Origin of the sequence: uncultured Dokdonia sp., assembly GCF_947492815.1 — a bacterium.
Classification (GTDB): Bacteria; Bacteroidota; Bacteroidia; order Flavobacteriales; family Flavobacteriaceae; genus Dokdonia.
The window spans coordinates 1-40,972 of the sequence record NZ_CANLOB010000037.1 but is presented as its reverse complement, the minus strand read 5'-3'; the positions used below and the strand labels follow the sequence as shown (position 1 = coordinate 40,972).

32 protein-coding genes are annotated in these 40,972 nt (G+C 32.2%); 19 read left to right on the top strand and 13 right to left on the bottom strand.

Annotated elements, in window-relative coordinates:
• Both Q1A01_RS21950 and Q1A01_RS21945 read right to left on the bottom strand, forming a co-directional pair.
• Positions 1–7,836, bottom strand: a 7,836-nt coding sequence (locus tag Q1A01_RS21950; protein WP_299685173.1) for a non-ribosomal peptide synthetase, incomplete at its 3' end; no start/stop codon positions are given.
• The gene (locus tag Q1A01_RS21945; protein ID WP_299685171.1) at positions 7,836–8,363 is read right to left on the bottom strand and encodes a UpxY family transcription antiterminator; all 528 of its coding nucleotides are present in this window, start codon (positions 8,361–8,363) and stop codon (positions 7,836–7,838) included. The genes Q1A01_RS21945 and Q1A01_RS21950, both read right to left, overlap by 1 nt.
• 1,007 nt (positions 8,364–9,370) lie before the next feature.
• Here Q1A01_RS21945 and Q1A01_RS21940 point away from each other — a divergent pair.
• From Q1A01_RS21940 to Q1A01_RS21920, 5 genes are all read left to right on the top strand, one after another.
• Positions 9,371–11,128 carry an AraC family transcriptional regulator gene (locus tag Q1A01_RS21940; RefSeq protein WP_299685169.1) on the top strand — a complete coding sequence of 586 codons (1,758 nt, stop codon included), beginning with the start codon at positions 9,371–9,373 and terminating at the stop codon, positions 11,126–11,128.
• A gap of 148 nt (positions 11,129–11,276) precedes the next feature.
• Entirely contained in the window at positions 11,277–11,435 is a 159-nt protein-coding gene (locus Q1A01_RS21935) for a hypothetical protein (protein WP_299685167.1), read from the top strand.
• Between the two features lie 1,005 nt (positions 11,436–12,440).
• Positions 12,441–12,635, top strand: coding sequence for a hypothetical protein (locus tag Q1A01_RS21930; RefSeq protein WP_299685165.1), 195 nt, complete (start codon positions 12,441–12,443; stop codon positions 12,633–12,635).
• Between the two features lie 72 nt (positions 12,636–12,707).
• On the top strand, positions 12,708–14,867 hold the full coding sequence (locus Q1A01_RS21925) for a prolyl oligopeptidase family serine peptidase (RefSeq protein WP_299685163.1): 2,160 nt from the start codon (positions 12,708–12,710) through the stop codon (positions 14,865–14,867).
• A 384-nt stretch (positions 14,868–15,251) separates the two neighbouring features.
• Positions 15,252–16,079, top strand: coding sequence for a universal stress protein (locus Q1A01_RS21920; protein ID WP_299685161.1), 828 nt, complete (start codon positions 15,252–15,254; stop codon positions 16,077–16,079).
• A gap of 43 nt (positions 16,080–16,122) precedes the next feature.
• On the opposite strand, the gene Q1A01_RS21915 is transcribed toward Q1A01_RS21920, so the two are convergent.
• Complete coding sequence (locus Q1A01_RS21915; protein WP_299685159.1) at positions 16,123–16,824, bottom strand: Crp/Fnr family transcriptional regulator; 702 nt, start codon at positions 16,822–16,824, stop codon at positions 16,123–16,125.
• Between the two features lie 68 nt (positions 16,825–16,892).
• Positions 16,893–17,114, bottom strand: a complete 222-nt coding sequence (locus Q1A01_RS21910; protein ID WP_299685157.1) for a hypothetical protein — start codon at positions 17,112–17,114, stop codon at positions 16,893–16,895.
• Between the two features lie 225 nt (positions 17,115–17,339).
• Here Q1A01_RS21910 and Q1A01_RS21905 point away from each other — a divergent pair, with 225 nt between their 5' ends.
• Positions 17,340–17,486 (top strand): hypothetical protein, encoded by a 147-nt coding sequence (locus tag Q1A01_RS21905; protein ID WP_299685156.1) that lies wholly within the window; start codon positions 17,340–17,342, stop codon positions 17,484–17,486.
• A gap of 39 nt (positions 17,487–17,525) precedes the next feature.
• On the opposite strand, the gene Q1A01_RS21900 is transcribed toward Q1A01_RS21905, so the two are convergent.
• The 5 genes from Q1A01_RS21900 to Q1A01_RS21880 form a co-directional block, all read right to left on the bottom strand.
• A complete protein-coding gene (locus tag Q1A01_RS21900; RefSeq protein WP_299685154.1) occupies positions 17,526–18,434 on the bottom strand; it encodes an ABC transporter substrate-binding protein in 909 nt (302 codons plus the stop codon).
• Positions 18,435–18,516: 82 nt separating this feature from the next.
• Positions 18,517–20,055 carry a Do family serine endopeptidase gene (locus Q1A01_RS21895; RefSeq protein ID WP_299685153.1) on the bottom strand — a complete coding sequence of 513 codons (1,539 nt, stop codon included), beginning with the start codon at positions 20,053–20,055 and terminating at the stop codon, positions 18,517–18,519.
• A gap of 83 nt (positions 20,056–20,138) precedes the next feature.
• The gene (locus tag Q1A01_RS21890; protein WP_299685151.1) at positions 20,139–20,615 is read right to left on the bottom strand and encodes an Hsp20/alpha crystallin family protein; all 477 of its coding nucleotides are present in this window, start codon (positions 20,613–20,615) and stop codon (positions 20,139–20,141) included.
• Between the two features lie 241 nt (positions 20,616–20,856).
• Complete coding sequence (locus Q1A01_RS21885) at positions 20,857–21,231, bottom strand: hypothetical protein (RefSeq protein ID WP_299685149.1); 375 nt, start codon at positions 21,229–21,231, stop codon at positions 20,857–20,859.
• Between the two features lie 463 nt (positions 21,232–21,694).
• Positions 21,695–21,982, bottom strand: a complete 288-nt coding sequence (locus Q1A01_RS21880; protein WP_299685147.1) for a hypothetical protein — start codon at positions 21,980–21,982, stop codon at positions 21,695–21,697.
• A gap of 182 nt (positions 21,983–22,164) precedes the next feature.
• On the opposite strand from Q1A01_RS21880, the gene Q1A01_RS21875 reads away from it, so the two are divergent.
• Positions 22,165–22,317: a hypothetical protein gene (locus Q1A01_RS21875; protein ID WP_299685145.1), complete on the top strand. Its 153-nt coding sequence runs from the start codon at positions 22,165–22,167 to the stop codon at positions 22,315–22,317.
• A 211-nt stretch (positions 22,318–22,528) separates the two neighbouring features.
• Here Q1A01_RS21875 and Q1A01_RS21870 read toward each other — a convergent pair whose 3' ends face one another.
• From Q1A01_RS21870 to Q1A01_RS21860, 3 genes are all read right to left on the bottom strand, one after another.
• On the bottom strand, positions 22,529–25,243 hold the full coding sequence (locus Q1A01_RS21870; protein ID WP_299685143.1) for a carboxypeptidase regulatory-like domain-containing protein: 2,715 nt from the start codon (positions 25,241–25,243) through the stop codon (positions 22,529–22,531).
• Between the two features lie 47 nt (positions 25,244–25,290).
• Positions 25,291–26,148: a GLPGLI family protein gene (locus Q1A01_RS21865; protein ID WP_299685141.1), complete on the bottom strand. Its 858-nt coding sequence runs from the start codon at positions 26,146–26,148 to the stop codon at positions 25,291–25,293.
• A 138-nt stretch (positions 26,149–26,286) separates the two neighbouring features.
• Positions 26,287–27,210 carry a LysR family transcriptional regulator gene (locus Q1A01_RS21860; protein WP_299685138.1) on the bottom strand — a complete coding sequence of 308 codons (924 nt, stop codon included), beginning with the start codon at positions 27,208–27,210 and terminating at the stop codon, positions 26,287–26,289.
• A 333-nt stretch (positions 27,211–27,543) separates the two neighbouring features.
• Between Q1A01_RS21860 and Q1A01_RS21855 the strand changes: the two genes are divergently transcribed.
• The 11 genes from Q1A01_RS21855 to argH all read left to right on the top strand — a co-directional run bounded on the left by Q1A01_RS21855 (position 27,544) and on the right by argH (position 38,380).
• Positions 27,544–28,503 (top strand): sodium-dependent bicarbonate transport family permease, encoded by a 960-nt coding sequence (locus Q1A01_RS21855; RefSeq protein WP_299685136.1) that lies wholly within the window; start codon positions 27,544–27,546, stop codon positions 28,501–28,503.
• Positions 28,504–28,611: 108 nt separating this feature from the next.
• Positions 28,612–28,923, top strand: a complete 312-nt coding sequence (locus Q1A01_RS21850; RefSeq protein ID WP_299685134.1) for a hypothetical protein — start codon at positions 28,612–28,614, stop codon at positions 28,921–28,923.
• 572 nt (positions 28,924–29,495) lie between these two features.
• Entirely contained in the window at positions 29,496–30,113 is a 618-nt protein-coding gene (locus Q1A01_RS21845; protein WP_299685132.1) for a GNAT family N-acetyltransferase, read from the top strand.
• Positions 30,110–31,306 (top strand): argininosuccinate synthase domain-containing protein, encoded by a 1,197-nt coding sequence (locus Q1A01_RS21840; RefSeq protein ID WP_299685130.1) that lies wholly within the window; start codon positions 30,110–30,112, stop codon positions 31,304–31,306. Before Q1A01_RS21845 ends, Q1A01_RS21840 begins: the two co-directional genes overlap by 4 nt.
• Entirely contained in the window at positions 31,303–32,280 is a 978-nt protein-coding gene (gene argC / locus Q1A01_RS21835; protein ID WP_299685128.1) for an N-acetyl-gamma-glutamyl-phosphate reductase, read from the top strand. Before Q1A01_RS21840 ends, argC begins: the two co-directional genes overlap by 4 nt.
• An 11-nt stretch (positions 32,281–32,291) precedes the next feature.
• Positions 32,292–33,092 carry a pyrroline-5-carboxylate reductase gene (gene proC, locus Q1A01_RS21830; protein WP_299685126.1) on the top strand — a complete coding sequence of 267 codons (801 nt, stop codon included), beginning with the start codon at positions 32,292–32,294 and terminating at the stop codon, positions 33,090–33,092.
• Positions 33,089–34,213: an aminotransferase class III-fold pyridoxal phosphate-dependent enzyme gene (locus Q1A01_RS21825; RefSeq protein WP_299685124.1), complete on the top strand. Its 1,125-nt coding sequence runs from the start codon at positions 33,089–33,091 to the stop codon at positions 34,211–34,213. Before proC ends, Q1A01_RS21825 begins: the two co-directional genes overlap by 4 nt.
• On the top strand, positions 34,210–35,145 hold the full coding sequence (locus Q1A01_RS21820; RefSeq protein WP_299685122.1) for an acetylornithine carbamoyltransferase: 936 nt from the start codon (positions 34,210–34,212) through the stop codon (positions 35,143–35,145). The genes Q1A01_RS21825 and Q1A01_RS21820 overlap by 4 nt, the downstream gene beginning before the upstream one ends.
• Position 35,146: 1 nt before the next feature.
• A complete protein-coding gene (gene argB / locus Q1A01_RS21815) occupies positions 35,147–35,923 on the top strand; it encodes an acetylglutamate kinase (RefSeq protein WP_299685120.1) in 777 nt (258 codons plus the stop codon).
• Entirely contained in the window at positions 35,923–36,990 is a 1,068-nt protein-coding gene (locus tag Q1A01_RS21810) for a M20/M25/M40 family metallo-hydrolase (RefSeq protein WP_299685175.1), read from the top strand. Before argB ends, Q1A01_RS21810 begins: the two co-directional genes overlap by 1 nt.
• Positions 36,991–37,096: 106 nt before the next feature.
• A complete protein-coding gene (argH, locus tag Q1A01_RS21805; RefSeq protein WP_299685118.1) occupies positions 37,097–38,380 on the top strand; it encodes an argininosuccinate lyase in 1,284 nt (427 codons plus the stop codon).
• 145 nt (positions 38,381–38,525) lie between these two features.
• Here argH and Q1A01_RS21800 read toward each other — a convergent pair whose 3' ends face one another.
• Positions 38,526–40,010, bottom strand: coding sequence for a hypothetical protein (locus Q1A01_RS21800; protein ID WP_299685116.1), 1,485 nt, complete (start codon positions 40,008–40,010; stop codon positions 38,526–38,528).
• Positions 40,011–40,529: 519 nt separating this feature from the next.
• Between Q1A01_RS21800 and Q1A01_RS21795 the strand changes: the two genes are divergently transcribed.
• On the top strand, positions 40,530–40,781 hold the full coding sequence (locus tag Q1A01_RS21795; protein WP_299685114.1) for a hypothetical protein: 252 nt from the start codon (positions 40,530–40,532) through the stop codon (positions 40,779–40,781).
• Positions 40,782–40,972: the final 191 nt, after the last annotated feature.

Genomic DNA, 40,972 nt, shown 5'->3' with positions numbered 1-40,972 from the left:
ACCTGCTTTTAATACCGCTAGCAATGAAATTAATAACCATTCATCTCTATCTAATTTTACGCCTACTAAACTCTCTATACCTATTTCATAATTAGATAATAAATAATGAGCTAGTTCATTGGAAACCTCATCAAGCTCTTTATACGTAAATCGCTGATCTCCAAGAATAAGTGCTGTGGCATCTGGAGTTTTGGAAGCCTGCGTTACAAATAAATCTACCATCGTAGTTGATGGATAATCAACTGCAGTAGCATTAAAATCATGTAATAACTGAGATTCTTCTGAAGAACCTAAATAATTTAATGTCGCTATACGATTACTTGGACGATTCATTCCTTCTTGTAAAAAGTTATTTAAATGATGTCCTAAACGAGCTATAAAATGAGATTCATAAATATCAGTATTATATTCTATCTGTAATGACAGTTGTCCTTCTTTCTCTGAAAAGAGAAAACTTATGTCAAACTGACTTACTTTTCTTTGATATCCTTCATAAGGTTTTAAATTCAACCCACTTAGTTCTAAACCGTCTGATCTAAATAAATCTTGTTGATTTTGTAAGACTACTAGTACATCAAACAGTCCAGATCTACTCGTATCTCTTCCCAAGCCTAATTCATCTATTAGGTTATCCAGAGGATATTCTTGGTGAGCATACGCATTTAATAAGGTTTCTTTTTGAATGGCTAGTAATTCTTCAAAAGTGGTTTCCTTTTCAAAGATTGTTCTAATAGCCAATGTATTTAAATACAATCCTATTTGATTCTCTAAATCTGTGTGATCTCTTCCAGCAACAGGTGTTCCTAAAACAAGATCTCTTGTATTTGTATACCTTGATAACAGTCCATTAATTCCTGTCATTAAGATCATAAAAAGACTCATATCATTTTCTTGTGAAAACAACTGTAAACGTTTACTAGTTGCTACTGAGAAATCATACGTTATTGAATCTCCCACATAGGATTTAATTTTTGGTCTTATTTTATCTGTAGGAAGCTCTAATACGGGTACATCTCCACTAAAGGTATCTAACCAATATTCTTTAGATAGATGTAGTTTCGCCATTTGAGCTTCACTTTTTACCCAAGAAGCATAGTCTTTATATTGTATAGCAAGCGCTGGTAAATTGATATCTTTTGATTGCACCAAGTGATCATAAATAGTAATAAGCTCTTTACTTAAAACTTCAATAGACCAACCATCACTAATGATATGATGCATATTAAAAAATAATACATGTCTATCTTCTGATAGTCTTACCAGATGTAAACGTACTAAAGGTGCTTCTCCTAAATCAAATTGATACTTATAACTATTCTCAACTCTTTTCTGCAAAGCCTCTTCTTGATTTTCAACTTCGCTATAATCAAAGCATTCCATTTGAAGATCAATACCTAAAGCATCTACAATACACTGACGCACTTCTCCTTTATCATTTCGTTTAAAAAATGTTCTTAAAGTCTCATGTCTCTCAATAACAATAGCAAATGCTTCTTTTAATTTTTCTACATCTAAAACTCCTTCTAATTCAAAGGCACCTGGAATATTATACGCTTTACTACCTCCTTCAAATTGACTTAAAATCCATAGCCTATGTTGCGAAGACGTAAGCGGATAGTCAGCCTGAATTGCTACTTTAGGAATCGTATCATATACCTTATCTCCTAACGTAGGAATAATAGAGGCAATTGTTGGGTTTAAGAACATGTCTTTTATAGTAAGATCATACCCTAATCTATTTTTCACCTTATTAACTACCAATGTCATTTTAAGACTGTGTCCTCCCAAGTCAAAGAAATTATCTGTAAGACCTATGGTTTCTATTCCTAACACTTCTTCCCATATAGCTACTAATTGTCTTTCAATAGTAGTTTCAGGAGCTATATATGTATTTTTAATTCTGTCTTTAGATTGTATAGACGGTAATGCCTTCTTAGCTATTTTACCGTTAGGAGTTAGCGGAATCTTATCCAACTCCACATAATAATTCGGTAACATATAATCAGGTAATTGATGACTTAATGCGATACGCAATGCTTGTTTATCTATTGAAGTTGTACTAACAAGATATGCTATGATTGCTTGATCTCCTTCTACTTCCTTTACAATAACAACACATTGATTAATGTTTTCTTGTAATTGTATAGCATGTTCTATTTCTCCTAACTCAATACGATATCCTCTTACCTTCACTTGGTCGTCTTTACGACCTAAAAACGCTATCGTTCCATCAGATAACCATCTAGCAATATCGCCTGTTTTATATAAGCGTTCTCCTTCAATAAATGGATGTGCTACAAACTTTTCTGATGTTAAATCTTCTCTATTCAAATACCCTCTAGAAAGCCCATCGCCAGAAATACATAACTCTCCAAAAACACCTATAGGTTTTAATGATAAATCATCCGAGAGAATATATGTTTGTGTATTAGCTACAGGAGTTCCTATAGAAATACTATCTTTTTCCAGTTGATTCTTATCTACAGTACAAATCGTAGAACTAATCGTAGTTTCTGTAGGACCGTACTCATTATAAAAATCTGCTACGGCATATAATTTTTCAGCCAGTTTTTTTGAACACGCTTCTCCTCCTGCAATAATTCTACGCAAGTCTTTACACGATGTAAGATCATCCAAATGTTCTAAATAACTCGGTGTTGCGTGTATATGTGTAATGGCATATTCTTTTATCACTTTCGTGAAATCTACCGGATCCATCATACGATCTTTAGATACACTCACTAAAGTTGCTCCATGTAATAAGGCTAAGAATATTTGCTCCATCGAAGCATCAAACGCAGGGTTTGAAAACTGTAATACACGTTCAGAACTACTAAAATCAAATGTTTTTCCTTGATCTATAATATAGTTGACTAAACTCTTGTGCTCAATCATTACGCCTTTAGGGTTCCCTGTAGAGCCTGATGTGTAAATTACATAGGCAAGATGTGTTGCATCTAAAGAAACCACAGGCAATTTGTCACTATAGGCTTCTTGCTTCGTTATAAAAGCAGCAATGAGTGCATCATTTATAGTCACTTTACTTTTAGTATCGTTTTCTATAAAATCAATACGTTGTTGTGGATAACTAGGATCTATGGGCACATACGCTCCTCCTGTTTTTAATATGGCCAATAATGCTATATACAGCCACTCACTTCGCTCTAGTTTTACCGTAATTAAATCTTCTTTTTCAATCGTAAAGCCCGTTACTAAATAATTGGCCAATTGATTTGAAACTGTATCTAATTCTTGGTATGTAAACTTTGTATCATTGAATTCTAATGCTATTGCATTAGGTGTATTCTTAACTTGTGTTGTAAATAAATCTACAACTGTTTTTTCTGACGGATATGCTACTGTTGTAGCATTAAAATCATGTAATAGCATCTCTTTTTCTTCTTCAGAGATGTAATCTATAGCAGTTAATGATTGCGTAGGATCTACAATAAGCGCTTCTAAAATATATAGATATGCCATTAGAATACGCTCCATAGTGGTATGCATAAATATATCTGCATTGTAGTCCCAATCTATAGAAATTCTTCTATCTGCCTGATTACCTACTACCTGATCTATTTGCTCGTAAATAGTATTTATAACCACACTTATATCAAACTGTGAAGCCTTATTATGTCCTTTTATAATTTCAATCTCGGCATCTAGCAAAGACATACTCTGTATAGGTACATTAACGAAGCTAAACATATATTGAAACAGTGGGTGCATGTTTAATCCTCTCTCAGGATTTATTCTTTCTACTACTTTTCCAAAAGGAGTATCATCATGTGTGTATGCATTTAAACACGTCTCTTTTACTTCTTGAAGTACATCTATAAGTGTGCTATCAGACGTAAATGTTGTCCTCAAAGCGATTGTATTTACAATCATCCCTAATACTTCCTGAAATTCTTTATAACGTCTATTAGCAACTGCAGTACCTACACATATATCTGTCTGATTACTGAATTTGTGTAATGCAATTTTAAATGCAGTCATCATTGTAATAAACAATGAGGTATGCTGTTTTTCTGAAAACCTTCTTAATTTTTCTGAAAAATCTAATGAAAACACATGAGATATAGTTCCTCCATTTTTACTAGAAGTTAACGCTCTGGAAAAATCTAATGGTACTAACTGCTCATTTGAAAAACCTTCAAATTTTTGTTCCCAAAAATTTAATTTTTCGTTCATTACGCTTTCGCGAAAGCTTTCTTTTTCCCAATATGCGTAATCTTTAAAAGTAACTTTAGGCTTCTTAACCTCAAACGCTGGGTTTCTTTTTAATTCATTATAAATATCTACAAAATCTCTAAATAAAATACCTTGTGTCCATCCATCTAAGATTAAGTGATGCTCACAGAATAAAAGAACATTTTCTGTTTCTGAAAATCTAAGTAATTCCACTCTAAATAATGGGCCTTCTTCTATCTCAAAAGAGCTATTTTCTAATTTATCAAGACGATCAGAAATTACTTTTTCTTTTGCATTTTCGCTAACTTCTCTACAATCCTTTATTGGAATTGTAAACAAAAATGGAGATAATATTTTTTGATAAGGAGCGCCTTCATGATTTACAAAGACAGTTCTTAAAATCTCGTGTTTCTCTATAAGCTTAGAAAATGTTTTTTCTAATATTGTTATATCTATCTCACCAGTTAACTTAATAGCTCTTGATACATGATATGAGGTATCTTCAGTATCTAACTGATTTAAAAACCATAATCTATCTTGTGCATAAGACAGTGGATATAGTTCTTGATGAGGAGCTATAATATGTTGAATCTCTTTCTTATCTAATGATGGTACTAACTCCCCTATCTCTTTTATAGTAGGAGATTTATAAAAATCTCTCAATGAGAGTTCAACTCCTTTCTGATCTCTTAAATTACTAATAAATTGATTTGCTAATAAAGAGTGTCCTCCTAACTCAAAAAAGCTCACATTGACATCTACTTCATCTAGTTTTAATAGTTCTTTCCAAATAGCTGCAATTTCTTTCTCTTCTTCTGTTGAAGGAAGTGCTACCACTTCGTTTGTATTTAATGTTACAGCTTCTGGCAAACTTTTGATATCTATCTTACCATTCGGTAATAAAGGAATCGCTTCTATAATCACAAAATGTGTTGGGATCATAAATTCTGGCAAATATCCTTTTAAGTCTATAACTAAGGTGGCAATGTTGATAAAAGATTCATTTCCTACTAAATATGCTATTAGTATAGGCATTCCTTTTACCTCTTTTATACATACATAACTATCGATCACATACGCATTTGCTTGTTGTATAGCCTGTTCTATTTCGCCTACTTCAATTCTATATCCTTTATAACTTAGTTGGTTATCTTTTCTACCATAAAAAATAAGGTTATTATCTACATCCCATTTTCCAAGATCTCCTGTTTTATAGATACGTCTTCCATCAATATTCAGAAAAGCCTGATTTGTCAACTCTTTCTTATTAAGGTAACAAACAGCCAGTCCTATACCAGACAAACCTATTTCTCCTATCGCTCCTTTAGGTAATATTTTTGTACCATCTAAAAGATAAACCCCTCTATTTGTGATCGGTTTTCCTATAGGTAGCGAAGCATCTGCTTTTTCGACTTTATGATACGTAGCACAAACAGTACTTTCTGTAGGACCATATGTATTATATACATTATACGTTTCTATAAGTTGATCTACCTGATGAATCTTTAATACATCACCTCCACTAATAAGCGTTTTAAAATTTAAATCATATTTTGTATGATGATCATTAAGATACTGTAATACAAAAGGATTGGTACTTAGTAAAGACACATTATAATACTCACATTCTTGAAGTAATTTATGGAAGTCTTGGGTGTCATTTGCAATCACTAGATTTCCTCCTACAGATAGGATCGGAAAAATTTCTTCTACAGAAGTGTCAAAAGACGTAGACGCTTGTTGTAAAACAACATCTTGCTCATCAAGATTAAAATAATCTCTAAATGTCAATGTATAATCATATAATGATTTATGATTAATCACAACTCCTTTAGGCTTTCCTGTAGAGCCCGATGTATAGATAATATAAGCCTCATCACTAGGTTTGTTATATACAGGTGTATAATTTTCTAAAGGCGTATATGCCTCTATAATCGTATCTATATTACACTCTATTTCTTCTATTATTGATTGAGAAGATACGTCTGTTAAAATAAAGTCTAATTGAGCGTCTTCTATGATATACTGTTTTCTTTCTATTGGATATGCCTCATCAATAGGCACATAAATAGCTCCTGTTTTTAAGGTTGCGAGAATTCCGATAATACTTTTTTCTGATCTTGAAAGCATGACACCAACTTTAGCTCCTTTCTTTACACCTTTCATCTGTAAATAAGAGGCTACTGTATTTGCATACTTTTCAAGTGTTGCATATTCAAGTGAAGTAGCTTGGTAAGATACTGCCTTCCTAAAAGAATGATTAGATACGACAAGGTTCCAGAGATCTAAAAACGTTTCTTCAGGTCTTTGTACCACCTCCCCATTAGAAATAGCATGTACTTCTTGTAATTGAGCCTGACTAGCAATTTGAATATCTGCAATAGACGTATCCTTAATATCTTTTAAATGTGTTAATACATTTTTAAAAGAAGTTATGAGTTGATTTGCTTCAAACTTCGAAACATATTTTTCATTAATATCAAACCTAAAACTAATTTTTTGATCCATGCCTTCAAAAACATGTATAGAAATAGGATCTTCTTCGCTATCATTAGCTAGTGGATATATATCTGTTGTTTTTCCTGAAAACTCAGCTTCATATTGCATACGTTCATAGGATAATCGTACATCATATAATTTTGATGCTTCCTGAGATATATTTCTTAATATATCAGCTTGCTGAAAACGTTGGTGTCTATAACACATAAAGAGTGTACTCTTTATTTCTTTTACAAAATCAATAACCGATGTTGTATTTTCTATAGAAAGTTTTAAAGGTAACAGACTCAGAAACGGACCAAAAGTGCGTTTTTCAGTTGCATTTTTCCTATTTAAAATAGGCATCCCCAAATTTACCTCATCCGTATTGTAGTATTTTGATAATACTATAGAGAAGCACCCCAGTAATAAATGAAAAATTCCGAGTCTCTCTGTTTTTGCAAAATTCCAAAAAGCTTCATTTTCACTTTCAGATAATGCAATTTCAATATGACAATGATTTGTTATTTTATTTGTTCCCGTATATACTAATGACGGTAATGATGCATAACGATCTACCCAGAAGTCTCTATCTTTAGAAAAATCATCCGAAGTCCTATATAGCTCTTCTGAAGCGATAAAGGCTTCATATGAATAGGTGTTTTTTTCTATAGATATCTCATCATAAATAGTATCTGTTTCTAATTGCTTATAAATTCTATTTACTTTATTGTATAACAATTGAAAAGAGAAACCATCTGATATAATATGATGAAGTTTAGAATACCATATATACGATGTAGGACTTACTTTGATAAGCCACATCTTATAAAGTTGTTTCTCATTTTTGAAATCAAAAGGAATTACAAAATCTTCTCGAATCGATTTTATAACTTTTGATTCATCAGATTCTTCTAAATAGACTAATCCTAAATTTGGAGCTACGTCTTGAATACGATATGATGGAAAGCCTCTTTTCTCTTCAAAAACAAAAGAAAAAATATCATTTTCTTTTGCTAAAATATCAAGAGCAAGCTTAAAACGATCTACATCGATAGCTCCTTTTATAAATGCGTAACCTCCAATATTATACTTTGGAGACTCGCTTTCAAGTATCTGATCTAGCCAGATATACTTCTGTACATTTGTGACATTATTTTTCATCAGACTGCTTTTGATAATTTAGACAAATAGTGATTCGGTAATGTTGCCGTAATATTTTGATTGATAGAATCCATACGAACGACAACTTTATTATTATTATTTACATTTAGAATTTCACATTCTAAACCTGTAAAGGCTCCATATTGGATGAGTGCGATTTCACCTTTTTCTAATCGGTCAGGAGTTCGCGCTACATCTACAATATCTTCTGTAGTTAATAAGAATTTAATTTTTTGAATCTCTGTATCTCTTATCGTTGAATAAGAATTTCCACACTTCACAAATGTGCAAGCTCCATTTATAGATTGTGCTTTGTAAAAATCTGTAGCACTTTCAACTTTAACAAAGACATATGATGGAAAAAGAGGAACTTCTATGGTTTTTTTTCGATCACTCCATATGCGTATAGTCTTTACTAATGGTAAGAAAGATTCTAACCCTATCTCTTTTAATAAGTTGTCTACTTTTTGTTCATGACGTGACTTAACATAAAGAACATGCCAGCCAATTTTTAGAAGATTTCCCATAACCGTTAATTTATTTATACAATAACCGAGTAGTAGTAATTGATATGTTTGATATTTAGATAATAGACTAGAAAAAGAATCTTAAAAAAAACCATAGCTTCGCTTCCTTGACTCACATCACGTTCATTCTTAAAAGAAAAATTATGTTTAAAAGAAACTGATCTTTAGTGTATCATATAGTTTGATACAGAAACTCTCTATATAAATATGTTGAGAGTTGACTTCTGATTACTTTGATAATAATCTTTCCGTCCAGGTTCAAAATTTCAATAGTTTATAATAAGTGTGCAACATTTTGCTTTACTTATTATTTGATACAAACATATATCAAAACAGCACCTCAAAAAAGGGAACACTGTCCGTTTTCAGGAAAAATCACCCGTATTTCGCGGAAAACAGACATTGCAAATACAATGCAAAAAACTTATTACCAGTATTTTATGTTTAATTCTTAAAAAACAGGTTTTAAAAAAAAATCAAAAGTCAGGCTAATGAAAACGAATAGAATTCCGACGTTTTTTATCTTTATTTATTGAAAACCATCGTATTATTTTATAAAAAATTTAATATTATAGATCGTTAATTAAAAGAATAAAAAAGGGGCATTTGCCTATATATAATAAGTACATTTTTATAGTAGCTACAAAAAACTATAGTTATAAATTTAGTGGGTAACAAAAAACAATTATAGTAATCTTTATTGTAGAGAGCTTAAGTGAATATATAATCAAAACACAACACATTAAATAATTTATAACAGATTTTTAAAAAAATGTAACTCTCTGATTATTATTATGGAATTTATATAAAAACTACATAAAAATGATGCTCATTGATATAAAAACAATAACTTTAGACAGTTTTTATATCTCTAATTATATTAGAGAATACACTATATAATTTATAAAACGAAATGCTTTTACTCTTTTTAATATATGAGTATTAGTACTAAAAATTAAATAAAACTATAAAACAGAGCTTCTACGCTACATATATTTATATATCGAATGACAAGATTTAAAATCATTATCCCTTTTTTATTAATTACAGTTGGTTTCAAATCAATGTATTCACAAAATAAGAATAATGATACCATACAACTTCTTGCCGAAAAAAGCTATGAATCTTTATCTGATACCTTTCTTACATATCAATCTAAAAAGAATACCTCATTATCGTTAACCTATGGAAAAGCTTTTTTATTAAAAGCTAAAAATGAAAACGATATCATAAAAAAAGCTGAGGGGTATTATATGCTTGCAGATACATATAAAGTAGTACCTGAATATGAGAAAGCACTACAGTACTCAGACTCCATTATTACGATCACAAAAGATATTAAGGATTATTCATATCCGGCAAAGGCACATTTATTAAAAGCAAATATTCTAGGATCTCAAGGTGATTTTCAAAATTCAATGAGTGAATTAGCTGAAGCAAATATCTATGCAAATGAAAATGAAAATGTAGAACAACAATATCAAATAAAATATTTTATTGCACTTCTAAAAAGTAACCTGGATGAAAAAGAAGAAAGCCTAGAAATTTTAAAAAGTGTTGTTGCCTATTACAAGACGAAATACCTGGAAGACGAAAAATATAAGCATGAATATATCACATCACTATACGCATATGGAAATGCTTTCAATATTTTAGAACAATACGATTCTGTACAAAAAGTTAACAATGAAGCCATTCGCTTAACCTTAACAACCAAAGATAGTAGTCTTTATGACAGATTACTTCTTTCTTCAGCAGTTGTTCATTTTAACAAAAAAGAATATCAATCGAGTCTTGATAGTATTCAAAAACTACAAAAACTAAATCTTAAGAAGAAAGCTAGTTTTGGTACAGAAATAAGGACTAATCTTTTTTTAGGGCAAATTTATTTTAAACAAAATAACTTAAAAGCTGCACTCCCGTATCTCATAAAAGTAGACTCTGCTGCATTTAAAGAAGAATATTATTTTCCTTACTTAAGAGATAATTATGAATCTTTAATTCAATATTACAAACAAGATAAAAATGATAAGAAGCAATTATTTTATATAAATAGATTACTTAAAGTAGATAGCCTTCTTGATGATGATATTAAATATTTAGCAAGACATATAAATGAACAATATTCTAAACCTAATTTAATTCTTGAAAAACAACAGATTATAGAAACCTTAGAAAAAAATAATGTAACTAAAATCATAGTACTCATTAATCTACTTATTTCTTTGATCATCCTGATATTCGTTTTAATAAGAAATAATAAAAAGCAAAAGCTTTATAAAAAGCGTTTTCAAGAATTATTAGAAAATAAAAATTCTCAAGAGGTTAGCGTTTCTAAAGACCAAAAAGTAAAAACGAATCAAGAAAACAAACCAAAAGATATTGGCATTTCTGAAATCATAGTCAATGACATTTTAAAAAATTTAGTGAAATTTGAAGAGAATAATGATTTTCTTCAATCAAATATATCTGTATCAAGTCTTTCTAAACGATTTAAAACAAATTCAAAGTACCTATCTAAGGTTATAAATGTACACAAGAATAAAAGTTTTAGTAATTATGTAAATGAATTACGAATAAATTATGTCGTAGAAGAACTAAAAATCAATACTAAATTTAGAAAATACACTATAAGAGCCATCGCAAATGAGATAGGATTCAATACTACAGAAGCTTTTTCTAAATCATTTTTCAAAACAACAGGTATTTATCCTTCGTTTTTCATGAAACAGCTTGAAAAGCAAGAAAATCCAAAAACATATTAAGTACTTGATTATCAGAAAATTGAATCCTTTATTTCCTGAAAACAGATATCTGCTTTCCTGAAACCGCTCTGACACACTCAAAAACAGGCCATAATTTTTGCCAATGACAAGTAGTTTAGCACTGTCATTAATCGTAAAAATTATAACAATGAAAACAAATACAAAAAACACTAAATTAAATCTTGAAAAATTTCAAATCGCTAAACTTACTAATATGAATAGTATTGTAGGAGGGGCTAAAACAGATAATACTAAAAAAGAATCAACGAGTACAGATACATGGACAACATTAACATTTGGTGGATAATATATTATAAATAATGCATTTTATTCCAAGCAAGTAACCTTGATCAATCAAGTATGCTTGCTTGGAATTAGCCGTTTTATAAAACGACTATATCTTCGCATCGCCTCTTCTTTCCCGATTGAAACCACATTTGGTTTTAAAACCTTCATAAAACTATATAGGGATGGAAGGGGCGGAAATCTTTTCAAAATTAAAATAACTCACTTCTTACCCCCTATAAAATAGATCACTAAGCTATTCTAATATGTTCTCTTAAATAAAAGGGTAAAGCCTAGCACAAGACAAGGCCTGTATAAAAAGAATCGATCTAAGGGCCTAGCTATTAAACCATCTCCCTGAAAAAGAGGAATTAGTTCATCTATCTTATATGCATCTTACAGACTTCACAAAATAGTGTTGCTTTAATAAAATGAGTAGACTCTTCAAAACAAGACAAATAATAACACTCATACGACCTTACTTAAGAAGACTAAGTATAAACAGTGTACTAATATGATGTATTAACCTATGATGTATATAGACAAAATGAATAGTATTTGAAGACTAAAGTTTCATTCTGTTACAAATCCTAAAGGAGGTACTGAAGTCTTTTGTTATGTATCCTTTTAAGGAAAGAGAAAGAGAAAGTGAAAGAAATAGAATCAAATGCGCAATAGTTTATGCATACATAAGATCTTCTAGAAAAGACACTGTGCCGATATAAATAATTGACACAAAACAATCATTAAAAATATATAAACTTCTAGATTATACATTAAAAAGAGATTACTAAGGCTTCTATTTAAAAATAATAGCACATAATACTGGTTTTACCACTTGTAAAACGATTAAGAATCAATTTCCCGAAAAAATCATAACAATTTGATTTTAAGATACTTAAAACACTGTATTCCTGAAAACAGACATCTGCTTTCCTGAAAACATGCTAGTACCCTATAAAAGACACCTCTTTTGTGAATGATCAGAGGTAGTTTAGCACTGTCATTAATCGTAAAAATTATAACAATGAAAACAAATGCAAAAAACACTTTAACATTAGAAAAATTTCAAATTGCAAAACTAACCAACTTAAAAAGTATTATAGGAGGAAAAGCAAATAATACCAATAATACACAAGAAGAAGAAAACGAAGAAAGTCCATCAACAACAACAGATACTTGGACAACTATAACTAGAGACGGAAATACATTTGGAGGTTAAATTAGAAATAATGAGTTTTTATAAATCGAAGGGAGAGTTTTAATGTATTCTCCCTTTTCCAAAAAGAGTCAAATGAGGAATACCTACTTAACCACACTTATATTACAGATCATAATTTCTACATGCATCAATGCTCAAAATATAGAAATGCTATCCCCAGAAATTGTAATTGACACCTATCATGACCAAAACATTGAAGACCCTTTTAGGTATGTGGAAAATTTATCTAATCCTCAAGTAAAAGAATGGATTAATTCCCAAAACAAAACATCTCAGTCTTTTTTAAATAATATCCAAAAGAGACAATTTCTTATTGATAAACAAATAGAACTCGACACCAAAAACGACTTTGTTGTGTCTAAACTAAAAGTCACTCATAATGAGTATTACTTTTATTTAAAAAGACTACCCCACGAAAATGTAGCAAAATTATATTACAGGACATCTTTAAATGATAAAGAGTCTTTATTATATGATCCGCTTTTATTCAAATCAACAGAAAATAAAAATTTCGTAATCAATTATTTTCAACCTGATTGGACAAATTCAAACATTGCAATTAGCTTAACCGAAAAAGGAAAAGAAATTTCACAGATAATTATCCTAAATATTCAAACTAAAAAAGTGTATCAGGAAATATTAAAGGAGACTTGGCCATCAAATACAAAAGGCGTAGAATGGTTACCTGACAATTCAGGCTTTATTTATGTAAGGTATCCTAATGCAAATGATACTTCTAAAAATTTTTTATTAAATAGTACTTCACTATTACATTATATAGGCGAGTGTCAATCTAAGGATACACCTATATTCTCTAAAGAATTTTGCCCAACTCTTAATCTTAAAGCAGAAGACCTTCCTATTACAACTATTGAAAATCAAGACAGTAAATATATAACAGCTGCTGTAGCTGGTGTAGATTCATACTATGACACCTATTATTTACCTATTCATAAAATAGGGGCTAATAATTGGATTCCTTTATTCTCAAAAAAAGAATTAATTAAAGACTATAAAATCGTAGGCGATTCTATAATCTTTAAAACTTCATATAATGCACCTAACTTCAAAATAGGCATTACCCCTATCAAAAACCCTAATTTTAAAACGTATAAGACGCTTGTTCCTGAACAAGAAGATCAAGTAATTACAGATTTTTCAATAACATCACAAGGCTTGTATTATGTAACAAGTAAAAACGGAGTTCAAGCAAAACTATACAAACAAACTCCTTTAATAAATCATGAGATTACACTTCCAAAAACATATGGTGATATCTCTATATCATCCCTTGGCGTAGCGAGTTCAAAACTTTGGATAACAGCAAAAGGATGGACAACAAATAGCGAAAGGTTTGAGTATAAAAACAACCAGCTCATCCCTAACAACCTTAATCACACCTCATATTCAGACTTACTAGACGATATTGTTATTGAAGAAGTAGAGGCTATAGGACATGATGGAGAAAAAATACCGCTTTCTATATTTTATCATAAGGACATGGTAAAAAATGGCAGAAATCAATTACTTATGGATGGGTACGGCTCTTATGGAATCTCTATGCGACCAGCAAAACGAATTCATAGAACGCTTTGGATTTTAGAAGGAGGCGTATATGCTATTGCTCATGTACGTGGAGGTGGAGAAAAAGGAAGCAATTGGCATAAAGGAGGATTTAAATCATCTAAACCTAATACCTGGAAAGACTTTATCTCATGTGCAGAGTATCTTATCAAAAATAAATATACATCTCCCAAAAGAATGGCCATCCTAAGTGGTAGTGCTGGTGGTATTTTAATAGGTCGTGCTATTACAGAAAGACCCGATTTGTTTGCCGCTGCTATCGTAGAGTTTGGTTCTTTAAATATGCTACGCTCTGAAATGCGTAATAATGGAGCTAATAATATTAAAGAATTTGGAACTATAAAAGATCCGGAAGAATTTAAAGCATTATTAGAAATGGATGCTTATCATCATATCAAAAAAAACGAACAGTATCCAGCTGTTTTTCTAACAGCTGGATTAAATGACCCTAGAGTTCCTGCTTGGTTCTCAGCTAAATTTATGGCAAAATTACAAACCTATGATGCTTCCAATAATCCAAAACTATTATATGTTGACTCAGATTCTGGACATGGCATAGACGATACTAAAACGAAGATTTTTGAACGTTATGCAAATATCATTGCGTTTGCCTTTAAGCAAACTGGACATCCTGAATATCAATTTTAGAGATGCTGGGTACGCTTTCGCGAAAGCGTATAAAGAATGATCTACAAGTATGCTATTAGGGTCTTTCGTAATCGGAAACTCTACCTCTTTAACATTCATGCGTAATCCCTCTAATACATTGTGTGTTTTATAATCAAAACTCACACGCCTTCTCGTTATATCCATAACTACATTAGATATTCCTTCTACTTTATATAATTGTATGGCAACCGCATTTTTACAACGATCACATTGTATTTTTTTATGGCTACTGTTGTCTTCATGATATATACATTTTTATGATGTAAACTTAAATCATGGAAAAACCTAGGCAGATGACTTTTATCATCTTTTAAAGAAGTTTCTACACCTACTTTTGACCTATAAACATCTTAAACAATCCATATGAAAACAATTATAGTACCTGTAGATTTTTCAAAATACTCTGAAAATGCACTAAAAGTAGCTGCAAAAATTGCAAAAAAACAAAGAGCAGAAATCATTGCAGTACATATGATGGGATTAAGTGATGCAAACCTCATCAAAGAAGACAACGGCATTGAAGGTATGTTTTACATACAACTTACCCAAAAACGTTTTGAGGAATTTTTAGACAAAGACTATTTAGAAGGAATTACAGTGCATCAAACTGTCAAAAATTATAAAATATTTAACGAACTTGATGAAATTGCCAAAGAACACAAAGCAGATCTTATTATAATGGGATCTCATGGTAGTAGCGGACTTCAAGAGGTATTTGTAGGTTCTAATACAGAAAAAGTAGTACGAACAGCTAGTGCTCCTGTACTCGTAATAAAAAATGATTACGAATCTACAAGTGCAACTGCTGTATTTGCATGTGACTACAGGTTAGAAAGTCTAGAAGTATTTAAAAAAGCAATGCAACTTTTTAACCTATTGGATATCCACACAAAGTTGGTGTATATCAATCTTCCTGGTGAAAATTATAAGAGTACAAAACAGATAGAACAACAAATTGTAGACTTCTTAGTGCATCTTGATAAAGAAGATACCATCTTACCTGAAGATGTCACAATCTATTCAGATTACTCTGTAGAGCAAGGTATTTTTAATTATGCTAAGAAAGTAAAAGCGGGTATCATAGGAATTCCTACACATGGTAGAAGAGGATTAGCACATTTCTTTTCTGGGAGTATCAGTGAAGATATTGTCAATCATTCGGAACTTCCCGTCATTACTTTTAAAATGTAATATAGATACATTAATCAACATCCAGAAAATAATTAAATGAAAATTATAAGCCTTCTATCAAACGGTAGAGGGCTTTATCATCTATTATTTTAATGCGTTTACCATCTGTGGTAATCCAGCCTTCTTTTTTAAATGAAGTAAGTGTGCGTATACATGCTTCTTTAGCAGTACCCACCACATTTGCTATATCTTCTCTGGTAAGTGTCATCGCAATATATCCATCCTGATCTACACCAAAGTTTTTATCTAAATATCGTAATGTTTCTGCAATACGTTGTTTTACGGTTTTTTGAGCCATGTTAACGATCACATCATCGGCAAATTTTAGATCATTTGCCATGTGTACCAAAATAGCTTTTGTAAATGCAACATTATTGCTGATATTATCAGTAAGATGATTTTTAGGAATGTAACAAACCTCCATATCATTCAGAGCAACAGCACTTAAATTAGTACTTTCCTCTGTAATTACAGAACGTTGTCCTAGAATTTCTCCTTTAGTAGCAATTTTTACAATCTGATCTTTTCCATTATCACTCATCTTAGAAAGCTTAGACACACCATTGCGTACACAAAAAACACCATTAAGCTTCTCTCCTTCTTCAAAAAGAGCATCTCCTTTCTTTATTGATTTAGTAACTTTACTATCAGATATTTTTTTGAGTTCTTCTTTGCTTAAAGCTTTTAATGAATTTAACTGACGTATAATACAATTCTCACATCTACCATCTTGGTGATTATCCATACCGATACAATTGATCTTATAAAGATACAGCAAGTCACAATGAGATACAAGTAATTAGGTAGAAACACCTACACTCCAAAATCGGATTTATCCTCGTAAAAATCTTCAAAAGTTTTATCGGTTTTATAGTCATCATTTAAAATTTTATAGACTGTAAAAACGAGTGTAAGTTGACCAAATACAGTAAGAAAAAATACCCAGTCAAAACGTAAATTCATAGCAACGAAAACAATAACAGTGAATAAAATAAAGGTTGCCGCTCCTAAGTAATGGATCGCTGAAATTTTCATAGTTAAAATTATTTTGTCTACAATTTAATAAAAAAAGTTAAACAAAAGTATATTTTTAAGCTATTTTGTTTAAAATTACTCAAAAATCATTAAACTATTCTATATTTTCTTATTTATTTTTAGATGATAAAAATCATCTTTTAACGAGCTCATTTTAAGCAAATTTGCTATATGCATGAAAAACTGTTTGGATTGGGAACAAGGTTTATCTAATATCTAAATCATATGAAAAATCTAATCATATCTTTAGTAAAATGGGGAATGGATGTCATCATTATAGGCGTATTTGCTGTTGTTTGTATTGTCATGGCTTTGATCGTATTCAATCTTTCCAATAGTAACAAGAAAGAAGATGATACATCAACAAATTAAGAACCATAGATTATGACTTTTTAAAATATTTTAAAAGACTTATAGCAATGCATTCGTCATGATGGTCTCTATTGTAAAATGATGGTTTTCTAATCCTTTTTCTTTTATCCAATCTAGAAACTTTTGTACATTTTCTAGTTCCATAACTCCCCAATTATCTTCATTGCCAAAACTATCTTTACTTAAAGAGAGACTATTATCTAAATCAATATACGTATGATCCTCTTCAGTGAGTTGCTCTCTAAGTATTTCAATAGCTTCTTTAGGATGGGTTACGGCATACAAATATCCTTGTTTAGTAGCTTCTAAAAAGGAAGTTAATGCGCCTGATTGTGTATGTATGAGTTCAGCACTCGTAGCAATTACTGGAGAATATGAATACGGTATTTGATAGTCTTTCATTTTAAAATAGGTTAGACCGGCCTCCTTGACTCTTGTATCTGCACCTTCCCAATTTAAAAATATCCAAGTAGCATCGTACGTGTTTGTAAGTAATGTATTCCAAATACCTAGTTTTTCTGGATATACGACTTTAATAGTGCCTTCTCCTCCATCATTTTTAATCATTTCTTGCACAATATGGTCTTCATATCGTGCTTTGTAAGAAGCATAAGTAGCCCCATCTAAATGTCTAGGACGTTTTATAACTGTTTCTTTTTTCACAGTAATTGCACTTAAGTCTTCTTTAAAAATAGTTGCAATCGCTTTTAAATCAAATGGTGCTTTTTTTGATTGATAACTTAAGATACTTTCCAAAGGACATAAAGCAAGATCTGCTTCTCCAAGTTCTACTTTCTTTGCGGGAGTTACTTGATAATTATCTTGTCCAGGAGTCGATATTGTAAGGTCTATATCTTCATTTGTGTAAAACCCTTTTCTTTTTGCAATGAAGAAACCTATATGATTTATATTAGGCGTCCAGTCTAATGCTAGGTGAAGTGATCTCATGTTTTTAATGCAAGATACTTCAATCTCAAACATAAAAAAAGGAAAGTGTTATGCTTTCCTTTTTTCTAAAACAGCTTATTGCTTATGAATCTACACCAAATGCATAGTATTGTTTTCCAGGTGTCCCTTCATATATCCCTTCTATCATAACACCTCCTTTTTTACCCTCTAAAGCATCCATAAGCTCATCTACATCTTTCACTTTTCTCCCGTCTATATGTGTAATGATAAACCCTTCTCGTATTTGAGTATCTTTTCTAAGCTTTCCTGCAAATAAGGAAGTGACTTTAACACCACCATCAATATCATTTTCTTTTGCAGTTTTCTTATCTACTTTTTCAAAATCTGCTCCTAGTAAACTAATAAGCGCCTGATGTTCTTTTTTATCTACTTTAGTAGTTCCAGAAGTACTTTCTAATGTTACGGAAATCTCTTTTTCTTTTCCTTTTCTAATGAGTTTTAACATTACTTCATCACCAGGTCGTTTACGTGCAATAAGTTCTTGTAATTGTGGTGATGTATTTACTTTTTTACCATCTACAGCTATGATGACATCATCTACTTCTAATCCTGCCTTGTCTGCTGCTCCATCTTCCTGAATATTGGCAATGTAAACTCCTTGCGATAAATCAATATCTTTTTCTGTTGCAAGGGTGGTATTGAGTGTCGCTATATTAATACCAAGCATTCCTCTTTGTACGACTCCATATTTTAATAAATCTTCTACAACCTTACTTACAATATTACTTGGAACGGCAAATCCATATCCATTATACGTTCCTGTTTTAGAAGCAATCGCTGTATTGATTCCTATTAAATCACCATTAAGATTTACTAGCGCACCTCCACTATTTCCTGGATTTATAGCAGCATCTGTCTGAATAAAGCTTTCTACAGCAAATTTATCTTTATTAATATTGATATTTCTCGCCTTAGCACTTACAATACCGGCTGTTACTGTAGAATTAAGACTAAATGGATTTCCTACAGCTAGCACCCACTCTCCTACATGAACATCATCAGAATTTACGAGAGGCATCACAGTAAGCTCGTCTGCTTTTATTTGTAACAATGCCAGATCTGTAGAAGGGTCTGTACCTACTACGATTGCTTTGTACGTTGTATTATTATGCAATGTTACTTCAATCTCATCGGCATTTTCTATAACATGATTATTTGTAATAATATATCCTTTATTATTGATAACAACACCAGAACCTGTTCCCATAGGCACTAACTGAGGAATTTTAGATTCTTTATTTTGTTCTTGAGGTTTTTCCTGATATGGTTGTTGAAAAAACTGCCCAAAAGGACTATTCCCAAAAAAATCTCTAAATGGATCTGGTAATTGTCTGTATTGATAATTTTTATTAACTGGTGCATATTTTCTTTTGGCTTGAATATGCACTACGGCATCTAATACCTTTTCTGTAGTTTTTGTAAAATCTAAGGGTGTTATTTCTCCATCTGCCTTTGCCGCATATAGTACTTTCTGAGTAGGACTCGTTGTAGCTACTTGTTCTAATTGCACTTCAGGTTTTTCAAAATAATGATATCCACCCATGACTGAAGCACTAATTACCAATGCAATAAGGGCAGAAAATAAATACTCTCTTTTCATTTTTAATTCTTTTTGTGTATAACGAGAAGCTACACTAATCGTGATTATGATTAGTGTAGCTTTATGGCTAATTCTTTATTTTTTTATGATATTTTAATTGTGCGAGCAGGCTTTTGTTTCACTTCCTCTTTTTTAGGTAAGTGTACACTTAATATACCTTCCTGGTATGTTGCCTTGATCTTATTTTCTTCTATAGATTCTGGCAAGGTAAACGTACGTTTAAAAGAAGCATATCCATACTCACGTCTTGTAAAGTTATCTTTACTTTCCTGATGTTCTTTTGTCTTCTCTGATGAAATAGATAAAATTGAATTATCTAAGTCAATATGAAAATCATCTTTATGCATACCTGGTACAGCCATATCTACAAAATAAGCATCGACGGTTTCCCGAATATTTACTTTGGGTAATGTCATACCTGTATTAAAATTAGACATCATTAAAGCTGGTAATTCATTGGAAAACATAGTGTCAATCCATGAAGACCAAGCTGGGAAGTCTTGAAATCTATTTTGATTTGCTGAACTTCCATTTTTTTGAACGGTCATTAATTTGTCCATAATTCGAAATTTAAGTTAAACAAAAAATTATATGTGTTTTTTACCTCTAGCGATCTAAAAAACTTTTCTTTTTAGGAATAGCTACAAATAGTGTAATCATAAGTATTAAAAACCAAGAAGCAAAATACTATCTCCCATCTTATAACTCCATATCATCAAGGAGGCTCCTGTTATTATTGAAAAAAAAAGCAATAAGTCCTAACAACAAAATTACCTGTACCTTTTTCATATAAACTCATTTTTAAGCTATTACAGAACGTGTTGCAAACATCTCTTCTTTGACTGTTTTACCAATTGTAACATGTAGGCAATCGTCTAAAAAATAACTATCCACTAGTCTACTATAGTCAGGGTTAGGAATAGATAAAAAACTTTCTACAAACACTGGAACTTTTATAATTTGTCCAGTATTTACATACTTTTTTTCAGTCATCACTCTTAAATTAAGAATATTATTTTCAAGAGTAATGGCATAATTATGCGCTTTTAGCAATGTTGCTTTTAATCTGATTTTTAAAGCATCGTTCTCAAGCTTCATTTCCATCTCTTTAAGCTTAAATGGTTGCTTTTGGTTTGAATGAGAGATTGGATGCTTACTAAGATTATGTATACTCATAGTACAAATAATTAATAATTAAACAATAACTATCCATGGTTTCAGCGAATATATATTCTGTAAAACACTACTCAAAAAACAAAAAAAATGCCATTCTTATTTTACACGCTTTCGCGAAAGCGGAAACTGAAAAAATGTCAGTTTCATAAAAAAAGGAAAGTGTTATGCTTTCCTTTTCTTCCACTATAAACATCAAAAACCGTATTTACACTGTCATGGAAAACAATTGTGCCTCTGGTTTTTTCGTTGAAGATGCATATCAAAGGGTACACATACTTTCACAAAAAGGTAAATGTATACACACTTATACCCTCGCTGGTATTGCTTTCGCGAAAGCTATCCTTCAGTGTCTCCCTCCATGCTTTTAAAGAAAAGTGGTTCATATCCCAATATGGCACTGTGGGATAGCTTGTATATTATGGACCAGCTACATTATATTTTGAAATAAGTGTACACACGATCGTTAGAAAATAAAATTAATAGCTGCTAGTAAAGAACATATAGAAAGACTTGCGATAGATGCTTTCAAAACAATTTCTGGTTTTTGAACGGTAAGTATAGAAGCTAAAACAGCATTACATAATACGACGACGACAAATAACTGAGCCATTTGTAATAATCCGCTACCGTTTTGAAAAATAGATAATACGGTAATTCCTCCTAAACAAGTTGAAACAATAATTACAGAAGCTGCATATAGTAAAAAGTTCTCTTTCCAATCGGTACTGATTTTTGCATATAGTGCGCTCATAGTGATATGTGTTTTTTAATTACATGTCAAAACTATGATATGATAAGCGCAGAAAAGATGACAAAAGTCATCTTTCAAAAAATAACATATTTCTAATTTGTTAGTTCTCTTTAAAATAAATCACTATGAAAAAATCAAAAATCATCGATTAAAAAGAAACACAACTGTTTTTAACAAATAGAGTGCTCTTATTATTAGGCTTTCACATCACTATAGGAATATTTATTGTTTCTAATCATCATTCTATATTAGAAACTTCTTTGAATGGCATTGTAAGTAATCCAGAACTAACCATATTTATGTTGTTTTTTGGTTTAGCAGGCTCTGGATTATAGGTTCATAGTCTTATAAAAATGATACTGATTTTAAATGCTGAAGAAAGAATTAAACTAAAAAAATCTAAAGGTCACTACAAAAACATAAAATGAATATATCCAAAATGCATAAGAGATATACATACTGTAGAACATATTTCCTGATCATTATAATACTCTTAGTATTCACTACATTGATCACATTGAGAATACCAAGTTAATGCTTACTGTCTTATAACGTATATACAAACCTAAAGGTTACAAATCTTGGTTGAATAAAAGTTTCTGAAGAAAATACAGATACATTATTGGCACTATTTCGTACTTGAGAATCTATATCTAATATATTGGTTGCTTTGATTTCATATTCCCATTTTGCATCTCTATCTTTTCTATACGAGAGTGTCGCGTCCCAATTTTGGAATGACTGGGATTCTCCATTTCCAAGATCTTGATTGGTATAACTATAATTGGTTCGAAAGGTAACAGACTTCCATATATAGGCATCTACTTCAATAGATGGAGCGTTTGTGACAAATGTTGTTTTGCGTCCTCCTTGGATGTTATCTGTTACACTGTAACGATATCTCAAGCTTACATTAGGCGCCACTTTATAGTTGGTTCGAATCCCAGGTGTATAACTTTGTGTGTAGCCTTCATTAAGCGATTGCTGTCCTTGAATAAATTGATTGATTTTACTGTAATTAAAGCTTGTGTTTAAAGTCGCTCTGATCTTGCCAAATGTACGCTGTACTCTACCAAAAATAGTTGCGGTCTCATCTGCAAAGTTGGAGTTAAAAAAGGTACTGGTTCGAATTACATTTTCAAAATTGGTAAGGCTACGTATCTGATCGATATTATTTGAATACGATGCTCTAGCAAAGACATTAGTATAATTAAAGAGGTTAAAGCTACTATAGAACAAGCTTAGATTATGCGATAACGCATTTTGTAGATCTGATTCTCCAAATTGAATATTATTAAAGTTATTTAGGACAAGTCCTTCTGCCAATCTCGTGACATCTGTAAATTGATTACGCATATCATATCGCAATGTTAGCGCTTCACTTTTCTTAAATTGAATTCGGGTTTCAAAATCTGGTAATAGTCTAAAGAAATTATCTTCAAAGGTTTCTCCAAACTGTGTATTCTTATTTCCATAGGCATGTACTGAAAAACCAGGGGTAATAGTAAATTTACCAGTTTTTAATCGATAATGTAATCCTACATATATATCGCTAAAATTGTACTCTGTATTATTTGCTGCACGTCCGTCATTAAATGTTGGTATTGGCGTTATCTGAGAGCCATCTTCTAGGAATTGAAAAATAGTAGAATCAAATTGCTGACGACTTAGAATCGTGCCTAGTGTCACATTAAGATTACTTTTCTGATTCAGGATATTAAAATAATCTAATTTGGCATCTACTTGATTAGATTTTACACGTCTATCTTGTCCTATGTTATAAGCATTTAAAGAAGTGTCTAATCCAAGTGCATCTGCAGTAGTATCAAACGCATCTTCCCCATTAGGGTCATTTGTTAAAATAGCATTGTAAAACGGATCTTCATTTTTGATTAAATGTTGTGCTTCAAAAGAAAAGATATTTGTTTCATTTAATGTGTAGTAATAATTTAGGTTTTGATTAATACTATAAGGGGTTACTTCATCTAGCTGATTTGTAGTTCCAATGACTGATGAAAAAACGTTTTGATTCTGTGTATCGTTAGAGACCCGAGCTAACACATCATAATCTAATTGATTATTAATGTCAGGTTGGTAGGATGCGCTTAATTTCAGTAATCCTTGATTAGAACGTTCTCTACTAGATTGCTCCGTAGCCTCATCTGGAATACCCAAACTAGGATCTGTATATTGTATTAAGCTGGTTTCTCTGGAAAGAATACGACTGCTATTATAAATGAGGAATCCACTTAGATCTAACGCTTTATTAGGAGAATAACTAAAGTTTCCTGTAGCTAATTTATTTTCTATTTCCAGTGCATTTCCTTGTGTTGTTAAGAAGTTAAGACTATTATCCCCAAGGTTTACATTTGTTCCGCTACTTCTACTGGGCGATCGAAAGCCTCCTCCAAAATTCCGAATATCACGTCGTGTTAATGCTGCTTCTCCTGTATTATTAAGATCACCAATAAAATTGAGACTATATTTCGGACTATAATAAAACAATTTTGGTTGTACTAAATAGAGTTCATTATCTGGAGAAGTTCCTGCGCCTGCTGTGATATTACCAAACCAGAAGTTTTCTTTCCCTTCTTTGAGTTTAATATTTAGCGCTACATTATCTTGATTATTAGTCACACCTCTTAATTGATTTACTTCTGAATAATTACGAAGCACTTGTACCTTATCAACAGCTTTAGATGGGATATTTTTTGTAGCTAATTTGGTATCTCCATCAAAGAAATCTTTTCCATTTACCATTAATTTACTAACGACCTTTCCTTCTACCTCAATCTGACCATCTTCATTAATTTCTACACCGGGAAGTTTTTCTAATACATCTTCTAGTTTTCGTTCAGATCCATTTTTAAACGAATCTGCATTATATACTAAGGTATCCCCTTTTACAGTTACTGGCATTTCATAGGTAAGCTCAACTTCATCTAAAGAATTATCAAATACCAAGCTATAGTTTCTGGTCAACCCACTTTCTTTTATATCAAGTATTTCTTCAGAAGTTTTCATACCTATATAACTCACTTGGATTTTATAGGTAGTGTTAGGACTTAATTCTAATGTATACTCTCCATTGACATTAGTCACGCTAAAAGATTCTAATCCTGTTGTTGCTTGATTTATTGCAATAACATTGGCTAATTCTAATGGAGTATTTAAGCTATCTGTAACAACGCCTTTCAATTCAACTTGAGCATAAGAAGTACTTGCTACAAGAAATAGTAGCGTATAGTAAAGATATTTCATACGTATGAGTTGCTTACTTTATTTGGTAGTGATTTTGAAAATCAATATTAGCCTCTTCTTCGACCTCTATTGTTTCTCATTTCTTTCATCTTTCCAGTGATGGTCTCTTTATAAGCACCTTTGGTAATTTCTTTTCCTTTACTAGGCGCCTCAATTTTGACAGTTTCTTTAGGATTCATCACAATTTTAGAACATAATAATGTTGTATTCCCTGCGCTCACTTCTAAGATTAATCCTGGTAGTCCCCAGTATTCACCAGGTCCATGTCCTACAGGAACTTGAGGAGTATACCATGCTTCAACTTCCGTCATATTGACTTCTGGAGTGTTTGCATCAGCATCTGCTAAGTCTGATTCTTTGGGTGTTGCTTGTCGTAATTCACCCCAAGAAAAATCGTACCAAGTCAACTCTGCAGTTGGAATTGAAGCAGTTGCTTTAAAGCACATATATTGTCCAATTTGCTTTGATTCTGTGCCCATTTTCCAATCTATTGCTTGTAATTTATCTTTTACTAGGAATTGCTTTCCATAAAACTCTTGGCTTTGTACTAAAGCGTTTTCCTTGACATTTTTATATTGTCTCCCTTGTGTGAAATTTTGTCCCCAAGAATCTGTTGCCCCAGACATAGCATCTAGCTTATCTTCTTCTACAAATAAAGATTCTTCTTTATTGAAACTAAGTATATATGTTTTCTCTAATCTGTTCTTAAGTCTTGCTTGGACATCTTTTTTCTGAGCTTCACTTAATCTTGCTCCCCAACTACCAAGTTCCATGGTAGATTTAGAAGAATAATACGCTTGGCCCTGAAATTCTTGAAATTCGGAGGTGATAGTTGTTTCAGTTGGCAGAACTGATAATACTATTAGCAATGCCAATGTGCTAATTTTAAGGATAACTAATTTCATGATAGTGGTTAAAGTTAATTTTGTTTAACTAATTTAATGAAATACTAAACAATTTAGTTACGTTTACCAAAACATTAACATTAGCTCAAACCTGAAAACTGTCATTTTCATGCTACCAATGCAGTTCTTTTTATCAGATTAATACTCCTTAAACCAGTTAAAATGCGTTTCCATAATCATTGATTTACTTTCATTAATATGTGCTGTAAAATTCTTAGCTATGGACGAGAGATTTTTAGAACTTAGCCATATAAGATTCCAATTGGTTACTATTGGTAAATCTTTTACAGGAATGATCTGCAAGTCTCCATTATTTAGTTCATTTTTAATACCTATAAGTGGCATTATAGAAAAACCTAACCCAGCAACTACTGCTTGTTTAACAGCTTCATTTGAAGTTAACTCCATTTTTTTATAGGTAGATATTTTATTAGAAGCTATAAATCGTTCCATGGCATTACGGGTAGCAGATCCTTGTTCTCTATAGATAAGTGGTAATTGCTCAAATATTTTTGGAGTTAAATTTTTACCAATATGTTTGTATTGTTTGCCACCTACAAGATGTAATTTATTCTCCATAAGCTGAATACGATCTATCTTAAGGTTTTTAGGAATGGTAGAAACCATAGCAAAGTCTACATCATTATTCTCTAAAGAACGTACCACTTCCGCCTTATTAGTCACATCCATTACTAAATCTACACCTACATGCTGCTTCATGAAATCAGCCAAAAAGTAAGGCATTGCATATTTTGCTGTAGATACGATAGCTATTTTTAATTTACCCGCTAATTCTCCCTGAAAAGAAAGTGCTTTATAATTGAGCGAATGCACCTCTTCAAGAATTTTTGTAGTAGCTTTTGCAATCTCTTCACCAAACTCGGTGATATAAATCTTCCTGCCAACTACTTCAAATAAAGGATTTTGAAATTGATCTTGAAACTTTTTTAATTGAATAGATACTGCAGGTTGTGTCAAAAATAATTCTTCAGAGGCCTTTGTAACACTCTTAAGTTCTACAATTTTATAAAAGATCTCTAATTGATGTAATGTATAATTCATAACTAATGCTTATCTATTTTATAATAAATATAAATAAAAATTTATGAAATTGATACGTAATCTTTGCAAAAACAAAAACGTATTACACTATGAAATTTCAAAATAACAAAAAACATCAAGTAAAAATTAGCACGTTAGAAACTTCTAAAAAAAGACATTCTTATAGTACTATAAGTAAAGTAACTATCCTACTTTTTTTTAGTTTCTTCATAGGACTCTCAGTGATCAACAACTATCTCTTTCTTACAGAAATCTTAATCGCAACAAGCATCATATGTATGCTTCTATCAGTTAAAAAAGCTAGTAATTAATTACATACAACACATCAAAAGAATGGATTTACATTTATTATTTGATAATTTAACAAACCCAGCATTACTATTCTTCTTTTTAGGAATTATTGCTGTGCAACTAAAGAGTGATTTAAACATCCCCGGAAACTCTTCAAAGTTTATATCACTTTATTTACTTCTATGTATTGGTTTTAAAGGAGGCCAGGAATTAGCACATAGTACATTTAATAGTGAAATCTTATGGTCTTTACTATTCGGCATGCTTCTCGCAATAGTCATTCCTTTTTATACATTTTTTATCTTAAGAAAAAAGTTTTCTTTAGAAAACTCAGGAGCTATTGCTGCAGCATATGGATCTGTAAGCGCCGTTACCTTCGTCACTACTATTTCTTTTCTTGAAATGGAACAAATTGCTTTTAATGGCCACATGGTTGCCGTGATGGCACTTATGGAAGCGCCTTCTATCATGGTAGGACTATTACTCATCACCATATTTGCAAAAAATAAAAAAGACGATAGAGTCCCCATGAAAAAAGTACTACATCACGCCTTAACAAATGGAAGTGTTTTACTCATTATAGGAAGTTTAATTATAGGCTTCTTAACTAGCGAAGCACAAGCAGAGGGTATAAAACCATTCACTACAGATATATTTAAAGGGTTTTTAGCTGTATTTCTATTAGATATGGGAATTACTAGTGGACGAAAATTATCTGATCTTATAAAGAAAGGTTGGTTTGCCTTCATATTTGCTATTGTTATTCCAATCATAAATGGATGTGCTGTTGCAATAATAAGTGGCTGGTTTATAGAAAGTGAAGGTAATAGACTTCTATTTGCAATACTAGCAGCTAGCGCATCCTACATTGCTGTACCTGCTGCCATGAAACTTGCAGCACCAAAAGCAAATCCTAGTTTATATATTCCTATGGCATTAGCTATTACATTTCCCTTTAATATTACCTTAGGAATGCCTTTATATTTATGTCTGATACAATAATCATAAATATAATTAATACCAATCATTAAATATATAAATAAAAATATATGCGTAATTAGTTAGACATTTGTAACATAAAATAATAACATAGTATAAAATAGATATTTTATGAATACGCTAGTATCATCTCCAGAAGTAGCAAAAGACAAACATCAAATTAATTTAATAGATGGATGTTTTACAGCATCAGAAGCACAGGAAATTTTAACTCCTATGATTGCAAAAAAAATAAATTTCCACCAAGTAAAGCGCATGTCCCTTTATGAAACAGATCATAGTGATTCTTGCACATCTGATAGAAATAGAATTGTAGAACTTGAAGAAGCAAAAATCAAAGCTGAAGATATCTTTTTACAAGCAAAGCTTGAAGGAAAGAAAATAAAAATGGAAAGTATTATCCAAATCACACTTGAAGATTAATTAAGCATAATCTCACTCAAGCCTTATTCTATATATAATTTAGTTTAGTTTAAAATAGTATATAAAGTAACAACTGGTACTTCGTACTTTATATATGTTTTATTATTCAAAAATAGCGATCCCAAACTGGTCGCTATTTTTTATTTCAAGTAAGTCAAAACAAACAGATTCACTAAATACTCAGTTAATTGCAAAAATATTCTCTACTTGTTATTTCATTAAAAAAAAATCCTAAACACCGTATTATTTAAAAAAAGTTCTACATTTGTACTATGATTACTTCAAAAAATAAAACACATATAGTATATATCGCCCCCCCTGTGCGACGCCGACGCTAATTCTATATAGCCAGCCGCATACTATTATTCTGTTTTTATTTTTTTATCGTGTACCATTTAAATTTCAAATCATACAACTACCAAATAGCTATTCCAAAAAATAGCCAGGATGTTGCACGTCCCTTTTTCCGCCGCCGCCCGTAAGGGTGTACTTCTATTTATAGAACTTAGGTGAGTCCGGTTCTTCTTTTCAAAATTCGATACAATACATTTTAACTTTTTAAATCATCAACAATGAAAATCATTATTGCTGATCAAACACATACAGCATATGCGCAAGTCATATGCGACACGATAGAAAAGGCTGCGCAAACACGAGGAACAGGTATCGCTAGACGAAAGCCTGAATATATCATTTCAAAAATGGAAAAAGGAAATGCTGTGATCGCTCTAGATAAAAATAAATTTGCAGGTTTTTGCTACATAGAAACTTGGAGTCATGGAAAGTTTGTTGCAAACTCTGGTTTAATTGTTCATCCTGATTATAGAGGACAGGGACTTGCTAAAAAAATTAAGCAATGCGTTTTTGAACATTCAAGAACTAAATTTCCTAATGCAAAAATATTTAGTATTACCACAGGACTTGCTGTAATGAAACTAAATAGTAACCTAGGATATACGCCTGTTACTTTTTCTGAACTCACAAAAGATCAAACCTTTTGGGATGGTTGTCAAACCTGCAAAAACTTCGATGTTTTAAAACGTACACAACAATCCATGTGCCTATGTACAGGGATGTTATACGACCCACATACCAAATCAAATACAACACCTAAAAAAATCACAACGAAAGCTTTTACCAGATTAAAAAGCATCAAACAATCATTGTTTTTAAAAAACAAAAAGAAATGAATACATCAAAAAAAATAGTATTAGCCTATAGTGGAGGTTTAGACACATCGTATTGCGCCGTTCATTTATCAAAAGAAAAAGGTTTTGAAGTGCATGCCGTAAGTGTAAACACTGGTGGTTTTACAAATAAAGAAATTAATATGATAGAGAATACTGCGTATACATTAGGTGTAACAACCTATAAAAATATAGATGCGATTACCTCTTTCTACCAAAAAGTAATAAAATATTTGATTTTCGGAAATGTCTTAAAAAACAATACCTATCCATTATCAGTGAGTGCTGAACGTATTATTCAAGCTATTGAAATTATTGAATATGCAAAAAATATTAATGCAACTTATATAGCACATGGAAGCACTGGTGCAGGTAATGACCAAGTGCGTTTTGATATGATTTTTCAAACGCTTGCGCCAGAAATTGAAATCATAACCCCTATAAGAGATCAGCAGCTTTCTAGACAAGAAGAAATTGAATACCTCAAAAGCCATGATGTAGATATCCCTTGGGAGAAAGCAAAATACTCTATTAACAAAGGTCTCTGGGGAACAAGCGTTGGAGGTGAAGAAACATTAACCTCAGAACTGGGTTTACCTGAATCAGCCTTTCCTTCCCAACTTACTAAAGAAGGAAAAGAAAAAGTAGTTCTCACCTTTGATCAGGGGGAACTCATAGCCATTAATGGAAACCAACAAACTCCTGAAAAAAACATTGAAACCCTACAAAACCTAGCAGCTCCTTACGCTATAGGAAGAGACATCCATGTAGGTGACACTATTGTTGGAATCAAAGGGCGTGTCGGGTTTGAGGCTGCAGCAGCCTTGATTAGTATCAAGGCGCATCACTTATTAGAAAAACACACCCTTACCAAGTGGCAATTACAACATAAAGAATACCTCTCTAATTTCTATGGAATGCATTTACACGAAGGCCAATACCTCGATCCTGTGATGAGAGATATCGAAGCCTTCCTAACAAATAGCCAAGAAAAAGTTTCAGGAGATGTCATGGTGATCCTTCAGCCATATCACTTTTTCTTAGAAGGTATTAGTTCTAAGAATGACTTGATGTGCTCAAAATTTGGAAGCTATGGTGAAATGAACACACAATGGACTGCCCAAGATGCTAAAGGATTTATAAAAATTAATGGAAATCAGAATAAGATATACCAACAAATACACGCAACATCATGATAAAAGCAGGAATCATAGGAGGTGCAGGATACACTGCAGGAGAACTTATAAGAACCTTAGTACATCATCCTAAAGTACAGATTGATTTTGTTTTCAGTACTTCTAATGCAGGTAACCCTATACATCACATACATCAGGACGTAATAGGCACTATAGATATGCTATTTACAGACACCATCAATCCTAATGTAGCTGTTGTATTTCTCTGTTTAGGACATGGAAAATCTAAAGAGTTCTTAGAAAAGCATTCCTTTTCAAAAGACACGAAGATCATTGATTTAAGTAATGATTTTAGGCTTTCTGAGGAAGCAACATATAAAGAGAAAAAGTTTATATATGGTTTACCAGAAGTAAACAAAAAAGCGATACAACAAGCTCAATATATTGCAAATCCAGGATGTTTTGCGACTGCTATTCAACTGGCCCTAATGCCGCTTGCAGCTCATAAACTATTGACAAAAGACATTCACATCAATGCCGTAACAGGAGCAACAGGGGCAGGTGTATCGCTTTCTAAAACAACACATTTCACTTGGAGGGATAATAACTTTTCTCATTACAAAGCTTTTAACCATCAACATTTAGGAGAAATACAACAAACTATGCATCAATTACAGGATGACTTTTCTTCAGAAATTCATTTCATTCCTAACAGAGGGAATTTTTCAAGAGGCATTTTCGCGACAGCGTACACCCATTTTAAAGGAACACTAAAAGAAGCTATCGCTTTATATAAAACGTACTATCATGAGGCGCCTTTTACTATAGTATCTGATGAGAATATTCATTTAAAACAAGTGGTAAATACCAATAAATGCATCCTTCATTTAGAAAAACATCAGCACAAATTATTAATCACAAGCGTCCTTGACAATTTATTAAAAGGCGCCTCTGGACAAGCCATTCAAAATATGAATTTAGCCTTTGGTCTTATGGAAACAGACGGCCTAAACTTAAAAGGATCAAATTTTTAAACAAATTACTTATGAAAATAGCCATTATAGGAACAGGGAATTTAGGGAAATCTATTGCAAAAGGATTAGTAAGTAATCAAGATATAGACACCTTATATCTCACCAAAAGAAATCTAAAAGATCTTAAAGAATTTGAAGACAACAAACATATTGTCATTACCCAAGACAATGTCTTTGCCATTCAACAATCTGAAATAGTCATCGTTGCTGTTCAACCTGCTCAAATAGAGCAATTATTAATAGACGCAAAGACAGTACTTACCGAGAAACATATCATTATCTCTACGATTACTGGTTTTTCCATAGCGAACATAGAAGATATTATTGGCAAGCAACAAGCCATCATTAGAGCCATGCCTAATACAGCGATTGCTGTTGGAAAATCGATGACATGCTTATGTGGGAATGCGCAAGGAGAACAACGCATTAAAACAGCAGCAATTATTTTTAATGAACTAGGACATACGCTTCAAATTCCTGAATCCCAAATGCAAGCCGCTACGGTAGTTTGTGCAAGTGGTATTGCCTTTTGGATGCGTTTGATAAGAGCCACAACACAAGCGGCTATTCAATTAGGATTTGATGCTAAAGAAGCGCAAGAACTTGCTATGTATACAAGTGAAGGAGCTGCCAGTTTATTGATTCAAAATAAACAGCATCCAGAACAAGAAATAGACAGAGTGACCACACCAAAAGGATGTACCATTGAAGGTCTCAATGAAATGGAACATAAAGGATTGAGCTCTTCACTCATTCAAGGCATGGTAGCCTCATTCACTAAAATCAATACGATCAAAAAAGAACAGTTATGAGTTTATTTAATGTATACCCTTTATTTGATATCACACCTACACATGCACAAGACGTATTTGTGTATGATTCAAATCACATCAAATATTTAGACCTGTATGGTGGCCATGCGGTGATTTCTATTGGTCACTCGCACCCACATTATGTAAAACGTATTAGTGAGCAATTACAGAAAATAGGATTTTATAGTAATTCTGTCCAAAACCCGCTACAGCAAGAATTAGCAAACAAACTAGGCGCTCTTTCTCAATGTGAGGAATATCAATTATTTCTCTGTAATTCTGGAGCTGAAGCCAATGAAAACGCATTAAAACTAGCTTCTTTTTACACTGGAAAAGAGAAAATACTCGCATTTAAAAATTCATTTCATGGGCGAACTTCTGCTGCAGTAGCTGCTACAGATAACCCTAAGATTATTGCTCCTATCAATGCTCAACAAGAAGTTGATTTTGTAGATCTGGGAGATATCTATCAGGTTGAAACAATTCTTAAACAAAAGAAAACCTGTGCCGTGATTATAGAATGTATTCAAGGTGTTGGAGGTCTGGATGAAATGCCTACGGCGTTTTATACCGCTGTCGCGAAACTTTGTGAAGAACATAACACCTTACTCATTGCAGATGAAGTACAATCAGGCTTTGGAAGAACAGGCGATTTCTTTGCTTTTCAAAAACACAAGATCACACCAGACATTATCTCTATGGCAAAAGGAATGGGGAATGGCTTTCCCATTGGAGGCATTTTAATTCACCCGAATTTAAAACCATCTTTTGGTATGTTAGGAACGACGTTTGGAGGAAATCATTTAGCATGTGTAGCTTCTTTAGCTGTACTAGAAGTTATAAAAATTCAAAGCTTGTTAGTACATGCTCAAAAAATTGCTCATTATTTTATAGAAAAAGCGCAAACACTTCCAAAACTTAAAACGGTAAAAGGTCGCGGACTCATGCTCGGATTAGTGTTTGATTTTCCTATTGCCGAATTACGCAAAACACTTATACACAAACATCACATATTTACTGGGAATTCCAAAAATCCAAATCTATTACGAATTCTTCCGCCTTTAACCGTACAGAAAGAACACATAGATCAATTTATAGACGCATTAGAAAAAGAATTATGAAAAACTATATAGATATCTCTGACATAGAAAATCTCCCCAAAATCATTCAAGAAGCGATTTCCTTAAAAAAAGATCCGTTTCAGCATGATCATCTAGGAAAACATAAAACCTTAGTAATGTTATTTTTTAATTCCAGTTTACGTACCCGATTAAGCACTGAAAAAGCAGCGAAAAATCTAGGAATGGATGTGATGATCTTAAATATAAACAACACATGGAATCTAGAATTTAAAGATGGTACCATTATGAATTTACAAACTGCCGAACATATAAAGGAAGCTGCTCAAGTAATCTCTCAGTATGCAGATATTATTGCTGTAAGAGCGTTTCCTGGATTAAAAAATAAAGAAGAAGATGCGGCTGACCATGTCATTCATAGTTTTAAAAAGTATGCAACGGTTCCTATTGTCAATATGGAGAGTGCAACCGCACATCCATTACAAGCACTTACAGATGCGATTACTATCACTGAAATCACAACTAAAAAGAAACCAAAGGTTGTATTATCATGGGCGCCTCACCCTAAAGCACTCCCGCATGCCGTTGCAAATTCTTTTATAAAAACAATGCAGTCTTTAGAAGTAGATTTTTCTATCACACATCCCGAAGGGTATGATTTATCTCCTAAGATTATTAAAAACACTGTTGTTTCTTATAATCAAAAAGAAGCCTTAAAAGACGCAGATATTGTGTATGTAAAAAATTGGAGTAGTTATGACACCTATGGACAAGTACTAAACCAAGATCCAAACTGGATGATTACCAAAGATAAAATAGGAGATGCTTCTTGTATGCATTGTCTTCCTGTTCGTAGAAATATAGTGATAGAGGGTGCCGTTTTAGACAGCAAAAATGCTATTGTTATTGAACAAGCAAACAATAGAACGTATGCTGCTCAGATCGTATTAAAAAAACTATTAGAAAACCAATAACATGCAAACACTTAAAATTGTAAAAATAGGAGGCGCTATTATTAATGATTCCAAAAAGCTAGCTACTTTTTTAGAAAAGTTCGCTGCGTTAAACGAACCAAAAATACTAGTACATGGGGGCGGAAAAATAGCCACTTCCCTAGCCCACCAAATGAATATAGAAGTTAATATGCATGAAGGGAGACGTATCACTAATGCAGATACCTTAGAGATTATTACCATGGCGTATGCCGGCAAAATCAATAAAAATATTGTAGCTAGTTTACAAGCATATCATTGCAATGCTATCGGATTTTCTGGTGCCGATGGCAATACAATTATTGCCAACAAAAGACCTATTCAAAAAATTGATTATGGATTTGTAGGCGATATAAAAAAGGTACATACAACAGTAGTAGATCTTCTAATTACACATAAAATTACACCCATTTTTTGCGCCATTACACATGATGCACAAGGACAATTATTAAACACAAATGCAGATACTATTGCCTCAGAACTAGCCATTGCTTTTTCAAAAAAATACAAAGTGGAATTATACTACTGTTTTGAGAAGAAAGGTGTTTTAAGATCTATTGAAGATGAAGATACTATCATTGAGACTATAACTGAGACCAATTATAAATCTCTTATTGACGAAGGAATTATTACAGCAGGCATGATTCCTAAAATAGACAATTGTTTTCATGCCATTAAACATAAAGTACACAAAGTATGCATTGGTCTAACAGACATGCTATTTAACCCAACATTCACCCACACATCTATACAACAATGATGACTTTAGAACAGATCACGACAAATGCCATCAGACTTCTCAAAAAATTAATTGAGACACCTTCATTTTCTGGAAAAGAAGATCATACTGCGGCACTTATTATAGAATGGTTTACGAGATACAAGATCCCATATAAAAGAGAAAATCATAATATCTGGGCTACTAATAAAAGCTTTCGCGAAAGCAAACCAAGTCTCTTACTTAATTCACATCATGATACTGTGCAACCCAACAAAGGATATACAAAAGATCCTTTTATGGCAATGGTAGAAGATGGAAAATTATACGGATTAGGAAGTAATGATGCAGGAGGCGCATTGGTTTCTTTGCTTGCTACATTTACCTATTACTATCACAGAGAAGACCTTAATTACAACTTGGTTTTTGTTGCTTCCGGAGAAGAAGAAAATAGTGGTCCAAAAGGATTGCATAGCATCTTAGATATCATTCCTAAAATAGATGTTGCTATCGTAGGAGAACCTACAGGCATGCATCTTGCCATCGCCGAAAAAGGACTGGTCGTTTTTGATGCTATTGTAGCAGGTACTGCAAGTCATGCAGCACACCCTAATGATAATAATGCTATTTATAACACCATTGAAGTATTGGATTGGTTTCAAAAGTACACCTTTCAAAAAACTTCAGAAGTATTGGGTGATGTGAAGATGACAGTGACGCAAATCAATGCAGGAGTACAACACAATGCTGTTCCTGCAGAAGTAGCTTTGGTCATTGATGTACGTGTCAATGATGCCTATTCTAACCAAGAGATTGCAACGCTTTTAGAAAAAGAAGCACCCTGTGATCGTATAACGCCTCGTGGTTTACGATTAAACTCGTCTTCTATTTCATCAGAGCATTCACTTGTAAAAGCAGGTATTTCTCTGGGTAGGAATACCTATGGATCGCCTACGTTATCCGATCAGGCGGTACTGAAATGCCCTTCTTTAAAATTAGGCCCTGGAGATAGTAAACGCTCTCATACCGCAGATGAGTTTATTTACATTTCAGAAATTGAAGAAGCTATTCAACTATATACTGCTTTATTAGAAAAAGCGATTACATAGATTATTAAATTACTGAGTACGCTTTCGCGAAAGCGTATACAACAGACATCAAACTAGAAAGAAATTACGCTACACGAGTAGTAACAATACACTAAAAAATAATACTATGAAACTTTGGGATAAAGGATTTACAATAGACCAACAAATAGAAAAATTTACGGTAGGAAATGACAGAGAAATTGATCTCCATATTGCTATATATGATCTAAAGGCTTCACTAGCACATGCAAAAATGCTTGCTGCAATTGACATTATTTCTTTGGAGGAATTACAACAACTTGAAGAAGGTTTGCAGGCATTAGCAACACAAATTGAAGAAGGTACATTTGTCATAGAATCACAGTTTGAAGATGTACATTCTAAAATAGAATATGAGCTTACACTAGCGTATGGAGATGTGGGTAAAAAAATCCATACAGCACGTTCAAGAAATGATCAAGTTTTAGTGGCTTTACAATTGTTCTACAAAGATTATTTGCAAGCGATAATCTCAAAAACAAACACCTTTTTTGATACGTTACTAACGCTAGCTGAAACTCATAAAGATGTTATTATTCCTGGATATACCCATTTACAGGTTGCAATGCCTTCTTCTTTTGGTTTATGGTTTTCTGGATATGCAGAGGTATTGATAGACGATGTATATATGCTAAATGCTGCATTAAAAACCGTAGATCAAAACCCATTAGGATCGGCTGCTGGTTATGGGAGTTCATTCCCTATTGACAGGGAATTTACAACAAAGGAATTAAATTTTTCTACACTCAAATACAATGTTATTTCGGCACAATTAAGCAGAGGAAAAAATGAACGTACCATTGCCAGTGCGTTGGGAGGATTATGTAATACCCTAGGAAGATTTGCGATGGATATTTGCTTATACATGAGTCAAAATTTTGGTTTTATATCTTTTCCTGATCAGTTTACAACAGGCAGTAGTATTATGCCACACAAGAAAAATCCTGATGTCTTTGAACTCATTAGAGGGAAGTGCAATAAAATCCAAAGTTTACATACAGAAATGTTATTAATCACTAACAATCTACCAAGTGGATATCACAGAGATTTTCAGCTTCTAAAAGAAAATAGCATTACTGCTTTTCAAGAAGTGAAGGAGGTTTTAGATATTTTTAATTATGCAATACAACAAATAATCATAAAAGACATTGATCTTCAAGATGAAAAATATCAGCATTTATTTACGGTAGATAGTATTAATACTTTAGTTATGAATGGTCATTCTTTTAGGGATGCATATCAACAAATCGGATCTCAGGTACAAGCTGGAACCTATAGTCCTGAATCTGCAAAATCACATACGCATATGGGTAGTATGGGAAATTTATGTTTGGATAAGATTCAGCAGAAGATGGATGAAACTAGTATATGAAAAAAAGGCTGTCTAAAAAGCAACTTAAGACGTCATTATGAATTCATTTCAGTTTGACGATGGTTACATCTTTTTAGACAGCCTCTTTCTTATTTTATAAATGCGAACGAATCCTACTACATCTTATAAAACTAATTTCTAAACCTTATTTTGATTTAGACATTACTTTCATAAAGGCTTTCAGTTTATTAGCTTCAATTTCTGTAGGTGTTTGTTCATCTACAATAAGAGAAACATTTCCACTAAACACATGACTTAAATACAACGGAGATCGTATGGTATCACTTCCTGTATCTGGAGCACCACGATGACAACTAAAACAGTTTATAAGGTTTGAAGCATCTGTAATTTTATCATGAGTGGTTTGATATGTTTGCGTATATGTTTCCATTGTAACATTTGCAGAAGCTAATGATCCTCTTGCCATAGACCCTGGTGTTGCATCTTTAATATGTCTATATAATTTAACAATAGTATCTGCTTGTTGTGTTGTTGTTAAGCCATCCATATTTAACCAAATAGCTCCATCGTATTGGTAATTTTGCCAAACGTCATTTTCGCTTTTTAAATTAGCAGAAACACACATATTAAGGCTATCTATCTTATGATAGTTATCTGGTTCTGATTGGCTAGTTTTCACATAATCATTAGGGCCACTTCCTGTAACAGCTACACCATACTTAAATAACCCAAAGGCTTGATTTGCTGCTACTGGTTTTCCATCTTTCCATCGTATTCCATTAACATCTGAGGCTGTTCCTTTTTCAAAAATTAATGTATTCTCATCTGAACTCACGGTATTAGAATCAAAATCAAATATGGGTGCTAAGGTATTATGTTCGAAGGTAGCCCATATAAATTCTGGGTGATTAATAACTACACCTACAACATGCATTCCTAATAAAGCTACTTGTTCATTAACAACAGAACCGTCTTTTTGTGTAACAGCCGCCATGGTTGTGTAATAATCATTTTTAGCTATATCTGCACTTGGTAAAGATGTTACTGGAACCCAAGAAACTTTCGTCTCTAAAGATCCTATTGGGAAGGTCGCATTATTATTTCTAGATAATGTACCATTCTTTATACTATCCACATATTTCGTAATCGCAGTTTCTAATATAGCATTTACATGAATAGAATAATAAACTGTATCAGAAGTTTTACCATCGGCACTGTAGCCTGGGATTGTTTGTAACACTCCATCAAGCCCTGCTTGATTGATACTAGATAACGCAACAGAAGTTCCTGCAGGAATCGTAACCGTTTCCATTTGGTTTGTCACTTGTTTCAACTCATTTAGGAATAGTGGTTTTCCATTTCTTTGAGTTTTCGTTAACCATAAAAACTTTTGGAATGACCATTGTTGAAACATACAATTGGTCGTGTTTTCTGTGTCAAAAGGGCTTCCTATCCCTTCTTCAGGTGCAGGCGTTTGCGAATGTGGAAACCAGTCTGTTTCACAATCACAAGGAGCCGATGTTGAGGTAGCGACCGCTAAGTCACTGTATGTGTTCAGTTTTGATTCTGGTATTGCTTTTTCTTGTGTCTTTTTATCACAGGCACTAAAAGAAAGTAATACAACCCCTAGGGCTAGTATACTTTTTAAAATAATCGATTTAAATTTCATTGATTTGCAATTAAATGGTTATAGTTTCATTTTCAGGGTATTACAAAATTAACAAAACTTTCACAATCTCAATTACGTAGAAATACTTGGTTTTGGAATTAATACGTCTGTTGTAAAGTAAAAAGTATTGGTTTTTAGTAATTAACAAAGAGATTACATTAAGAAAAATGGTGATACAGTCCTTATTTTCACTTATAATACAACTAAAACACACAATGGAATCTCTATTAGTCTTTGCATCTATTACCTTTTCAAGTTATACCAAATGGATTTTACAATGAGCCTATAACATTTGAACTACAGGGTGTTTAGATGAACAAAAAAGTAAAAATCACATAAAACAAAAAATCAGAAAACATATCTTTATTTCGAGTATCAATATTTACTTAAAAAAGGATACAGATTATTAGAAAATGGATTAATGATAAAGAATTAAGATAATTGGAAGGAAATAATAACCCAATATAGTTTTAAACTAAAAAAATAAATGATAGTAAAATCATTTTGCATAATGAAAAAGTGATAATTTCATTTATACTAGATGTAGATTCTAGAATGGGATATATTATAGAGAATAAGCATACAGGAATTATTTATGATGAAATATCCTTACACATGTTCAAAAACATTCCTATGATTTATAATTCATATAATAAAGAAGATTATCCTTTAACAAAAGACGAATGGTTTGATTTACTAACAGAAGATGATTACAGAGCTATTTGTTTAATAGATTTCCCTATAATTAGAGATGAAATTATAACAAAATGACCAGAGTTAATAGCTGGTGATTTTAGTAGAGAAAAAGAATATATTGAGTGGTTTGAGTGGAAAGGACAAGAAAAAAACAAAAGAAAAAGCTTTGATGAATTGACCTATAAAAACGGATCATTCCTAAAAGTTGTGTGTGAATTAAAATAGAAGTTGGATTTTTGTAAAAAAAAATGGAACTGTCCTTAGAC

Bases quoted from the DNA above. Each gene is read 5' to 3' on its own strand.
- Q1A01_RS21905 (WP_299685156.1), top strand. From the start codon at position 17,340: ATGAAAAATCTAATCATATCTTTAGTAAAATGGGGAATGGATGTCATC.
- argC (WP_299685128.1), top strand. From the start codon at position 31,303: ATGATAAAAGCAGGAATCATAGGAGGTGCAGGATACACTGCAGGAGAA.
- Q1A01_RS21865 (WP_299685141.1), bottom strand. From the start codon at position 26,148: ATGAAATTAGTTATCCTTAAAATTAGCACATTGGCATTGCTAATAGTA.
- Q1A01_RS21910 (WP_299685157.1), bottom strand. From the start codon at position 17,114: ATGAAAATTTCAGCGATCCATTACTTAGGAGCGGCAACCTTTATTTTA.
- proC (WP_299685126.1), top strand. From the start codon at position 32,292: ATGAAAATAGCCATTATAGGAACAGGGAATTTAGGGAAATCTATTGCA.
- Q1A01_RS21885 (WP_299685149.1), bottom strand. From the start codon at position 21,231: ATGAGTATACATAATCTTAGTAAGCATCCAATCTCTCATTCAAACCAA.
- Q1A01_RS21930 (WP_299685165.1), top strand. From the start codon at position 12,441: ATGAAAACAAATGCAAAAAACACTTTAACATTAGAAAAATTTCAAATT.
- Q1A01_RS21925 (WP_299685163.1), top strand. From the start codon at position 12,708: ATGAGGAATACCTACTTAACCACACTTATATTACAGATCATAATTTCT.
- Q1A01_RS21870 (WP_299685143.1), bottom strand. From the start codon at position 25,243: ATGAAATATCTTTACTATACGCTACTATTTCTTGTAGCAAGTACTTCT.
- Q1A01_RS21890 (WP_299685151.1), bottom strand. From the start codon at position 20,615: ATGGACAAATTAATGACCGTTCAAAAAAATGGAAGTTCAGCAAATCAA.
- Q1A01_RS21895 (WP_299685153.1), bottom strand. From the start codon at position 20,055: ATGAAAAGAGAGTATTTATTTTCTGCCCTTATTGCATTGGTAATTAGT.
- Q1A01_RS21825 (WP_299685124.1), top strand. From the start codon at position 33,089: ATGAGTTTATTTAATGTATACCCTTTATTTGATATCACACCTACACAT.
- Q1A01_RS21920 (WP_299685161.1), top strand. From the start codon at position 15,252: ATGAAAACAATTATAGTACCTGTAGATTTTTCAAAATACTCTGAAAAT.
- Q1A01_RS21880 (WP_299685147.1), bottom strand. From the start codon at position 21,982: ATGAGCGCACTATATGCAAAAATCAGTACCGATTGGAAAGAGAACTTT.
- Q1A01_RS21850 (WP_299685134.1), top strand. From the start codon at position 28,612: ATGAATACGCTAGTATCATCTCCAGAAGTAGCAAAAGACAAACATCAA.
- Q1A01_RS21945 (WP_299685171.1), bottom strand. From the start codon at position 8,363: ATGGGAAATCTTCTAAAAATTGGCTGGCATGTTCTTTATGTTAAGTCA.
- Q1A01_RS21915 (WP_299685159.1), bottom strand. From the start codon at position 16,824: ATGGATAATCACCAAGATGGTAGATGTGAGAATTGTATTATACGTCAG.
- Q1A01_RS21800 (WP_299685116.1), bottom strand. From the start codon at position 40,010: ATGAAATTTAAATCGATTATTTTAAAAAGTATACTAGCCCTAGGGGTT.
- Q1A01_RS21845 (WP_299685132.1), top strand. From the start codon at position 29,496: ATGAAAATCATTATTGCTGATCAAACACATACAGCATATGCGCAAGTC.
- argB (WP_299685120.1), top strand. From the start codon at position 35,147: ATGCAAACACTTAAAATTGTAAAAATAGGAGGCGCTATTATTAATGAT.
- Q1A01_RS21940 (WP_299685169.1), top strand. From the start codon at position 9,371: ATGACAAGATTTAAAATCATTATCCCTTTTTTATTAATTACAGTTGGT.
- Q1A01_RS21820 (WP_299685122.1), top strand. From the start codon at position 34,210: ATGAAAAACTATATAGATATCTCTGACATAGAAAATCTCCCCAAAATC.
- Q1A01_RS21840 (WP_299685130.1), top strand. From the start codon at position 30,110: ATGAATACATCAAAAAAAATAGTATTAGCCTATAGTGGAGGTTTAGAC.
- Q1A01_RS21810 (WP_299685175.1), top strand. From the start codon at position 35,923: ATGACTTTAGAACAGATCACGACAAATGCCATCAGACTTCTCAAAAAA.
- Q1A01_RS21935 (WP_299685167.1), top strand. From the start codon at position 11,277: ATGAAAACAAATACAAAAAACACTAAATTAAATCTTGAAAAATTTCAA.
- Q1A01_RS21900 (WP_299685154.1), bottom strand. From the start codon at position 18,434: ATGAGATCACTTCACCTAGCATTAGACTGGACGCCTAATATAAATCAT.
- argH (WP_299685118.1), top strand. From the start codon at position 37,097: ATGAAACTTTGGGATAAAGGATTTACAATAGACCAACAAATAGAAAAA.
- Q1A01_RS21855 (WP_299685136.1), top strand. From the start codon at position 27,544: ATGGATTTACATTTATTATTTGATAATTTAACAAACCCAGCATTACTA.
- Q1A01_RS21860 (WP_299685138.1), bottom strand. From the start codon at position 27,210: ATGAATTATACATTACATCAATTAGAGATCTTTTATAAAATTGTAGAA.